50 protein-coding genes and 2 pseudogenes (1 of these 52 only partly in view) are annotated in these 57230 nt (G+C 69.0%); 29 read left to right on the top strand and 23 right to left on the bottom strand.

The window, feature by feature from the left end:
• On the bottom strand, positions 1–1412 hold the 5' portion of the coding sequence (locus H0B43_RS10310; protein WP_185728009.1) for a hypothetical protein. 310 nt of this gene lie to the left of the window's left edge; the window shows 1412 of its 1722 coding nt (coding positions 1–1412); it begins with the start codon at positions 1410–1412; its stop codon lies beyond the left edge, outside the window.
• A 63-nt stretch (positions 1413–1475) separates the two neighbouring features.
• Between H0B43_RS10310 and H0B43_RS10305 the strand changes: the two genes are divergently transcribed.
• A complete protein-coding gene (locus H0B43_RS10305) occupies positions 1476–2675 on the top strand; it encodes a polysaccharide biosynthesis protein (RefSeq protein WP_185728010.1) in 1200 nt (399 codons plus the stop codon).
• 138 nt (positions 2676–2813) lie between these two features.
• Here H0B43_RS10305 and H0B43_RS10300 read toward each other — a convergent pair whose 3' ends face one another.
• Positions 2814–3971, bottom strand: coding sequence for a DUF3068 domain-containing protein (locus tag H0B43_RS10300; protein ID WP_185728011.1), 1158 nt, complete (start codon positions 3969–3971; stop codon positions 2814–2816).
• Positions 3972–4191: 220 nt separating this feature from the next.
• Here H0B43_RS10300 and H0B43_RS10295 point away from each other — a divergent pair.
• Positions 4192–5202: pseudogene (locus tag H0B43_RS10295) on the top strand (acyltransferase family protein); the annotation flags it as partial.
• A gap of 68 nt (positions 5203–5270) precedes the next feature.
• On the opposite strand, the gene H0B43_RS42815 reads toward H0B43_RS10295, so the two are convergent.
• The 4 genes from H0B43_RS42815 to H0B43_RS10275 all read right to left on the bottom strand — a co-directional run bounded on the left by H0B43_RS42815 (position 5271) and on the right by H0B43_RS10275 (position 11509).
• Positions 5271–9572 (bottom strand): DUF3367 domain-containing protein, encoded by a 4302-nt coding sequence (locus H0B43_RS42815; protein WP_185728012.1) that lies wholly within the window; start codon positions 9570–9572, stop codon positions 5271–5273.
• A gap of 46 nt (positions 9573–9618) precedes the next feature.
• Positions 9619–9792 carry a DUF2613 domain-containing protein gene (locus H0B43_RS10285; RefSeq protein WP_005258546.1) on the bottom strand — a complete coding sequence of 58 codons (174 nt, stop codon included), beginning with the start codon at positions 9790–9792 and terminating at the stop codon, positions 9619–9621.
• Positions 9793–9919: 127 nt separating this feature from the next.
• Complete coding sequence (locus H0B43_RS10280; protein WP_185728013.1) at positions 9920–11011, bottom strand: isochorismate synthase MenF; 1092 nt, start codon at positions 11009–11011, stop codon at positions 9920–9922.
• A gap of 30 nt (positions 11012–11041) precedes the next feature.
• The gene (locus H0B43_RS10275; protein ID WP_185730028.1) at positions 11042–11509 is read right to left on the bottom strand and encodes a universal stress protein; all 468 of its coding nucleotides are present in this window, start codon (positions 11507–11509) and stop codon (positions 11042–11044) included.
• Positions 11510–11627: 118 nt separating this feature from the next.
• Between H0B43_RS10275 and H0B43_RS10270 the strand changes: the two genes are divergently transcribed.
• Complete coding sequence (locus tag H0B43_RS10270; protein ID WP_185728014.1) at positions 11628–12818, top strand: glycoside hydrolase family 3 N-terminal domain-containing protein; 1191 nt, start codon at positions 11628–11630, stop codon at positions 12816–12818.
• Positions 12819–12921: 103 nt separating this feature from the next.
• A complete protein-coding gene (locus H0B43_RS10265; RefSeq protein WP_185728015.1) occupies positions 12922–13521 on the top strand; it encodes a TetR/AcrR family transcriptional regulator in 600 nt (199 codons plus the stop codon).
• 54 nt (positions 13522–13575) lie between these two features.
• On the opposite strand, the gene H0B43_RS10260 is transcribed toward H0B43_RS10265, so the two are convergent.
• Positions 13576–14439, bottom strand: coding sequence for a MaoC/PaaZ C-terminal domain-containing protein (locus H0B43_RS10260; protein ID WP_185728016.1), 864 nt, complete (start codon positions 14437–14439; stop codon positions 13576–13578).
• Entirely contained in the window at positions 14439–15785 is a 1347-nt protein-coding gene (locus H0B43_RS10255; RefSeq protein ID WP_185728017.1) for a 3-oxoacyl-ACP reductase, read from the bottom strand. The genes H0B43_RS10260 and H0B43_RS10255 overlap by 1 nt, the downstream gene beginning before the upstream one ends.
• A 130-nt stretch (positions 15786–15915) precedes the next feature.
• Between H0B43_RS10255 and H0B43_RS10250 the strand changes: the two genes are divergently transcribed.
• The 3 genes from H0B43_RS10250 (at position 15916) to H0B43_RS41415 (ending at position 20949) form a co-directional block, all read left to right on the top strand.
• Complete coding sequence (locus H0B43_RS10250) at positions 15916–17250, top strand: acetyl-CoA C-acetyltransferase (protein ID WP_185728018.1); 1335 nt, start codon at positions 15916–15918, stop codon at positions 17248–17250.
• Positions 17251–17580: 330 nt separating this feature from the next.
• Positions 17581–19809 carry a VanW family protein gene (locus H0B43_RS10245; protein WP_185728019.1) on the top strand — a complete coding sequence of 743 codons (2229 nt, stop codon included), beginning with the start codon at positions 17581–17583 and terminating at the stop codon, positions 19807–19809.
• A gap of 546 nt (positions 19810–20355) precedes the next feature.
• Positions 20356–20949 (top strand): hypothetical protein, encoded by a 594-nt coding sequence (locus H0B43_RS41415; protein ID WP_252189827.1) that lies wholly within the window; start codon positions 20356–20358, stop codon positions 20947–20949.
• A 110-nt stretch (positions 20950–21059) separates the two neighbouring features.
• Here H0B43_RS41415 and H0B43_RS10235 read toward each other — a convergent pair whose 3' ends face one another.
• The 3 genes and pseudogenes from H0B43_RS10235 to H0B43_RS10225 all read right to left on the bottom strand — a co-directional run bounded on the left by H0B43_RS10235 (position 21060) and on the right by H0B43_RS10225 (position 24743).
• Positions 21060–22895: an acyl-CoA dehydrogenase gene (locus H0B43_RS10235; RefSeq protein WP_185728021.1), complete on the bottom strand. Its 1836-nt coding sequence runs from the start codon at positions 22893–22895 to the stop codon at positions 21060–21062.
• Positions 22896–22977: 82 nt separating this feature from the next.
• Positions 22978–23600: pseudogene (locus tag H0B43_RS10230) on the bottom strand (class I SAM-dependent methyltransferase).
• A gap of 21 nt (positions 23601–23621) precedes the next feature.
• On the bottom strand, positions 23622–24743 hold the full coding sequence (locus H0B43_RS10225) for a DUF4185 domain-containing protein (RefSeq protein ID WP_185728022.1): 1122 nt from the start codon (positions 24741–24743) through the stop codon (positions 23622–23624).
• A 286-nt stretch (positions 24744–25029) separates the two neighbouring features.
• Here H0B43_RS10225 and H0B43_RS10220 point away from each other — a divergent pair, with 286 nt between their 5' ends.
• Positions 25030–26049, top strand: a complete 1020-nt coding sequence (locus H0B43_RS10220; protein WP_185728023.1) for a beta-ketoacyl-ACP synthase III — start codon at positions 25030–25032, stop codon at positions 26047–26049.
• A gap of 10 nt (positions 26050–26059) precedes the next feature.
• Complete coding sequence (locus tag H0B43_RS10215; protein ID WP_185728024.1) at positions 26060–26698, top strand: DUF3060 domain-containing protein; 639 nt, start codon at positions 26060–26062, stop codon at positions 26696–26698.
• On the opposite strand, the gene H0B43_RS10210 is transcribed toward H0B43_RS10215, so the two are convergent.
• The 3 genes from H0B43_RS10210 to H0B43_RS10200 all read right to left on the bottom strand — a co-directional run bounded on the left by H0B43_RS10210 (position 26699) and on the right by H0B43_RS10200 (position 30077).
• Complete coding sequence (locus tag H0B43_RS10210; RefSeq protein WP_185728025.1) at positions 26699–27460, bottom strand: HNH endonuclease family protein; 762 nt, start codon at positions 27458–27460, stop codon at positions 26699–26701.
• Positions 27461–27534: 74 nt separating this feature from the next.
• A complete protein-coding gene (locus tag H0B43_RS10205) occupies positions 27535–28695 on the bottom strand; it encodes an alkaline phosphatase family protein (protein ID WP_185728026.1) in 1161 nt (386 codons plus the stop codon).
• A gap of 23 nt (positions 28696–28718) precedes the next feature.
• Positions 28719–30077 (bottom strand): cytochrome P450, encoded by a 1359-nt coding sequence (locus H0B43_RS10200; RefSeq protein WP_185728027.1) that lies wholly within the window; start codon positions 30075–30077, stop codon positions 28719–28721.
• 87 nt (positions 30078–30164) lie between these two features.
• On the opposite strand from H0B43_RS10200, the gene H0B43_RS10195 reads away from it, so the two are divergent.
• Together H0B43_RS10195 and H0B43_RS10190 are read left to right on the top strand one after the other, a co-directional pair.
• Positions 30165–30782, top strand: coding sequence for a TetR/AcrR family transcriptional regulator (locus tag H0B43_RS10195; RefSeq protein ID WP_185728028.1), 618 nt, complete (start codon positions 30165–30167; stop codon positions 30780–30782).
• Between the two features lie 49 nt (positions 30783–30831).
• Entirely contained in the window at positions 30832–31761 is a 930-nt protein-coding gene (locus H0B43_RS10190; RefSeq protein ID WP_185728029.1) for an alpha/beta fold hydrolase, read from the top strand.
• 37 nt (positions 31762–31798) lie between these two features.
• On the opposite strand, the gene H0B43_RS10185 is transcribed toward H0B43_RS10190, so the two are convergent.
• Positions 31799–32572: a VOC family protein gene (locus H0B43_RS10185; protein ID WP_185728030.1), complete on the bottom strand. Its 774-nt coding sequence runs from the start codon at positions 32570–32572 to the stop codon at positions 31799–31801.
• A gap of 115 nt (positions 32573–32687) precedes the next feature.
• On the opposite strand from H0B43_RS10185, the gene H0B43_RS10180 reads away from it, so the two are divergent.
• Complete coding sequence (locus H0B43_RS10180) at positions 32688–33974, top strand: alpha-hydroxy-acid oxidizing protein (protein WP_185728031.1); 1287 nt, start codon at positions 32688–32690, stop codon at positions 33972–33974.
• A 3-nt stretch (positions 33975–33977) separates the two neighbouring features.
• Here the strand turns inward: H0B43_RS10180 and H0B43_RS10175 are convergent, their stop codons facing one another.
• Positions 33978–34274 (bottom strand): LuxR C-terminal-related transcriptional regulator, encoded by a 297-nt coding sequence (locus H0B43_RS10175; RefSeq protein ID WP_185728032.1) that lies wholly within the window; start codon positions 34272–34274, stop codon positions 33978–33980.
• 106 nt (positions 34275–34380) lie between these two features.
• Complete coding sequence (locus H0B43_RS10170) at positions 34381–35460, bottom strand: DUF1524 domain-containing protein (protein WP_185728033.1); 1080 nt, start codon at positions 35458–35460, stop codon at positions 34381–34383.
• 144 nt (positions 35461–35604) lie between these two features.
• Here H0B43_RS10170 and H0B43_RS10165 point away from each other — a divergent pair, with 144 nt between their 5' ends.
• The 3 genes from H0B43_RS10165 (at position 35605) to H0B43_RS10155 (ending at position 37685) form a co-directional block, all read left to right on the top strand.
• Positions 35605–36624, top strand: a complete 1020-nt coding sequence (locus H0B43_RS10165; RefSeq protein ID WP_185728034.1) for an alpha/beta hydrolase family protein — start codon at positions 35605–35607, stop codon at positions 36622–36624.
• On the top strand, positions 36621–37082 hold the full coding sequence (gene arfB / locus H0B43_RS10160; RefSeq protein ID WP_397517476.1) for an alternative ribosome rescue aminoacyl-tRNA hydrolase ArfB: 462 nt from the start codon (positions 36621–36623) through the stop codon (positions 37080–37082). Before H0B43_RS10165 ends, arfB begins: the two co-directional genes overlap by 4 nt.
• 123 nt (positions 37083–37205) lie before the next feature.
• On the top strand, positions 37206–37685 hold the full coding sequence (locus tag H0B43_RS10155; RefSeq protein ID WP_185728035.1) for a sigma factor-like helix-turn-helix DNA-binding protein: 480 nt from the start codon (positions 37206–37208) through the stop codon (positions 37683–37685).
• A gap of 7 nt (positions 37686–37692) precedes the next feature.
• On the opposite strand, the gene H0B43_RS10150 is transcribed toward H0B43_RS10155, so the two are convergent.
• The 3 genes from H0B43_RS10150 to H0B43_RS10140 are packed head-to-tail and all read right to left on the bottom strand — an operon-like array spanning position 37693 to position 38962.
• Positions 37693–38043, bottom strand: coding sequence for a VOC family protein (locus H0B43_RS10150; RefSeq protein WP_185728036.1), 351 nt, complete (start codon positions 38041–38043; stop codon positions 37693–37695).
• 42 nt (positions 38044–38085) lie between these two features.
• The gene (locus H0B43_RS10145; RefSeq protein ID WP_185728037.1) at positions 38086–38649 is read right to left on the bottom strand and encodes an SRPBCC family protein; all 564 of its coding nucleotides are present in this window, start codon (positions 38647–38649) and stop codon (positions 38086–38088) included.
• 1 nt (position 38650) lies between these two features.
• Positions 38651–38962 carry a helix-turn-helix transcriptional regulator gene (locus H0B43_RS10140; RefSeq protein ID WP_185728038.1) on the bottom strand — a complete coding sequence of 104 codons (312 nt, stop codon included), beginning with the start codon at positions 38960–38962 and terminating at the stop codon, positions 38651–38653.
• Between the two features lie 153 nt (positions 38963–39115).
• Between H0B43_RS10140 and H0B43_RS10135 the strand changes: the two genes are divergently transcribed.
• The 10 genes from H0B43_RS10135 (at position 39116) to H0B43_RS10090 (ending at position 50175) form a co-directional block, all read left to right on the top strand.
• A complete protein-coding gene (locus H0B43_RS10135; protein ID WP_185728039.1) occupies positions 39116–40258 on the top strand; it encodes an XdhC/CoxI family protein in 1143 nt (380 codons plus the stop codon).
• A gap of 75 nt (positions 40259–40333) precedes the next feature.
• Positions 40334–41239: a xanthine dehydrogenase family protein subunit M gene (locus H0B43_RS10130; protein WP_185728040.1), complete on the top strand. Its 906-nt coding sequence runs from the start codon at positions 40334–40336 to the stop codon at positions 41237–41239.
• A 2-nt stretch (positions 41240–41241) separates the two neighbouring features.
• Positions 41242–41826, top strand: coding sequence for a (2Fe-2S)-binding protein (locus H0B43_RS10125; RefSeq protein ID WP_185728041.1), 585 nt, complete (start codon positions 41242–41244; stop codon positions 41824–41826).
• Positions 41823–44225: an aerobic carbon-monoxide dehydrogenase large subunit gene (locus H0B43_RS10120; RefSeq protein ID WP_185728042.1), complete on the top strand. Its 2403-nt coding sequence runs from the start codon at positions 41823–41825 to the stop codon at positions 44223–44225. The genes H0B43_RS10125 and H0B43_RS10120 overlap by 4 nt, the downstream gene beginning before the upstream one ends.
• Before the next feature lie 28 nt (positions 44226–44253).
• Complete coding sequence (locus tag H0B43_RS10115; protein WP_185728043.1) at positions 44254–45162, top strand: XdhC family protein; 909 nt, start codon at positions 44254–44256, stop codon at positions 45160–45162.
• Positions 45159–46046, top strand: coding sequence for a MoxR family ATPase (locus H0B43_RS10110; RefSeq protein WP_185728044.1), 888 nt, complete (start codon positions 45159–45161; stop codon positions 46044–46046). The genes H0B43_RS10115 and H0B43_RS10110 overlap by 4 nt, the downstream gene beginning before the upstream one ends.
• Before the next feature lie 12 nt (positions 46047–46058).
• Complete coding sequence (locus H0B43_RS10105; RefSeq protein ID WP_185728045.1) at positions 46059–46709, top strand: SRPBCC family protein; 651 nt, start codon at positions 46059–46061, stop codon at positions 46707–46709.
• Positions 46706–47926 (top strand): VWA domain-containing protein, encoded by a 1221-nt coding sequence (locus tag H0B43_RS10100; protein ID WP_185728046.1) that lies wholly within the window; start codon positions 46706–46708, stop codon positions 47924–47926. Before H0B43_RS10105 ends, H0B43_RS10100 begins: the two co-directional genes overlap by 4 nt.
• A 114-nt stretch (positions 47927–48040) precedes the next feature.
• Positions 48041–48262: a hypothetical protein gene (locus tag H0B43_RS10095; protein WP_185728047.1), complete on the top strand. Its 222-nt coding sequence runs from the start codon at positions 48041–48043 to the stop codon at positions 48260–48262.
• 149 nt (positions 48263–48411) lie between these two features.
• Positions 48412–50175 (top strand): MOSC domain-containing protein, encoded by a 1764-nt coding sequence (locus H0B43_RS10090; protein ID WP_185728048.1) that lies wholly within the window; start codon positions 48412–48414, stop codon positions 50173–50175.
• Positions 50176–50183: 8 nt separating this feature from the next.
• Here H0B43_RS10090 and ligD read toward each other — a convergent pair whose 3' ends face one another.
• Positions 50184–51155 (bottom strand): non-homologous end-joining DNA ligase, encoded by a 972-nt coding sequence (gene ligD / locus H0B43_RS10085; protein ID WP_185728049.1) that lies wholly within the window; start codon positions 51153–51155, stop codon positions 50184–50186.
• 115 nt (positions 51156–51270) lie between these two features.
• Positions 51271–51705 carry a PAS domain-containing protein gene (locus H0B43_RS10080; protein ID WP_312033839.1) on the bottom strand — a complete coding sequence of 145 codons (435 nt, stop codon included), beginning with the start codon at positions 51703–51705 and terminating at the stop codon, positions 51271–51273.
• Between the two features lie 139 nt (positions 51706–51844).
• Here H0B43_RS10080 and H0B43_RS10075 point away from each other — a divergent pair, with 139 nt between their 5' ends.
• Positions 51845–52750 (top strand): phosphatase PAP2 family protein, encoded by a 906-nt coding sequence (locus H0B43_RS10075; protein ID WP_312033840.1) that lies wholly within the window; start codon positions 51845–51847, stop codon positions 52748–52750.
• Here H0B43_RS10075 and H0B43_RS10070 read toward each other — a convergent pair.
• A complete protein-coding gene (locus H0B43_RS10070; RefSeq protein WP_185728050.1) occupies positions 52678–53865 on the bottom strand; it encodes an AbrB family transcriptional regulator in 1188 nt (395 codons plus the stop codon). The two genes, H0B43_RS10075 and H0B43_RS10070, sit on opposite strands and share 73 nt — an antisense overlap.
• Before the next feature lie 85 nt (positions 53866–53950).
• Here H0B43_RS10070 and H0B43_RS10065 point away from each other — a divergent pair, with 85 nt between their 5' ends.
• The 3 genes from H0B43_RS10065 (at position 53951) to H0B43_RS10055 (ending at position 57229) form a co-directional block, all read left to right on the top strand.
• Positions 53951–54649: a GntR family transcriptional regulator gene (locus tag H0B43_RS10065; RefSeq protein ID WP_185728051.1), complete on the top strand. Its 699-nt coding sequence runs from the start codon at positions 53951–53953 to the stop codon at positions 54647–54649.
• Positions 54650–54757: 108 nt separating this feature from the next.
• The gene (locus H0B43_RS10060; RefSeq protein WP_252189828.1) at positions 54758–55822 is read left to right on the top strand and encodes a LacI family DNA-binding transcriptional regulator; all 1065 of its coding nucleotides are present in this window, start codon (positions 54758–54760) and stop codon (positions 55820–55822) included.
• A gap of 228 nt (positions 55823–56050) precedes the next feature.
• Positions 56051–57229, top strand: coding sequence for a Gfo/Idh/MocA family protein (locus H0B43_RS10055; protein ID WP_185728053.1), 1179 nt, complete (start codon positions 56051–56053; stop codon positions 57227–57229).
• The last annotated feature ends 1 nt before the right edge of the window (position 57230 follow it).

Below are 57230 nucleotides of genomic sequence, written 5' to 3'. Positions count from 1 at the left end.
ACCCGTTCGACCTGCTGCGCGCGGGACCCCTCGCCCTTCACCGTGCCGCCGGCCACCACCAGTTCGCCGGTCTGCAGGACGTCCGCGGGCAGCCACCGCGGGGCGGGGTCCAGGACGGGCGCGGAACTGCTGTAGGGGAATTTCCGGAACATGCCGCTGGGCAGCACGGCGACGTCCCCGCTGTTCGGGTCGTGCTCCACCTCGGCGGCAACCTGCTGCCACGACTGCGGATAGTGGACCGGGCGCAGCGCGCCCCCCACTCCCCACGCCAGGTCGGGCAGGGCCAGCAGCACGATCAGGACCGCCGAGACGGACCAGGTGGCGGGCCGTCGCAGCACCGCGGCCGCGGCGGCGAGCGCGTACAGCGGCGCCGCCAGTGCCACCCACTTCTGCGCGTCCCGGAGCAGCCCCGCGCCGGGGACGTTCTGGACCAGCCAACGGCCGCCGTCGAGACCCCACGCTGTGGCCCCGAGGGTGGGCAGCAGCACCGCGACCAGCGCGAGAGCCGACAGCGCGGCCACCACGGGATGCCGGCGTCGCCGCCAGAGCGCGGGCAGACCGAGGACGACGACCCCCAGCAGCAGGGCCGTGCCGACGAGCGCGAACAGCGACGTGCGGGTTTGTGGGACCGCGGTCTCGTTCCACACCCCGCCGAGTCCGGCGAGGCTGCCGAGTGTCGCCAGCCCCGGCTCCGCCCGCGCCGCGAACGCCGCGACCCCCGCGGGATCGGAGCCGTCCCCACCGCCGCCCGACAGGGCCGTGGCGACCAGCCACGGCGCGCTCGCGACGACGAACAGGCCCAGCGCGGCGGCGACGCGGAGCAACACCGCGGGTCGTCCGCCGGGGAGCGCGAGGACGGCCAGCGCCGTCACCGTCGCGAGCAACACGCCGGTGGGTGTCAGCCCGGCAGCGGCGAGGCAGGCCGCGAGGGCGAACCAGCCCTGCCGGTGACCCCGTCGAATCGCGACCGCGGCACACACCGCCCACGGCAGCGCCGCGTACCCCGTCAGCAGACTCCAGTGACCCTGCAGCAGCCGCTCCGCGACATACGGGTTCCACAGCGTCACGGTCGCGGCCACGAGCTGCGGTCCGAGCCCGGCGGTCGGCAGGACGGTGCGGACCATCCGGGCCGCACCCCATCCCGCCGCCCACAGCGCGAGCACCAGGATCGCCTTCACCACCAGGCCGCCGTCCACGACGTCGCTCAGCGTCGCGAGTAGAGCGTCCTGTGGCACGGCCCGTGCGGCGGCGTCCGTGAGTCCGAGCGCGGAATCCGTCAGGAAGGAGCGGGGGGTGCTGACCGCGTCCCGCAGCAGCAGATAGCCGGGACCGAGCAGCGGTCCGAGGATCAGCAACGCCGGCACGAGACTGTAGACCGCTGCGACGAACGATGCTCGGCGCCGGGCGGTCATGGGCCGTCACGATACGTGGTGCATCGACCCGGCTCGCACGGCACGTAGTGCATCATGGGGCCCATGCCACGCCAGACCCTCAGCAGCTCGGCGGTCGCCGGGGTGACGTTGGTGACGGCGGGCTCGATGGTCGCGAATATCGCGTCCTACCTGCTTGCCTGGGCGGCGAGTCGCTGGCTCGGCCCGGCCGGGTACGGGGAGTTCGCGAGTCTGCTGGCGGCTCAACTCGTCCTGGCCGTCCCCGCTCTCGCGCTGCAGACCGTCGTCGCCCGCGAGGTGGTCCGGGGCAAGGGCGCCCGCGCCGTCCGGCTGCTGGGGTACCGGTGCGCGGTGATCGTCGCGGTCGCGGCACTGGTGCTCGCCCCCGTCGTGTCGTGGGCCCTCGACACCGGCATGCTCGCCACGTTCTCGGCGTTGATCACGGCGCCCGTCCTGGTCCTGCTCGCCACCGAACAGGGACTGCTACAGGGCGCCGCCCGGTTCGGCCCGCTCAGCGTCGTCCTCGCGGGAGCCGGGATCGCGAAGGTCGTTCCCGCGGTCGTGGTGCTCGCCGTCGGTGGCGGACCGGGCCTCGCGCTCGCCGCCAGTGCGGTCGGCACCGGGCTGGTGGCCCTGTGCGCGCGACTGTTCGCCGATTCGGGGATCGCCGGAGAGTCGAGTACCCGGATCGGTGTCCCGGCCGTCCTGAAGGCGTCGCAGGTGCAGTTGGCGCTGATCGCGATGTCGTCGATGGACGTGGTGATCGCCCGCATCGTGCTCGGCAACGACGACGCCGGTCTCTACGCGCTGGGCGCCGTCGCGACGAAGGTCGCGTTCTGGTTGCCACAGGCCGTCGGAGTCGTGCTGTATCCGCGAATGGCGAACCCGGCGCACTCCGCGCAGGCCATCCGCTCCGCGCTCGCCGTCCTCGTCGGACTCGGCGCGGTCCTGGTGGCGGGAGTCGCGGTGGCCGCCCCCCTCGTCCCGCTCCTCGTCGGCGACGCGTACCGGCCGGTCCAGTCGCTGCTGTGGCTGTTCGCGCTGCACGGTGCGTGCCTCGCCGTCCTGCAGGGTGCCCTGCTCTCCGCCATCGCGGGGGAGCGGACGCACCTCGCCGTGATCGCCTGGATCGGCTTCGCCGTCGAGATGGCCGCCATGCTCGGCCTCGCGTCCACGATCGGGCAGCTCATCACGGTCGCCGTCACCGTGGCGTCGAGCACCGCACTGATCGTCAGCGTCCTCGCGGTCCGCAGCGCGCGACGTGATGCGCCGCGCCCGGTGTGACACTCGTTCCCTTCCACGAGCCGTCGGTGACATCGGGCGCCGCCACGCACAGCCCACCCCGGGTACGACGAAGGGGACCTCGGTGACGTACCGAGGTCCCCTTCGCGACCGGACTACGTGGCGTCCGGCTGTACTGCTCTACCGCTCGTCGTACCGCCGCGGATCTGCGACGGGAATCTCTTCCGTCTTGTCCGTGGTCCAGTCGTGCTGCTCCGTGGGAGCCTCCGACTTGTCGAGGTCGACGCCGTGGCGCCCACCACCGCTCTGCGGGTAGTCACCGCCGTCGGCAGGGGCGGGCTGCTTGCCCTTGCCGCCGCGCAGAGCCAGGAAGAGTCCGGCGATCAGTGCGATGACACCGAGGATGCCGGCGATGATCGGGACGGTGCGACCGAACGTGCTGATCTTGTCCATGCCGTCCTTCGCCTGCTGGACCTGGTACTCGATGGTCTGCTCGTTGAACGGCAGTTCCACCTTCAGGACGTCGACCTCCGGCTTGTCCTTGTTGCGGGCGTAGTACTGGTGCAGCTGCTCCTGGCCCTTGACGACGACACCGGTCTCGGGCTCGACCCACACGTCGCGCACGTTGGTGTACCAACGGGTCATCGTGACGGGGAGGGTGCCACCGGGGACGCCCCAGGTGTCTGCGGGCAGCGTCAGCTTGTTGGTGGGCGAGTTGACGACCTTCGACAGGTCGACGGGCGCGATCGTCTGGTTGTAGTGGTACACCTTCAGGCCGTTGATCTCCGTCTCCTCGACGAAGTCGATGTCCTGGGTGGCGCGCGCGTTCAGGTCGAAGTAGGGGTAGCTCTTCTTCTCCGAGTTGAACGGGAACTTGTACTGCAGTCCGTCGCGCGGAACTTCCTCGGCAGGCTGGTTGGGCTGCGTCTGGATGGTGCCCACCGGGTCGTTGGTCGGCATCGACGTCTTGCGGTCGACGGTGTTGCGGTCGACGATCGCGGACAGCAGTCCGGTGTCGCCCTGCTTGTCGGTGCGCCGCAGGGTCTGCCCCGCTTGGAGAGTGACGACGTCCGCGTTCGCGGGGTCCTCGGTGGTGACGTAACGCTGTGACACCAGTGGAACGTTCGTGTTGACTTCGGCCTTGCCTGCGAGGAGAGCCTGCGAGTTGAGCACGCTGCCGGAACCTTCGGCGATCGTGGTCACTTCGAGGTCCAAGGGCGTCTTCTCCAGCTTGCCCACCGTGTAGGTGGGAATGAGAATGGCGACGGCCAAGAGGAAGGCACCGAGGCCCACCAGAATGCAAGCAAGTATCCGGCTCGGCCCTGAGCGCTCCGCCATGCTTTCTCTCCTAACCCAAATCTGTCGATTGAGATTCCCCCACCGGCAGCACGGCTGCACGGATCGCATGGAGCCCACATCGACACCACGTGAGGCAAAACACTAACAGTCTCGAATGCGCATTTGCCCCATCGGATAGTAAACGCACCGGCCGTTCAGCGGCGAAGTGACCGGGGCGGAGTTTTCCGTCACAGGGCCGTCACCAGGCACACTGTTCGTGATGAGCACTTCGGTCAGCACCTCGCCGGCGCCTGCGGCGCCCAGCACCCCTCGGGGTTTCATTCCCGCACTCGAGGGGATGCGCGGTCTCGCGGCGCTGGGCGTGCTCGTGACGCACGTGGCGTTCCAGACGGGTGCGACGCACGTGCCCGTCCTCGGCCGCATCTGGGGACGATTCGATCTGGCGGTGGCGGTCTTCTTCGCGCTGTCGGGATTCCTGTTGTGGCGCAGCCACGCCGGGGCGGCGCGGGGAATGGGTCCCGCGCAGGGGGTGATCCGGTACTGGATCTCGCGGGCGACGCGCATCCTGCCGGCGTACTGGGTCGCGGTCGCCGTGGTGCTGACGTTCCTGCCCACCGCGCACGCGAGTTACCGCACCTGGTGGGCGAATCTCGGTCTCGTCCAAGTCTTCGTGCCCCTCACTCTCACCGACGGTCTGACGCAGATGTGGAGTTTGTCGGTGGAGGTGGCGTTCTACCTGGTGCTGCCGTTGCTGGCCTTCGCGCTGGTCCGGTTGCGGGGTCCGGCTGCGCGGCTGCGTCTTCCGGTGATCCTGGCCCTGATCACGGCAAGTCTGGCGTGGGCGTTCGTGCCGATCCCGACACCGGGTGGCATCCATCACGACAACTGGCTGCCCGGCTACCTGCCCTGGTTCGGAGCCGGGATGGTGCTGGCCGAACTGGCGGTGAGCCCGCCGGGGCGGATGCATCGCTGGGCGCGTCACCGCGTCCGGATGTTTCTCGTCGCGGCAGTGGCGTTCGCGCTCACGGCCACCGACCTGGCCGGCCCGGAGGGGCTGGTTCGTCCCGAACCGTGGCAGTACGCCGTCAAGATGGCACTCGGCGCGGTGATCAGCTTCGCGCTGATGGCCCCGCTGGTGCTGTCCGACTCGTCGAGTCACCGGTTCCTGGCGAGCCCGCCGGCGCTCGCCGTGGGGCGCTGGTCGTACGGCATCTTCATCTGGCACCTCGCGGTGCTGTCGATCGTCTTCCCGGTGTTCGGCCTGATCCCGTTCTCCGGCCACTTCGTCTACATCCTGTTCCTCACCACCGTGATGAGCGTCGCGGTCGCGTCGGCCAGCTACGCGCTGGTGGAGGAACCGGCCCGCCGCGCCGTCAAGCGCTGGGAGGCGCGCGCCAGGAGCGCCGACCGTCCGAACGGCAGCACGGCTAGCCCGGTCGCGACAAGTGCCAGCAGCAACGGGAACTGAACCAGGAACGAGTGACCCACGTATCCGCCGGGCGCACGCCACGGCCCGGTGGAGAGCATCGCCATGCCGAACATCGCCGACGCCCCGGCGACCCCGACCAATACCCGCGCGGTGGTCGCGGTTCCGCGCAGACGGACGAGACCGACCGCCAGAAGCGTCACCACGGCCGTCGTCGCGGCACCGACGGGACCGCCGATCACGGTGGCGGCAGCGAGGACTCCCAGCCACCCGACCGTCGCGCTGCCCCAGGTCCGGGGGGCCGGGCCGGGATCGCGCTCGCGCCCGCGGCGGGGCCACAATGCGGCGGCGGCGAGGGGGATCAGCAGGAGCAGGCCCCCGAAGATGCCCAGTCGATACCAGTGGTCGGTGGGGAAGTCGAGCGTCACCGTCCCCTCAATTCCTGCGGGCACGATCCAGCCCTGCTGCCAGCCGTCGACGACGATCGGAGTCAGCTCACTGCCGTCCGGTGCGGTCGCGACCCAGCCGACGTTCGTGCTCTCGGGGACGACGACGATCCGGTCCGCGTCAGAATGCGGCACCGTGAGTTCGCGGTGGTTCTCCGTCCATGCAGTGGTCGACACCTGCGCGGTCGGAACCGGCGGCGACGGGGCGCCGGCGTTCAGGCGGAGGCTGTCGACGAAGAACGCCGACCCGGGGGCGACGGCCACGTCCTGGGCTCCGGCTCCCAGCGGAACCGGGCCGGGGGTGTCGCACACGGTCGCGGGAACCGGTTCGCCGGAAAGCAATTGCCCGACCGTTGCCGTCACACTCGTCCGAACGGGCTGTCCGCCGATCGTCACGACCGGGCCCTCCTCGCAGGGCACGGTGACGGTGCGCGCGCCCGCGTCGTCGACGGGACCCGAACCGGGCAGCAGGTCGCCGTCCGCGCCCAGCACACCGACCTCGGCGAGTCCGGCGGGTTGTAACTGGGCGAATCCCAGCGCGTTCTGGTCGAGGGTGCTCTTCCAGGACACGAGGCTGAGCACGATCCGGTCGGTCACCCGGGGTTCGAGCGCGACGGTGCCGTCGTCGTCCACGTCGCGCACCTGCGGTCCGTTTCCGAGGTCGACGGCGACCCGGTCGGGAGCGGCGGGCACGGCGCCGAGGCTGGGGGTCAGGTGCAGGCCGGTGACGAGCGTGGGTTCGGGTAGGTCGATCGTCAGGGTGGGTTTCGCACCCTTGCCGGTGGTGGTGTCCTGCATCGCGAACCAGCTGGTGCGCGGATCGTTGTCGGTGGCGGCGAACGCCGACCCGCGCAGGTCGGCGATGTTACTGGTGCCGTGCGCGGACGGCCGGTCCCGTTGGGTGAGAAGCTCTTCCAGCGGTGCGCCATGACGCGCGCGGAGCATGAGCTGTGGTGTGACGGCGGTGGGCTCGGGCACCGACAGCGTTCGCTCGAACGCCCCGACCTCCTCGGGCGGCAGGACGAAGGCGTTGCTGCACCGCACCCGGTCGGGCGCCTCCGCGCAGGCATTGCGGCCGGGCAGTTCCTGGCTGAGATCCCAGCCCGAGACGGTTGCGCCCTCGGGCGTGGGCGGCAGCACGGTCCGGTACCGGATCGGCACGGTGACGGGGGCGTCGCGCTGCGAGAAGTCCTCGACGGACACCTCGCTGATCCCGAACTGCGTTCCCGCGGAACCGTTCTCGGTGCGGGTGGCAGTGATCCGCACCCACGGGGTGACGCCGCCCGGGACGGACACGGCGATCGGCTTGCCCGGTGCGTCGACCTTCACGGCGGTGCTGCCGTTGGGCGTCGACACCTCCATCCAGCGGACGGGCGCGCCGATCGCGGCCGGGCTCGTCGTGATGTGCAGCAGCGAACTGGTGAGCGGGGTGTCGAAATCGATCTGGAGCCACTGACCCAGCGCCCGCTCGATGCCGTTGCTGAACCAGCCCGTCGCCGGATCCCCGTCGACGGTCGCGGCGGGACTGCTGGCGGGGGAGGCGCCGCCGAGTTGGGTGGCGTCGGACGCCGCACTCGACACGCTCAGCGTCGCGCCCTCCCACTGCCCCTCCACCAGCGGGGTGTCCGCTACCGGATAGTCGGGGACGAGGTTGAAGGTGCGGCGCGCGTCGTCCGGGGTGCGCAGCGCCGAACTGTGGTTGTCCACCTGGCCGTAGTCGGTTTCGCGGTCCCGGGGGGTGTCCGTGACCGTGACGTCGTCGACCGGAAGTCCGGCGCGCTTCGCATCCGCGGCCAGCAGGACGGGCCCGGCTCCGGGCAGGGCACCGTTCTCGCGAAGGCGTTGCAGCGATTCCGGGCCGCCCTGCACGCGGGGGACGCCGTCGAGGTTCGCCGTGTACGGCCCGCTCGTCGTCGGCGAGCCGTCCGGCATCGACACCGCGTAGATCTCGATCGCCGGATACCGGGGCCGCAGGTCGCTGTCGATCACCAGTCCCTCGACGTCGCCGGGACCGATGTCCTCACCGAACTCCGCCACCTGCGTGAATCCGGGTGAGCCGGTGACGGCCTGGTGCGCGAGCAGCGGTCGCGTCGACCGTGACGTCTCGGGGTCGAGGTCGTTACGCAGGACGAGGTAGTGGATGCCCTGCCCGAGCAGGGTCCGCGCCATGCCGTCCGACGGGCGGCCGTCCGCGATCAACCGCTGGATCGAGTCCATCGCCCGGATGGTGCCGGGCGGGGTGAGTGGGACGGCGTCGCGGGACGCCCACGGTGTGGACGCCAGCGCCTGCAGGGGCTCGTCGCGGGTGAGGCCCCACAGCTGACTTCCGAACGGTGCGCCGGGCACCACGAGCGCCCGCTCGGCGTCGGACCCGTCGGGACTCGTGCCGCCGGCGTTGTCCTCGAGCCACGACGCGGCCTGCTGCCAGTAGTCCGGGACCTCGGAATACGTGCCCCGCGGCGCCAGCTTGCCCGTCCAGGCCAGCGACGTCGCGAGGGTGAGGGCGACCAGCACGAGGCTCGTCACCGCAACCATCGGTTCGCGTTCGGGGTGGGCGAACGCGCTGCGCCACCGGGCGAGCGGGACGGAACCGGGCAGCGGCACCTTCGCGAGCAGGTGCGCGAGCCCGAGCACGAGCGGCAGCCGGACGAGTGGCTCGAGCTTGTGGACGTTCCGGAGGGGAGCCCCGCCGGAGTCCAGGAACAGTCGGACCTGCTCGGCGAACGGGGAACCCAGTTCACCGATGTATCCGGCGGCCAGTCCGGCGACGCCGACGAACAGGATCAGGGTGAGGCGGCCCCGGGCCGGCATCGAGCGCATGCACAGCCCGGCGAGTCCGGCGGCCGCGATCAGCCCGGTCGCGGCGACCGCGGCGGGCTGGGTCACCAGGACGGCGCCGGCAATGCGTTCGGGGGAGACGAACGGGGTCCAGCTGTCGGTCCCGCGGAGGATCTCCGCGAGCGACGTCCACTGGGTGGTCACCCCGGACGACTCGATGTAGTCGAGGAACGGCGGGCTGACCTTGCCGAGCAGTAGCAGCGGCACGATCCACCACAGCGTGGCCAGCGCCAGGAACGCAAACCACCACGCGGTGAACACCCACCACCGCCGGTTGGGCCGGTGCGAGATCCACCACAACCCGGCGACGAGGCACGCGGCCGCGGTCGCGACGGCGTTGACGGCACCCATCAATGCGACGGCCAGCGCCGACTGGGCGGCCAACCGGGCAGGTGAGTGCCATCGTGTGTCCCGGGACGCATTGCCACTCACGTGGGCGAGGGCGACGACCACGGGCAGGAGAACCCACGGCGCCAGCATCATCGGGAGCGTCTCCGACGAGATCGACCCCAGGGTGGTGAGGACACGGGGAGAGAAGGCGAACGCGACACCGGCGATGATGCGGGACGAGCGGCTACCGACGCCGATCGCCTCGGCGAGCCGGACGATGCCCCAGAATCCGGCGACGAGCAGCAGGGCCCACCACACGCGCTGGGTGATCCACGCCGGGACGTTCAGGACGTCGCCGAGTGCGAAGAACGCGCCGTGCGGGAAGAAGTATCCGTAGGCCTGGTTCTGCACCTGGCCCATGGGGGCCTGGCTGCTCCACTGATGCGCGGCCCGCTGCAGGAACCCGATCGGGTTCTGGGACAGGTCGTATTTGGTGTCAGCGGCGAGCCGGCCGGGGGTTTGCAGGAACGCGAGAAGAAACGCTACGACAGAGGCGCCGAACAGCCACCGCCGTGAGAGAGGTTCCGCCGAGGGCGACATGGCCGCCGACTCGGGGAAGGTGCGGGAACGTGTCGAACCGGCGCTCTCAGCGGCTGCCGTACTCAACCTGGTTCAGGAGTGAGGAATCCGCGTTGCCGCTCCGGTCGATCTCGGGACGCGTGTTGTCCTGTGCGGCTGCGGTGATGCCGAGCGTCGCCACGGTGCCGAGAGCGACACCGACCACGGCGCTGACCACACCGGGCACAAGGAACTTCCCCATCAGACATCTCCCATTGTCGTGCCATCGACGCACACGGCTACTCCCGCGTACGAATTGCTCGGGTCAAGGTATCACCCAGAGGCCGCCGAACTGCTGATTGGTGCTCGGGCGCCGCTGTTTCTGCAGTTCACGGACCCTGCTGCACACCGAGTGCCCGGAGAAGGGTGCGCAGTTTCGTGGTCGTCTCGTCGAGTTCGGATTCCGGGTCGGATTCGGCGACGATCCCGCCGCCTGCCGTCGCCAGCGCCTCGCGGCCGTCCGCCGTGATCTCGGCGCACCGGATGGCCACCACCCAGTCGCCGTCACCGGCACCGTCGCACCACCCGACCGCGCCGCCGTAGAACCGTCGGTCGCCCTCGATGTCGCGGATGGTCGCCAGGGCGAGGTCGGTGGGCGTGCCGCACACCGCGGGGGTCGGATGCAGCCGGGTCGCGAGGCTCAACGCGCTGGTCGACGGATCGCGCAGCACCCCGTCGATGGGGGTCGCGAGGTGCCACACCTCGTGCGTGCTCGTCAGGACCGGAGTCTCCGGGACGGTCAGTTCGGTGCAGAGCGGGGTCAGGACGTCCTCGATCCACGCCGTGACGAAGGCGTGCTCGGCCAGATTCTTCGTGGACTCCAACAGGCCGCGGCCTTCCTTCTCGTCGGCCTCCGGATCGGCGCGACGAGGGGCGGTGCCGGCGAGGGGCCTGCAGGTGACGCGCCGTCCCCGGCGGCTGAGCAGCACCTCGGGGCTGGCACCGACCAGACTGTGCCCGCGGAAGGCGTCGCCGGCCGCGGACAGGTCGACCGCGAACCCGTTGGCGGTGGGGTTCTGCTGAATCATCCGTGCGGCCAACGCTTCTGGGGAGATGGGGGCGTCCGCGCGGAGGGTGACGCTGCGCGCGGCGACGACCTTGCCGAGAACTCCGCCGCGCAGGCGGTCGACGAGGGATCGCACCCGCGCCACGTGCTCGGCGGGTTCGGGGACCTCCGCTGTGAGGCGTACGGGCGGGAGGTCGGGAACGACGCCGGGCCGCCAGGGGCCGTCCGTGAATTCCCAGGAATCCGGCGCGCTCAGCGCGGCGGGGCGCTCGGGGTCGAATGGAAGCGCCCCGACGACGAGTTCGGTGTCACCGTGCGCGAGTGCGGCGACAGCGGCCGCCGCAGTGTCGTACCCGTGCCGCACGCCGGACGCGCGGAGCGTCCGGTCGGCGCGGGAGAGAAGGAAGCCGTCCATGGTGCACCCGACAGTAGTCGGGCGCCGTGGCTACTTCCCGGGAGGCACGATCAGCACGGGACGGTGGCTGTGACGCAGCACGTGGTCGGCGACGCTGCTCTGCAGCAGCGACCGCAGACCGGTGGTGCCGCGGGTTCCGGTGACGATGATGTCGACCGCGAGTTCGTCGGACGTCTCGACGATGGCCGTCCAGATCGTGCTGGTGCATTCGATGCAGCGACCCTCGGTGGCGAGCCCGGCCGCCTCCGCGAGTTCGACGCCCTCCGCGTTGGTCACCCGGGCGTCGGAGAACGCGACGTCCTCGGTTTCCTCGTCGGGGACCCACTCCGGCTGCATCACACCCGACAGCCCGGACATGCGCGCGGCCTGACGGACCATCGGCTCCCATACCGTCACCAGCACAGCGCGATTGGAGGCGAGGAAGCGACCCGCGCACTCGACCGCACGCTTGGCGTTGTCGGATCCGTCGTAGGCGATCAACATCAAACCACCGGGCACCACGACCTCCTGAGTACGGGTTTCCTCTGTGTCCAGATTACCAAGGAGGACGGCAGCGGTCCCTGATTCGGGGCCCGTCACGGGATCGTTGGTGGCGAACTGGGCTACCGTCGAACCCATGCGGATCAAGTATGCCCTCGCGCTCGCTGCCTGTACCGGCCTCGTCGCCGGATGCTCGTCGGGTGGTGGCGGGACGGTCGCGGAGTCGTCCTCGGCCACGTCGGCCCCGTCGTCCGCAGAACCGTCCTCCGCGGATCCGGCGTCGCACACGGGCACCGCGGCGCCCGCGGCCGCACCGGCGTCGTGCGAGACGCAGTTCCTGCAGTCGTTGCCGTTGCGGCGCAAGCTCGCTCAGCTGCTGAACGTGGGTGTCACCGGCACCGCGGACGCGGCGCAGGTGGTCCGTGCCGAGCAGGTCGGTGGCATCTTCATCGGCAGCTGGACCGACGAGACGATGCTCGCGAACCACGAGGTTCCCCAGGTCGCCTCGGCGTCGTCGCTGCCGCTGATGGTGACGATCGACGAAGAGGGCGGACGCGTGTCGCGCGTCGAGAACCTGCTCGGGGCCGATCCGTCCGCCCGGCAGACCGCCGCCACGATGACGGAGGAACAGACGTATCAGATGGCGCTCGAGCGCGGCCGCGGTCTGAAGGATCTCGGTGTCACCGTCAACTTCGCCCCCGACGTCGACGTGAGCAGCCAACCCGACGACAGCGTCATCGGCGACCGGTCCTACTCGAACGATCCGGCCGTCGTCACCCGCTACGCCGACGCCTATGCACGCGGAATGCGGGACGCCGGAATCCTGCCCGTGATCAAGCACTTCCCGGGCCACGGATCGGCGTCCGGCGACTCCCACACCGGGGCCGTCACCACCCCGCCGCTCGACCAGTTGCAGAACAAGGATCTCGTCCCGTTCCGGAACCTCGTGTCCACGGGTGTCGGCGTCATGCTCGGACACCTCGAGGTGCCGGGTCTGACGGCACCCGGAATCCCCGCCAGCATCAGCCCCGACGCGGTCGCACTGCTGCGCGGCGGCACCGGGTACGGGGCACCCCCGTTCGCCGGCCCCATCTTCACCGACGACCTCAGCGGCATGCAGGCGATCACCGACCGCTACGACATCACCGAGGCCGTCGAGACGGCGCTGGAGTCCGGTGTCGACGTCGCGCTGTGGCTCACCACCGACGATGTCCCGCGGGTGCTCGATCACCTCGAGGGCGCCGTCGCGTCGGGCGCACTGCCGCAGCAGCGCGTCGACGAGGCCGTCCTGACGGTCGCGCGGGCGAAGGGCGCCATTGCCTGCTAGTGCGCGGTCGGAAGACGGGTATTGGTATTCTTCTCGTCCGCCGGTCGGGCCCGCTTTATTACCGTAGAGTAAGATAGCGCGTTCGACGAATATTGGAGGACGAATGGCCGGCGGCACCAAGCGACTGCCGCGCGCAGTGCGCGAGCAGCAGATGCTCGACGCTGCCGTCGACGTCTTCTCCGACAGAGGTTTTCACGAGACGTCGATGGACGCGATCGCGGCCAAGGCGGAGATCTCGAAGCCGATGCTGTACCTCTACTACGGTTCCAAGGACGAACTGTTCGCGGCGTGCATCCAACGGGAGGGGCTGCGCTTCGTCGAGGCGCTCGCTCCGGCGGGAGATCCGGGGCTGAGCCCCCGTGAACAGCTGCGCCGGGCGCTCGAGGGTTTTCTCGGGTTCGTCGGCAAGCATCGTAAGTCGTGGATGGTGCTGTATCGCCAGGCGTTGGGGCAGCAGGCGTTCGTCGGTTCGGTGCAGTCCAGCCGAGACCGGCTGATCGAACTGACCGCGCACCTGCTCGAGTCCAGCACCAAAGATCCGGAACCGGGCCAGGATTTCGAACTGATCGCCATCGCCCTGGTCGGGGCGGGGGAGGCCGTCGCCGACCGCGTCGCCGGTGGGGAGATCGAGGTGGACGCCGCCGCCGACCTGCTGGAATCCCTGGCGTGGCGCGGCCTCGCGGGCAAGAAGAAGTCGGAGTGAATGTACCTTTCGACGCCTCGGTAGCGTCGAAAGGTACATTCGCCCCGGCATCAGCTACCGCAGCGTCGCGGTGAGGTGCGGATACCCCTTCTTCGGGTGCTTGATCGACAGATCCCAGCCGTCGGCGGTCTGATCGGCATACACGTTCAGCGTGGACGGCAGCAGGATCGGCTTGCCGAAACGCACGCTGTACGTGACGGCGTCCGGAATCCGGCCCTCCACCGTCCCGAGGACGGCGGCCGCACTCCACATGCCGTGCGCGATGGTCTTCGGGAACCCGAAGGCCTTGGCGCCCAACGACGACACATGAATCGGGTTGCGGTCACCGGACACCGCCGCGTACCTACTGATCGTCTTCTGATCGACCCGCATCGTCCGCAGCGGACGCGCCGGCTCCTCCTCGGCCTTGGGCTCCGGGCCGGGCTGACCGGACAGCGACGTCTTCTGCTGACGCAGGAACGTCGACGTCTGCCTCCACACCAGTTCCCGCCCGACCTTGATCTCGCTGACCACGTCGATCAGCAGTCCCTTGCGGTGTTCGCGCAGATTCTCCGCGTGCACCGACACGTCGAGGGGCTCGATCACCGAGATGGGCCGGAACTGTTCGATGACGTTCTCCGCGTGTACGGAACCGATGGCGGGGAAGGGAAACCCCTCGGACACCATCAGTTTCATCACGACGGGGAACACCAGCGTGAACGGGTACGTGAGCGGCAGGGTGTCGCCGAACCGCAGTCCGGTCACCCTGTCGTACGCCGCCAGGTTGTCGGGGTCGACGCGCACGCCGCTCAGAACCAGCGTCGTGTCCGGGGCGCTGTCCCCGCTCGCACCGACGACCGGCAGTGCGCTTCGCACGGCGCGGGCGTAGATGTCGAGCGTGCCCGGCTTCTCGGTGAGTTGCACGACCTTGCCGGACATCAGGCGCCCAGCAGACTCTGGCCGCAGACACGGACGATCTGCCCGGTGACGGCGTTCGACGCGGGACTCGCGAAGTAGGCGACGGTCTCCGCGACGTCGACGGTCTCGCCGCCCTGCAGCAGGGAACTCATGCGACGTCCGGCCTCACGGGTGGCGAAGGGGATCGCCGCCGTCATCGCGGTCTCGATGAAGCCCGGTGCCACAGCGTTGATCGTGATCTTCTTCTTCGCCAGCACCGGCGCGGAGGCCTGCACGAGTCCGATCACGCCCGCTTTGGAGGTGCCGTAGTTGGTCTGGCCACGGTTGCCCGCGATGCCGGCGATGGACGAGACGTCGATGACGCGGCCGCCCTCCTTCAGCGCGCCCTTGTCGACGAGGACGTCAGTGATGCGTTGCGGTGCAAGAAGGTTGACGCCGATCACCATGTTCCAGCGGCCCTCGTCCATGTTGGCGAGCGTCTTGTCACGGGTGATGCCGGCGTTGTGGACGATGATGTCTGCGCCGCCGTGCCGCTCGAGCACGAACTCGGCGAGCTTGTCGGCCGCGTCCGGAGCCGTCACGTCCAACGCGAGGGACGTGCCGCCCACCTTGTTGGCCGTCTCGGACAGCGCCTCGCCGGCAGCCGGGATGTCGGCGCAGATGACGTGCGCGCCGTCGCGGGAGAGGACCTCGGCGATGGTCGCGCCGATGCCGCGGGCGGCGCCGGTGACGACGGCGACCTTCCCGTCGAGCGGCTTGTCCCAGTCGGCGGGTGCGACGGAGCCCTCGTCGCCCACGCGGATCACCTGGCCGCTGACGAACGCGGACTTGGCCGACAGCAGGAAGCGGAGTGTCGATTCGAGACCCGACAGTCCGGCGGCGGCCTTCGGCGAGACGTAGACGAGCTGGGCCGTGGCGCCGCGCCTGACCTCCTTGCCGACGCTGCGGGTGAAACCCTCGAGCGCGCGCTGGGCGACGTGTTCGTCGACGCCCGACGTCTCCTCTGGGGTGGTTCCGAGGACGACGACGCGCGCGGACGGCGCGAGGTTACGGATGACTGGCTGGAAGAACTCGAACAGCTGCTCGAGTTCGGTGACCGAACCGATGCCGGTGGCGTCGAACACGAGGGCGCCGTAGCTGTCGTCGCCCGCTCCCGCGGCGGGGTAGTCGGACAGGAGTTCGCGCAGCGGTTCGACGAGGCGGCCCTTTCCGCCGATCAGGGCCGGCCCGGCGAGCGCCGGTTCGCCGTGCTTGTATCGCCGCAGGTTCTCGGGCCGCGGCAGTCCCGCCTTCGCGGCGATGAACGCGCCGGGTGCGGATGAGAGGAACTGGGAATAGAGGTCGGGAGCTCCCTTGCTGGCTGCCACGGTCCTACCTTCTGTCGTCGTTAGGCGGTCAGTCACCGAGCACCGAGTGAAGTGCGGTGTCGACAAGTAACTTACTCCTGAGTAAGAATAGTAGCCAACAGGTAATCGCACCAGATCCTTGGAGACGTCAGTGACCAGCAAAGCTCGCACCAACCCGACCACCGCATCGGCGCCGAAGCCGGGCGGAAAGCAGCAGCGTCCCGTCGCGATCGTCGGCGGTAACCGTATTCCGTTCGCCCGCTCCGACCGCAAGTACGCGCAGGCGTCCAACCAGGACATGTTCACCGCCACCCTCGACGGACTGGTGAGCCGCTTCAACCTTCAGGGCGAGAAGCTGGGCCTCGTCGCCGGCGGCGCAGTCCTCAAGCACAGCCGCGACTTCAACCTGATGCGCGAATGCGTTCTCGGCAGCCCCCTCAGCCCGTACACCCCGGCCTTCGACCTGCAGCAGGCCTGTGGCACCGGACTGCAGTCGATCGTCGCAGTCGGCGACGCCATCGCGGCCGGCCGGATCGACGCCGGTGTCGGCGGCGGCGTCGACACCACCTCCGACGCCCCGATCGGCGTCAACGACGAACTCCGCGAATTCCTGCTGTCGCTGAACCGCGCGAAGAGCACCGGCGACCGCATCAAGCTCCTCGGCAACGTCCGCCCGTCGATGCTCGGCATCGAGATCCCGCGCAACGGCGAACCCCGCACCGGGCTGTCCATGGGCGAGCACGCCGCCATCACGGCCAAGGAATTCGGCATCCGCCGCGAGGACCAGGACGCGCTGGCCGCCGCCAGCCACCAGAACATGGCCGCCGCCTACGACCGCGGCTTCTTCGACGACCTGGTGACCCCGTTCCTCGGCCTCACCCGCGACGACAACCTCCGACCCGACTCCAGCGCCGAGAAGCTGGCCAAACTGAAGCCGGTCTTCGGAGTGAAGGCGGGCGACGCGACGATGACAGCGGGCAACTCCACCCCGCTCACCGACGGCGCGTCCGCGGTCCTGCTGTCCACCGACGAATGGGCCGCCGAACGCAAGCTCCCCGTGCTCGCGCATCTCGTCGATTCCGAGACCGCCGCCGTCGACTACATCCACGGCAAGGACGGCCTCCTGATGGCGCCGACGTACGCCATCCCGCGCCTGCTGGCCCGCAACGGCCTCACGCTGCAGGACTTCGACTTCTACGAGATCCACGAAGCGTTCGCGTCCGTCGTGCTGGCGACGCTGCAGGCGTTCGAATCGGACGAATACTGCAAGGAACGGCTCGGACTCGACGGCGCCCTCGGTTCCATCGACCGCAGCAAGCTCAACGTCAACGGGTCGTCGCTGGCGGCGGGGCACCCGTTCGCCGCCACCGGCGGCCGCATCGTCGCGTCGCTCGCCAAGATGCTGGCGGAGAAGGGTTCGGGCCGGGGCCTGATCTCGATCTGCGCCGCCGGCGGCCAGGGTGTGACGGCAATCATAGAGGCGTGAACCGACTGGCCGTTCCGGTAGCTGGGAGACCGGAAAGGCCAGCGCGCACGCAGTACGAGCGGGGATCCGGCAACGAGGGGTGGCCGGATCCCCGAAATCTTTTCCGACAGGTGTAACGCTGGAGATTAGCTGGCGATATCCCTGTCAGCCCCGTGTTGCTGCCTGACCCCCGACCTGGCAGCAGCGCGGGGCTCTTGCATTTCCGGCGGCCGGTACGCTGACGTGGGGGTCTCGACCGGGCCTCGCCCGGATCGGATCGCGCTTGAAATGCAATGAGCACCGACGGCAAGCTGAGGCCCGCACGAAGGACAACTCGGTGAGAGGGCCACGGTGAACGACGAAGACGGCGACAAGGGGCGCACTGCACCCGAACGGTCGACGCCGGACCCTTCCACGACGCCCGACGGCATCGAACCCGGGAGCGTCGAGCCCGGGAAGGTCGAGAACGGGAGCACAGTCCCGAGTGCCGACGAGGCTCCGGCTCCCGAGGCTTCCGCGGAACAGCGGAGTGCCGACGAGGCCCCGACAACACAGTTGAACCTCGGTGACCTGGGGGAATCTTCGGATCAGCAGGATCCGCAACCGCCGGTGTGGGTGGAGCCGCCGGCGAACGAGGACGTCACGCAGGTGATTCCCGTGATTCCGGCGGGCCCCGTTCCCGGACCGACTGCGGCGCATACCGCGGCGGCGGAGAATCCGACGGTGGTGGCACCGCCCGCTGCGCCGCCGCGACCCGAAGCCGAGCCGGCCGCGACGACGGCCGAGGAGACTCCGGCCCGTGCCCCGTGGATGAAGATCGCCGCCGTCATCGGTGGTGTGATCGCTGTGCTCGGCCTCGCGTACGCCGCGGACCTCGCGGTGTCGTCCGGAAAGCTGCCGCGCGGCGTGACGGTGGCCGGCGTCGATGTGGGCGGTTCATCCCGCGAGGAGGCGGAGGCCACGTTGCAGGCGCAGGTCGGCCCCCGGGTTGATCAGCCGCTGACGGTGCAGGCCGGCGACGTGTCCACGGAGCTCGTTCCCGCCGACGCCGGGCTCGGGGTCGATTGGGAGGCAACCCTCGATCGAGCCGATTCGCAGCCGCTGAATCCGTTCACCCGCCTCACGTCGTTCTTCACCACCGACGAGATCGGGGTGGTGTCGACCCGCGACGAGGCCGCGCTGGCGTCCGCCGTCGACGAGCTGCGAGGTGACACAGATCGCGCGTCACGCGAGGGAACCGTCGTGTTCGAGGGCGCGACCCCGGTGCCGGTGGATCCGTCCACCGGACAGAATCTGAACGGTGAGGGTGCCGAGGCGGCGTTGACCGAGCAGTGGGCCTTCGGCCGGACGGTGGAACTGCCCGTCGACGTCGTGCCCGTCACGGTGACCGAGGAAGGCGTCCAGAAGGCGCTCGACGACGTGGCCGCGCCCGCGGCGTCGGCGGATCTGGTGGTCACCGGTCGTGACGGCAAGGTCGCGACGGCGCCGCGTCAGCAGATCGGTGCCATCGTCGGTTTCGAGCCGGACGGCGCAGGCGGGCTGAAGCCGACGTACAACCTCGAGGCCGCCACCGGAATCCTCGCTCCTCAGCTCGTCTCGACCGAGATCGCACCGAAGGATGCCGCGATCACGCTCGACGGGGGATCGCCCACGGTCGTCCCGGCAGTGGTCGGTGACCTGGTGCAGTGGCCCAAGACTTTGGAGACGTTGCCCGAGGTGTTGCGCGGCAACGGTTCTCACACGACCGCCGCGGTGTACGGCCCAGTCCCGCCCGCCCTCACCACGGAGGCCGCGCAGGGTCTCGGGGTGAAGGAGGTGATCGGCGAGTTCACCACCAGCGGGTTCTCCGCGGCGTCCGGCACGAACATCCGGCTCGCCGCCAGTGAGATCAACGGCGCGCTGATCAAGCCCGGCGACACCTTCTCCCTCAACGGGTACACCGGTCCGCGCGGCACGGCTCAGGGTTACGTGGAGTCCGGCATCATCAACAACGGCCGCCCGGACACCGCGGTGGGCGGCGGTGTGAGCCAGGTGGCGACGACGCTGTACAACGCCGCGTACTTCGCCGGCATGGAAGACGTCGCGCACACCGAGCACTCGTACTACATCTCGCGGTACCCCGAGGCGCGCGAGGCGACCGTCTTCGAAGGCGCCATCGACCTGCAGTTCCGCAACAACGCCAAGACGGGCGTGATGATCCAGGCCATCGGCGGCGCGTCCGATCTGACCATCCGGTTCTGGGGAACGAAGTCGGTCGACGTCGAGTCGATCACCGGTAACCGCACCAAGCCGACGCAGCCCGACACGGTCACCCTGCCCGCCGGCGATCACTGCATCGCCTCCAGTGGGGCCCCGGGTTTCACCGCCAGCGACACCCGGGTGATCTCCGATCATGCCACCGGACAGGAGATTTCCCGGAACACCAGGACCGTCCGCTACGACCCGGTCCCGATCGTCAAATGTGAGACGCCCGGCGCGCCCAAGCCCGACGAGCGCACCCCCGCCGCCTCGCCGGCTCCGACCACGCCACCGGAGAGCCCGAAGCCCACCGCGAAGCCGAAGCCGGGCGAAGGCGAGTAGCCGCACTTCTTCCCGGTAGCCGCACCCCTTCTGGGGTCCCAATTCGTGTGCGGGTGTCGAGAACGGGTGCGTTCGTCGGGGAGTTGTCCACAGATCGCAAATCGGGTAGTGCGGTGGGAGTGCGCGGCCGCGAGTATCGACGCCATGGAACATGAGCCCGGGGAGTTGATCCTGCGGCGGGACGCGCTGGCTGCCGGCTTCACCGACGACGAAATACGCCGCCTTTACACGAGGGGAGGTTGGCGACGGGTCGGTCATGGCGCCTACGTCGGCGAATCGGCATTCGAGCATGCGACGCCCGAAGCGCGACACCGGCTCTTGATCGACGCGACGGTTCCGCGAATGTCGGGGGACGCGGTCCTGAGTCACCAGTCGGCCGCCGTCGTGTATGGATTGCCGGTGTGGAAGACGCCACTCGATCGGGTGCAGGTCACCCGGAACCGCCGGAGCGGCGGGCGCATCAAGACCCGCGTGACGGTGCATTGCTCCTCGCTGGACGGCCACGTTGCGGAGGCAGACGGGTACCTCGTGACGACACCGTCGCGGATGGTCGTGGATCTCGGCCGTACGCTCCCGTTCGAGCAGGCCGTGGTGACAGGAGACGCGGCCGTCCGGACGTTCGGAATCAGCCCCGGGGACCTGGAATGCGAGCTCGCATCGGCGCAGGGCCGGAAGGGTGTGGGTGCTGCACGCCGTGTCGTGCAATTTCTCACCGGATACAGCGAAAGTGTCGGGGAATCTCGCAGTCGGGTGATGTTCTCGACCACGGGGTTACCGTCGCCATCCCAGCAGGGTGTGGTTCGCGGATACGACGGCAGAATCCTTGGCCGCGTTGACTTCTACATCGAGAGTTCGGGTTTTCTGGGCGAATTCGACGGTCGCGTGAAATACGAGCGGATGCTGAAACCTGGTCAGGAAGCGGGTGACGCGGTGTTCGCCGAGAAGCGACGCGAAGATGCCATGCGGGAACTCGGCTTTCAGATGGTGCGATGGACGTGGGACGAGCTGAGTGACCCGCTTCGGCTCGCTGCTCGCATCCGTCCGGTGCTCACACGGGGAAAAACATCGCTGCCTCCGATGGGGAGGGTTGAGCAATCGGCACTGCCAGTGGCGCGGCGACTGACGCTGCGAACTCTGTAGCCAATGACAAACGCACCCCTCCTGGGCAGACGCACCCGGAATCGTGTCCGAAATGGGGTGCGTGTGCGGAGAAGGGGTGCGTCTGCGGAGATCAGAAGGTGTGAAGCCGATCAGAACGCTGCTTCGTCGAGCTCCATGATGTCGTTGTCGAGGTTGGCGACGATGCCGCGGGTGGCGGTCAGCTCGGGCAGGACGTTCTTCGCGAAGAAGGACGCGATGGCTACCTTGCCCTCGTAGAACGCCTTGTCCTTGGCGTTGGCACCTTCGTCGAGGGCCTTGATCGCGATCTCGGACTGACGCAGCAGCTGCCAGCCGATGAGCAGGTCGCCGACGGACATCAGGAATCGGACGGAACCGAGCCCGACCTTGTACAGCTCGGACGGCTGCTCCTGCGCACCCATGAGGTATCCGGTGAGGGTGGCGGCCATGGTCTGGACGTCCTCGAGGGCGGTGGCGAGCAGGGCACGCTCGGCCTTGAGACGACCGTTGCCTGCCTCGCTGTCGATGAACTTCTTGACCTCGCCGGCGATGTGCGCGAGGGCCACCCCGCGGTCGCGGGCGATCTTGCGGAAGAAGAAGTCCTGCGCCTGGATGGCGGTGGTGCCCTCGTACAGCGAGTCGATCTTGGCGTCGCGGATGTACTGCTCGATCGGGTAGTCCTGCAGGAAGCCGGAGCCGCCGAACGTCTGGAGGCTGTCGGTGAGGTACTGGTACGCCCGTTCGGAGCCGACACCCTTGACGATCGGGAGCAGCAGGTCGTTGACGCGGAACGCGAGGTCCTTGTCGGCGCCGGACACCAGCTTGGCGGTGGCCTCGTCCTGGTGCGCCGCCGTGTACAGGTACACGGCGCGCAGGCCCTCGGCGTACGCCTTCTGCATGGCGAGGGCGCGACGGACGTCGGGGTGGTGCGTGATGGTGACGCGCGGCGCGGCCTTGTCCGTCATCTGCGTGAGGTCGGCGCCCTGGACGCGTTCCTTCGCGTACTCGAGGGCGTTGAGGTAGCCGGTGGAGAGGGTGGCGATGGCCTTGGTGCCGACCATCATGCGGGCGTGCTCGATGACGTCGAACATCTGCGCGATGCCGTTGTGGACCTCGCCGACGAGCCAGCCCTGGGCGGGAATTCCGTGGCCGCCGAAGGTGACCTCACACGTGGCGGAAACCTTCAGGCCCATCTTGTGCTCGACGTTGGTGACGAAGGCGCCGTTGCGTTCGCCGAACTCGTTGGTCTCGAAGTTGAAGTGCGTCTTGGGGACGAAGAACAGCGACAGTCCCTTGGTGCCGGGGCCTGCGCCTTCGGGGCGGGCCAGGACCAGGTGGAAGATGTTCTCGAACAGGTCGTCGGAGTCGGCGGACGTGATGAACCGCTTGACGCCCTCGATGTGCCAGGAGCCGTCGTCCTGCTTGATGGCCTTGGTGCGGCCCGCGCCGACGTCGGAACCGGCGTCGGGTTCGGTGAGGACCATGGTGGCGCCCCAGCCGCGTTCGACGATGGTGGCGGCCCACTGCTTCTGCTCGTCGGTGCCGTTGTTGAACAGCACGTCCGCGAATGCGGGTCCGGCCTGGTACATGTGCGCGGCCGGCTGGGCGCCGAGGATCAGCTCACCGATGGCCCACACGACGGATCGCGGCACGGGAACGCCGCCGATCTCCTCGGAGAGTCCCATGCGGTACCACTCGGCGTCCCACAGTGCGCGGAACGACTTCTTGAAGGATTCCGGCAGGGTGACGGTGTGGTTCTCGGGGTCGAAGACCGGCGGGTTGCGGTCGGCATCGGCGAAGGACTCGCCGAGCGGTCCTTCGGCGAGACGGGCAACCTCGCTGAGCATGTTGCGGACGGTGTCGGCGTCGAGATCGCCCCACACGCCGTCACTCAGCGGCTGCTCGAGACCGAGTACCTCGAAGAGGTTGAACTCCAGGTCGCGGACGTTGCTCTTGTAATGGCCCATGTCTTCTGTCTCTCCCAGTGAGATGGTGCGGTCTATCAGTAAGTACCGCCCAAGTTATTACTCGTCGGTAACATCGCCGATATTACGCCCGATTTACCTGACTGCCAAGACTCGGGCGGTGTGCGACGACGAGCGCGTCGATCGCCGTTCCGGCATCGGTCTCCCGGAAGCGCCGTTCTGCGACGTCGACGACGAGTCGGCCTGCGATCGAATTCAACAAATCTTCTGGGGTGTAAAGGATTTCGAGGTCCTGAGGGCCTCCGACTCCCTGTGACAAGTTAACGGCGTCATGCCCCAAAATCATGAGGATTCCATCAGGTTTCAGTGCAGATATGGCGCGGTTCACAACCCGCAACCGCTCCGCAGGAGCGAGGTGGAGGTAGATCACGAGCACGAGGTCGTACTCGCCGCCGAGGTCCGAATCGGTGACGTCGGCGACGCGGTAGTCGAGTCGCTCGCGGACCGATCGGGGCGCGTCGGCGGCCACCCGGCGGGCCTTGTCGACGGCCACGGCCGAGTAGTCGAGGCCCGTCACCTCCCAGCCGCGGGTGGCGAGCCACAGTGCGTTGCGACCCTCCCGCACGCCAGGTCGAGTGCGCGACCGCGGGGTAGAGCAGTGACCTGCTCGACCACGACGGCGTTGGGTGGGGCGCCCCACACCAGTTCGCTCTGTGAATACCGTTCGTCCCAGGCCGCTGCATCCATGCCCTGACGCTAGTACGACGGCTACGGAGTCAGGGTGGTGTGCATGAGGAGCACGTTGTAGTTGTTGTGCACGGTCGTGAGGAAGTAGAGGTCGGGTCCCGACGACCACGGATGGATGTAGGCGCCGTACGCGGAGGGGAGTTCCCGGGTGTCGACGAGCACCTCCGGCGGGCCCCACGGCCCGGTGACCGACGGTGAGCGTCGCATGACCACCGAGTTGTACTGGTCGGTGGTCAGCATCAGGTACTGGCCGAGGTACTGGTTGTACGCGACGGACAATTCGCCGACTCCGCCCGGCATTATCGGCTTCGCGACGTCGGGGTTGCCCTTGATCCACTTGGCGCCGTCGAAATATTCGTACGCGCCGAGATCCATGATCTGAGCTTCCGGGACCCGCGCGATGTGGACGAGACCGCCGCGGCCGGCGGGGGTGCCGTACTGATAGATGAAACCGTCGGCCTTGACGAACGCGCTCATCTGGAAGTTGGCGTTACCGCCGACATTCGGCCGCTGCGTCTCGGGGGCGACGGTCCAGTTCTCGCCGTTGTCCTGGGAGTACACGAGGCCGGAGTAGTTGGTGTCCCACGTTCCGGCCGGACCCCAGTTCTTCACCGACATCATGCTCAGCACCTGGGTGTTGCCGGCGGCGACGCCGGCGGTGGGGATGCGGCTGATCTCGACGAACGGGATCTTGGGGCTCGGGACGAGTTCCTTGGACTGGCCGAAGATGTCGCGCGGCGAGCTGTCGAAGTTCATCCCGTCCGACAGGATGCCGTCCGAGCTGCGGAAGAGTGTGCTGCTGCGCCAGGCCCACAGGCTGCCCGACAGCAGGTTGGGCAGCCCGAGCCCGGCGGAGTCGCCGAACGCCGTGAGGACCTGGCCCTGGCCGTTGTCCCACATGATGCCGAGGTCGGTGCCGAGGACGTTGGCGTCCTGGGTGCGGTTCGGGCTGAGCATGCCGGTCTGTTGCGCGACCGCCTGGGTGCGCCCGGTGAGGCGCGGTATCCCGTTGGTGCCGTTGAGGCCGGGAATCGGGTTGATGGCGTTGGGATTCGCTGCCGCCGGACCGGCGAAGCCGAAGGTGATCAACGTCACCGCCGCGCCGACGAGTGACGCTGCTGCAAGAGCTCTGGTTCGCTTCACGAGGGACTCTCCATCTCTGGCAGCAGGCGGCACTGCGTGGCCTGGAACGACCACTCCCCCTACCGGTGATCAACTGCTGGAAACCGGGGAAAGTCTAACAAGTACGTTCGTGCCGAAGTGTGGGTTTGACCGCCCTTTTCGTGTCGTCGCATTTCTCCTCCGACCTCTTGTTACCGGCGAGTAACAGGAACCGGTGCTACCCCGTGGGCGGCGCTCGACGTAACGTGTGCTGGCGACAAGTCCACACTGCGCGTAACCACGCGGGACCTGATGAGGAGATCGATCGATGGGAAAGCAGATTGCCACCGTGGCTGGAGGTCGGCAGTCCGCCCTTCTCGGGCTCGGCGCGTATCGGCCCGAGCGGGTTGTCACCAACGACGAGATCTGTGAACTGATCGACTCGACGGACGAGTGGATCCAGTCTCGCTCGGGCATCCGGAACCGGCGGTTCGCGGCGGAGAACGAGGACGTCGTCACGATGTCCATCGAGGCCGGACGCAAGGCCATCGAGGCGAGCGGTATCGACCCCGAGCAGATCGGCTGCGTCATCGTCGCCACGTCGACGTATCTCCTCCTGACGCCGCCCGCCGCGGCTCTGGTAGCCGACGCGCTGGGTACCAGCGGTCCCGGTGCGTTCGACCTCGGTGGCGGTTGCGCCGGCTTCTGCACGGCGCTGACCGTGGCGTCGGATCTGGTGCGCGGCGGATCGGTCGACTACGCCCTCGTGGTGGGTGTCGAGAAGATGAGCGTCACCACCGAACCGACGGACCGCTCCACGCGCTTCATCTTCGGTGACGGTGCCGGTGCCGTCGTGGTCGGCAAGAGCGACGTCGCGGGCATCGGGCCGGTGGAGTGGGGTTCGGACGGCTCCCAGTCCGACGCCATCGTGCAGGACCTGGACTGGTACGAATACATCACGACGCCGGGCGCCAAGCGTCCGTACATCAAGATGGCCGGCACCGCGGTGTTCCGCTGGGCAGCCTTCGAGATGGGCAAGGTCGCGCTCGCCGCCGTCGAGAAGGCCGGACTGACCGTCGAGGATCTGGACGCCTTCGTTCCGCATCAGGCGAACTCCCGGATCACCGAGGTGATCGCCCGCAGCATGAAGCTTCCCGAGAACGTGCCGGTCTCCGACGACATCGCCGAGTCCGGCAACACCTCGGCCGCGTCCGTGCCGCTCGCGATGGAAGCGATGCTGGCGAACGGAGACGTCAAGCCCGGCGACACCGCGCTGCTCCTCGCGTTCGGTGCCGGTCTGTCCTACGCGGGCCAGGTTGTCACGATGCCGGTGCTCGCGCAGAGCTGATCTGCGTTCTATGCACAACCTCCGGCGGAGCGGTTTCCGCGCCGCGGCCACGATCGCCTGTCTGGTGGTGGTGGCCGCGGCGTCCGGCGGGTGCGGACGGGACGCCGCGCACGACAGCGAACCGGCCCGAGGCGACGGCTCCGCGGTGGAACTGAACTCGGGCGGCGATTGCGCGGGCCGCGACGTGATCGTGAACAAGGACGGCGCCGGGGTCGTGCTCGACGGTGAATGCGGCACCGTCACGATCGAGGCCAACGGCGTCTCGGCGAACGTGGCCAGGTCGAACGCGGTGATCGTGCGCGGTCAGGACACCGGGCTCGTCGGCGGGCAGACCGGAACTCTCACCATAGCGGGGCGCAGCAACAGTGCCACCATCGACGTCGTCGAGTCGATCGACCTGCAGGGCAACGCCGTGACCGTGCTCGGCACGCAGGCGGAGCGGATCTCGGTCGGCGGAAGTGGGAACTCCGTGAACGTCGACGACTCCGGGGCGATGACGGTGAGCGGTAACGACAACGTCGTGCGCGCCGTGTCGCTCGACTCCCTCGACGTCTCCGGTTCCAACAACACGGTCGACTGGGATTCCGGTGCGACGGCCGCGGCGGCCGACACGGGCTCGGCGAACCGGCTCACCCCGCCCGGCGCGTGATCATCGGGCGCCGCAGCCGGTGAGCACCGCGGCCATCGCGTCGTGCTCGGCGGGTGTCACCCAGAGCCGGTACGCCACTTTCACTTCGACCTGACGTGCCACGTAGGTGCAGCGGTACGCCGCCAGCGGGGGCAGCCACGTCGATGCGTCGGCGTCGCTCTTGCGCTGATTGGTCGGGCCGTCCACCGCCTGCAGGTTGCGGGGGTCGTTCGCGAGGTCGGCCCGCGTCTGGGCGTCGAGGAGTTGCGCACCCTTCTGCCACGCGTCCGACAACGCCACCACGTGATCGATCTGCACCGCGTCCGACGTCCTGGTGCCCCGGGTGAACGCAATGATGTTGCCCGTGTACAGATCCCGCAACGTCCCCGACTGCACCACGCAGTCGCGGGTGCGGTCGCGTGAGGTGATGTCGACGAGGTCGCGTCGGAGGATGTCGTTGCGGGTGTCGCAGCCGTTGTGTCCGAGCGCCACCGACACGTTGTCGGTCCAGCTGGCGCCGAACAGTTCCCGGTCGTATCCGGTCTTGGGTGCCCGCCCCTTCACGTCGAGGGTGGTGAGCGCGACGAAGGCCGACTGTATCTGTTGTGCGTCAGTGACTTCCGATGGCGCGATCGGTTCGGTGCCGGCGGCGAGGGTGTCGTCGGGGGCGGGGGACAGCATCGCGACGAGAACCACGATCACGAGGCCGGCGAGGATCCAGGGCCACTTGTTCCGGACGGTCGTGATGATGGAGCCGGTGTTCGGTACCGCAGAGCGGGGCATGAATCTCTCCTGAAATCAACGCTGTTCGTCATTTCTATCAGGAGTGGTGCCGGGGGCCGTTGAGCGGCCCGGGATTACGGGGTGACGGTGTGGAGCAGGGGGATCAGCAACTCGTCGTCGCTGAGGGCGCCGTGCTGGCCGGGCAGTGCGGACAGCCTCGATTCCGCCTTCCTCCGCACCACGGCGGCACCGCCCTGCGCGATGGCGACGACGTCCCCGATGCGGTCCTGCACCTCGGACCGCACAGCGGGGCCGAACAGCCCGGCGGTGACGGCCTCGTCCCGCGTTCCGATCCACATGCGGTGTCCCAGTTCGCTCCTCCACCGGGAGGCGACGTCGTGCGCGGCTCCGGCCCTTGCGTGGACGTGCCTGCAGCGGGGTTCGCCGGCGAGGGCCGACACGCCGTCCGACAACGCCGGCGTGCTGTCGAAGTCGATCTTGTCCGCGTCGTCGACGGTGATCATGCCGTGGTCGGCGGTGACGTGGAGGGTGATGCCCGGACCCGCGGCCGCGAGACCGGCGACGAGTTTCTCGACGAGCCGGTCGACGACGGCGAGCTGCTGCAGCCAGGATTCGGCTCCCGGACCGTAAATGTGCCCGAGCGTGTCGATTTCGCTGAGATAGCAGTACGTGAGGGTCCGTTCGCCGGACCGGGAGGCGGCGACGACGTGTGCGATGAGGTCACCGTACGCGTGTATGCCCCGGAACGTGCCGCCGCGGAGGACGGCGCGGGTGAGGCCGGACCCGTCGAACTTCGCGGGCACCACGGTCGTGCACGTGATGCCGTCCGCCGCGGCACGTTCGAACACCGTGGGTGCGGGCTGGACCACCTCGGGAACCAGCCGGGTGAGTTCGTCGCCCTTGTGCCCGGCGCGCCACGACAGCCAGTTGAGCGTGCCGTGAACCGCACGAACGTATGACTGGTAGCCGGTGATGCCGTGGCTGCCCGACGGCAGTCCGGTGCCGAACGACGCGATGCTGGTGGCCGTCGTGGTGGGGAACCCGGCCCGGATCGGCCGCCCCGCGAGGCCGTCCAGGAACGGCGCGTGTTCGCGGTGACGCCGCAGCAGCGTCCAGCCCAGCCCGTCGATCAGGAGCACGACGGTGTGCCGGCTGTCGGGCAGGTGCAGCCGGTTGGGTTCGCCGGCGACCCCCAGCGAGGCGAGAACGGACGGCATGAGGGCCGACAGCGTGGCTTGCGAGTACACGTCGAGCGGCGGCGCCGAAACGGTCATGACCCCCACTATGGTCGAACTTCTCAGTGGATGCGGTGATACAGGTCCACGGGTTGGCCGTCGGAGGGGAACGGCAGCGAGGTGTAGTTCAGCGGGGCGATGTAATCGGGGCTCACCTGCCAGTCGAATCGCTGCAGCAGGTGATGCATGACCGTCTTGATCTCGGCGCCGGCAAAATGCATTCCCAGGCATTTGTGCACGCCGCCGCCGAACGGTTCCCATGCGAACCGGTGCACCTTGTCCTCGCGGCGTTCGGGTGCGAACCGCTCGGGGTCGAACCTCTCCGGGTCGGGCCAGTACTCGGGCATGTGGTGCGTGAAGTGCACGACCACGGACATGTACGTTCCCCGTGGGATGTAGCAGCCGAGCACCTCGGTGTCCTTCACTGCCCGGCGGGCGACCACCGGCACCGGTGGGACGAGGCGCAGGCACTCCTTCATCACGAGGTCCAGGTCGGTGAGTTCGTCGAGTTGGTCGTAGGTCGGGGTGGTCGTGCCGAGCGCCGCCGACTGCCGCCTGCAACGCTCCTGCCATTCGGGATGCTGGCCGAGGTACTGCATCATCGTCGACAGGGTGATCGTGGACGTGTCGTGGGCGGCCATCAGCAGGAAGATCATGTGGTTGACGACGTCGTCGTCGCCGAACCGCCTGCCCTCGTCGGACTCGATGTGGCAGAGCGCGGAGAACAGATCGTCGCCTGCATCCGCGCGCCGGGCGGGCAGGTAGCGACGGAAGAAGTCCTCGAGGCGCGCGCGTCCGTCGATGCCGCGTTTCCACCGGGTTCCGGGCAGTGGGTACCGCACCACAGAGGTGGCGGCCTGCACGCAGTCGACGAAGGCTTTGTTGATCTCGGCCATCTCCCGGTGCGTCGACCCCTCGGCACCGCCCATGAAGATGCTCGTGGCGAGATCCAGCGTCAGTTCCTTCAGTGCGGGGTACGCGGTGAACCCGAGGGCGGGCTGCCAGGCGTCGAGTCCCCTCTCGACCGCGGGATGGAGTGCCTCGGTGTAGCGCGACAACCGGTCGCGGGTGAACGCCTGCTGCATGATCCGCCGATGCGCGAGGTGTTCGTCGCCGTCGAGGAGCATGAGGCCGCGGTGGAAGAACGGCCCGATCAGCACGCTCCACCCGTCGCTGTTGACGAATGCCCGTTCCTTGTTCTGCAGGATCTCCTGGCAGCCGTCCGGCCCGAGCACGGTGACCCACCTCTTGCCGGCCATGCTCAGCCAGGACACGGGACCGTAACGATCCCAGCGGCTCTGCAGCAGTCCCATCGGGTCGCGGAAGTAGTCGAGCGAGTGTCCGATGACAGGGAATCCGGCATTGCCCGAGATGGGTAGCAGGGCACTTTCCGGTGGGGGAGCAGCGAGAACTTTGGGCATCGGCCCTCCTCGTCGGCGTATGTGACAGGGCGTCCTGTCAGATGTGTGTAGTGTGCGTCACCCCTGCAGGTCTGTCAACATCGAGTGATGAGTCGGCCGGCGCGGCAGTACCGCGGACGAAGTTCGGAGGAGCGGGCCTCGGACCGTCGCGCGCGGCTGCTCGAGGCGGGACTGAAGGTGTTCGGCACCGTCGGCGGCGAGAAGGCGACCATGACCGCCATCTGCGCCGAGGCGAAACTGACGGAACGCTACTTCTACGAGAGCTTCCGCAGTCGGGACGACCTGCTGGTGCAGGTGATCGAGGGCATCGCCGCGGAGATCGGGGAGGCCGCGCGGGTCACCCTGCAGACCGTGACCGGTGACCCGGAGGTGCGGGCGCGAGCCGCCATCGCGACGTTCGTCGACATCCTGACGACCGACCCGCGGAAGGGCAGGGTGTCGATCATCGAGTCGGCGGGCGCCGAGCCGCTGCGGACGCGCAGACGCGAATTGTTGCGAGCGTTCGCGCTGCTGGTCGCCGAGGAATCGAAGGCGCTGTACGGCGACCGGGCGTGGTCGTCGCCGCAGGACGAGATCACCGCACTGCTGTTCGTGGGCGGGCTCGCGGAACTCATGACTGCGTGGCTGAACGGCGAGATCGAGGTGTCGCCCGATCAGATCGTCGACGCCGCGACCTACCAGTTCACGTCCACCGCGCACCGCTGATCGGGTCCCGAACGAAAACGTGACGACGGTCACGTGCGAAGCTGTGGGAATGGTGGATATCGCACGCCCGCAGTTGGAGGGCACAGTCGCCGTAGGCGAGGGGCGTCGGCTCGGCTTCGCGGAATTCGGTTCGGCTCAGGGCAGGGCAGTGTTCTGGCTGCACGGCACACCCGGTGCGCGCAGGCAGGTGCCGATGGAGGCGCGTGCGTTCGCCGAACGTGAGCACGTGCGGCTGATCGGGATCGACCGGCCGGGGGTGGGGTCGTCGACGCCGCACCGGTACGGCGCCGTGGTCGACTTCGCGGAGGACCTGCGCACGGTCGCCGACACCCTGGGCATCGATCAGATGGCGCTCGTCGGACTGTCCGGCGGCGGCCCTTACACGCTGGCGGCGGCGCACGCGATGCCCGATCGGGTGATCGCGGCCGGCATCCTCGGCGGTGTCGCGCCGACGCAGGGACCCGACGCCATCCGCAGCGGTTTGATGGATCTCGCGGTGCTGGCGGCACCGGTGCTGGCGGCGGGCGGCGTCCCGGTCGGGCTGGCGGCGAGTTCCGTCATCAGGCTGGCGAGGCCGTTCGCGTCGCCGATCATCGACCTGTACGGGCGGCTGTCCCCGGAAGGCGACCGCCGCCTGCTCGCGCGGCCGGAGTTCAAGGCGATGTTCCTGGACGATCTGCTCAACGGCGGCAGCAAACAGCTCAGTGCCCCGTTCGCGGACCTCGTACTGTTCGCACGGGACTGGGGATTCCGGGTCAATGCGGTCAAGACCCCCGTGCGCTGGTGGCACGGCGACTGCGACCACATCATCCCCCTCCGGCACGGGCAGCACATGGTTGCGCTGCTCCCGGACGCCGAGTTCCACACGATGCACGGAGAGAGCCATCTCGGCGGTCTGGGCATGTCGGAGGAGATCCTCCGCTCACTCCTGGACATCTGGGACGCCAAGGAGGCGCAGGCGTCGTTCGGTCCGGTGTGAAACGGCGGCGCGGACGGGCCGCGCCGCCGGCACCGGTTCAGGACTGCAACGTGGTGATCTGGAATGCGGCGCCGAGGGGATCGGCGACGGACGCGAGCCGTCCGAACGGGGTGTCCTCCGGTTCACGCCGGACGCTGCCCCCCAGTTCGGTCACCTTCGCGACCGCTGCATCGGTGTCCTCGACGCCGATGTAGAACTGCCAGAACGAGGGGGAACCCTCGGGCAGGAACGAGCCGGCGTCCATGATGCCGGCGACGGTGCGGTCGCCGAGGTTGGCCTGGGAGTAGCGGAATTCGTCTGTGTCGCCGAGGGTCTGGTAAGTCCAGCCGAAGACGTCCGCGTAGAAGGGGAGTGCCGCCGCGTAGTCGCGGGACAGCGTTTCGTGCCAGACGGGTGCGCCGGGTTCGTCGACCAGTCCGAAGCCGCTGTGCTGATCGGCCTGCCACACGCCGATGACGGCGCCGGCGGGATCGCCGAGAATGGCCATCGTGCCCTGGTCGCCGACGGTCATCGCGGGCATCATCACCTGGCCGCCGGCCGCGGCGGCCTTCGCTGCGGTGGCCTCGGCGTCCTCGGACGCGATGTACGTGGTCCAGACGTTCCCGTACGGGTTCCCCTGCTGCTGGGGGCCCAGCCCCGCAATGGGTTTGCCTTTGCTGCTGAAGATGGAGTAACCGCCGTACTGCGGATCCTCGTTGGTGTCGGAGTTCCACCCGAACAGCCCCGTGTAGAACGGAATGACCTGTTGTGGGTCGGAACTGGTGAGATCGATCCAGCAGGGAGCCCCGGTGAGGGACGGACGGTCGGGCATCGCGGTCTCCTAGGACGTCTGTGAGCGAAGTGGCGCACCATGTGGGGCCGGTCACAAACCTACGCGTCCCGCCGACCCGGCGCCGGTCCGTGTTGCGTTGTGCAAGACTCTGCCCATGTCTGCGAGCGAGAACCAGGACAGCCCGGGCCGGGCCCGTCAGAATCTGATCTACCGCGACGGCGTTCTCGGGCGCACGCCCACCGTTCCCGCCGACTTCGACACGCTCGAGCGGCGCGCGCGAAAGAAGATGAGCGCGAAGGGCTGGGCCTACGTGCACGGCGGCGCCGGACTGGGTCGCACGATGCAGGCCAACCGGGACGCGTTCGACAAGTGGCAGATCGTTCCCCGGGTGCTGCGCGACGTCTCGCGGCGCGACATCGGCGTGGAACTGTTCGGGCGCCGGATTCCGGCGCCGGTGCTGCTCGCTCCCGTCGGCGCGGCCGAACTGGCGAGGCCGGAGGCCGACGTGGCCATCGCCGCGGCCGCCGCGGAACTGGGTGTGCCGTACATCTTCTCCAACCAGGGCTGCGCCCCGATGGAGGAGAGCGCGGCGGCGATGGGGGATGCGCCCCGGTGGTTCCAGCTGTACTGGAGCACGGACGACGAGCTCGTGGACAGCCTGCTCCAGCGCGCGGAGAACATTCGCGCGGACGCGGTCGTCGTGACCCTCGACACGACGATGCTCGGCTGGCGACCGGAAGACCTCAACCTCGGCTCGCTGCCGTTCGCTCAGGGGCAGGGGATCGCGCAGTACACGTCCGACCCGGTGTTCCGCAGAATCGTGCACGACCGGATCAAGGCTGCGGCCAAGAAGCCGGACGTCGAGGTGACGCTCGGCGCGATCCGGTCGCTGGTGTCGATGACCCGGCGCTTCCCGGGCCGCTTCCTCGACAACCTCCGCTCGCCGGAACCCAGGGCCGCCGTGGAGACGTTCCTCGACATCTATTCCCGTCCGTCGTTGAGCTGGGCAGACATCGAGACCCTGCGCAGCCGGACGTCGCTCCCGATCCTCCTGAAGGGCGTGCTCCACCCCGACGACGCCCGGCGTGCACTCGACGCGGGAGTCGACGGCCTCGTCGTGTCGAATCACGGTGGGCGACAGGTGGACGGCAGCGTGTCGTCGCTGGACGCACTCGTCGACATCGCGCCCGTCGTCGACGGCCGCTTGACGCTGCTCCTCGACAGCGGAATCCGCACGGGAGCAGACGTCTTCAAGGCCCTCGCGCTCGGTGCGGACGCGGTGACGCTCGGCCGGCCCCACCTGTACGGTCTGGCCCTCGCGGGTCAGGCCGGCGCGCGGGACGCGACGGCCAACGTGATCGCCGAATTCGACCTCACGATGGGGCTCAGCGGGCTGACGTCGGTGGCCGAGATCGACCGCGACGCGCTGCGCCGGGCGTAGCCGTCAGAGTTCGGCGATGGTAATGATCCCGTCCTGAAGCGCCCGCACGAGCAATGCCGTCTTGGTCGACGCGTCACGCCCGACCAGCGCATACTTCTCGCGGATCCGGGTCAGGTGGGTATTGACCGTTCCGAGGGCGATGTGGAGGTCGGCGGCGACGGCGAGTTTGGAGTCGCCGCGCAACCAGTGCCGGAGCACTTCGACCTCGCGGGCCGACAAGGCCGGCTTCACGTAGGTGCGGGTGAGGGGCGGTTCGCCGGTGTGAGGGGGGTGCCCGAGTGCGTCGGGTGCAGTGGTCATGCCGATCTCATCTTTCTGACATGTACAGAGAGCTACAGGTACCCGACGTCCCTGCAGGCAGTTCAGGTTAACCTGCGGTCGCGGTGCGTGTCTCGGCAGGCCTGGTTCACTCACAGCCGACACCGTCGCCGTCGCGATCGAGATGTGTGCCGTAGCCCGGCTCGCCGATGTGGACCGGTGCCGCACCGGCAGCCCTGGCTGCAGCGCAGTTCTTGTAGTAGACGTCGCTCGGGGATGCCGTGTCGACGAACGGGACCGGCGCGGGCGCCGGAGCGGGAACAGGCGCCGGTGCGGGTTCGGGCACCGTGCTCGTCGTCGGGACGGGCGCCGCGGCCGGTGTCGCGGCCCCGCAGTCCTGCAGGACCCGGGCGATCGCGTCGTGCTCGGCCTGGGTCACCCACAGCCCGTACGCGGCTTTCACCGCCACCTGATCGGCCACATAGGTGCACCGGTAACTCTTGTTCGGGGGTAGCCAGGTGGCGGCGTCGCCGTCCGATTTCTGCTGGTTGGCGGGTCCGTCGACGGCCTCGAGGTTCCGCGGATCGTTCGCGAAGTTGACCCGGGTCGCGGTGTCGAGCTGCTGTGCACCCTTCTGCCAGGCATCGGACAGCGCGACGACGTGATCGATCTGCACGGCGTTCGACGTGCCCTCGCCGCGGACGAACGCGATGGTGGTGCCGGTGTACGGGTCGTGCAGCGTTCCGGTCTGCACCGCGCAGTCGTGGGTGCCCGGCTTGAACACGATCTGCTCGAGATCGCGCCCGAGGATGTCGTTGCGCGTGTCGCAGCCGTTGTGACCGCCCTCGACCGTGACGTCGTCGGTCCACGCCTGTCCGAAGAGGTCGCGGTCGTAGCCGGTCTTCGGTGCGCGTCCCTTGATGTCGAGACCGGCGAGTTGCTGCAGCGCGGCGGTCGCGTCGGCGCCGTCGGCCACGGCGGGCTCGATCGGAGAGAGGGCGAGCGCAGACGAAACCGGCACCGGTGTCGAGGAACTCGACGCCACACTCGCAGTCGTCGACGTGGCGACCGCGGGTGTCGCGGCCGCGGATGCTGCTGTGGCCTGGGCCGATTGGTCGTCCTGTGCGGGGCTGAGGAACGAGAACACAGCCACGGCTACGACGATGCCGCCGGTGATCCAGGGCCACTTCCTGCGAGTGACGGGCGACGAGGGCGGGGGGAAGGTCATGCCGGTCCTTCAATGAACTTTGGGGGGTCGGATGTTCATCGCACGGAAAGGCTCTTCCGTTACTCGGCAAGGTGGGAACTGTTAGCATGCCCCGGGACCGGGATTCGTGCGGGTGGAGGGCGGTATGCGGTCGTGAGACGACACATGTTTCGGGGGAAATTGCGCACAGCGGCAGTCGCGGCCGTCACCGTGGTGTCCCTCGGCCTCGGCGGCGCCGTCGCGACCGCCGATCCTATCGTCGACACCGGCCACGCGCTCGGTTCCGCGACGGCGCCCAACGGGTCGACGCTCGACGACGTCACCGTGATCGATCCGAGACATCTGACGCTGCACGTCTTCTCGGCGTCGATGCAGAGGGTCGTGCCGGTGCACGTCCAGCGCCCCGCCGATACGAGTGCGCCGAGGCCCACGCTGTACTTCCTCGACGGTGAGGTTCGACGGGAGAAGACCGATGTCGAAGAGTTCCTCTCGGATCAGAACGTCAACGTCGTCAGCCCTTCCGGCGGCGAGAACGCGTATTGGACGGACTGGAAGAGCCCCGATCCGGTGATGGGGGTGAACAAGTGGAAGACCTTTATGACCCAGGAACTTCCACCGGTGGTCGACGCCGCCCTCGGCACCAACGGGGTCAACGCGCTGGCCGGGATGTCGCGGGTGGGCACCGCGGCTCTGCAGCTGGCGATCGCCGCTCCCGGACTGTTCCGCGGCGTGGCCGCCTACAGCGGTTGCGCCCTGACCAGTGATCCGCTCGGTCAGCTCTTCATCAAGATCACCATGGACAACTACGGTTACGGCAGTCCCGTCAACATGTATGGCGAGCCGGACGATCCGGCGTGGGCGGCCAACGATCCCTACGTCCATGCCGACAAGTTGCGGGGAACCGAACTGTTCCTCTCCAACGGCAACGGGCTGCCGGGACGCCACGAGACCCTGGCCGGTCCCGGGATCGACGGCAACGTCGCCACGCTCGCCCGTCAGATCTACGCGGGTGGACCCATCGAAGCGGTGACCAACTACTGCACGCATCGATTCACGGATCGCCTGGGCGAATTGGGAATACCTGCAACCGAAAGTTTCCGTAACTCGGGTACACACTCGTGGGGGTACTGGCAGGACGACCTTCACGATTCCTGGCCGGTGCTCGCTAGGGCGCTGGGAGTGTGAGCGACGTTTCTCCGGTGTTTCCCGGTGGCGACGTCACCGACGACCTCGAGATCACGCGATCGCTGGTCGTTCCCGCCGCCGAGTTGCAGTGGCGGTTCTCCCGCGCCGGCGGTCCCGGCGGTCAGGGAGTCAACACCACCGACTCGCGGGTGGAGTTGCGGGTGAACCTGTGGACGTTGTCGACGCTGACGCCCGCCCAGCTCGAGCGCATGCAGATTCGGCTGGGACACAGGCTCGTTGACGGTGTGGTCAGCGTGGTCGCGTCCGAAACCCGTTCGCAACTGCGTAATCGGCGCGCGGCACGGGCCCGGATGGCAGCCCTGCTGCGGGCGGCCGTCCTGGCCGAACCCCGCACCCGGCGTCCGACCACGGCCACCAAGGGGTCGCAGCGGCGAAGACTCGAGGCCAAGAAGCGACGAGGCCAGACCAAGAACCTGCGGAAGAAGCCGGACATGTAGGGGTTTACGCGCAGGGAAATGGGGAACTTCCCTGATGTGTCGACTCCTCGTGTGTCGGAAGATGAGAACGGAAGGGCCGTGACGGGTCACCGGGTGCGGCGAGGTCGGGGGAACGAGGGTGACATGAGTGTGCTTGACGAGGAACTGCATTCGGCGGCCGCGGCCGCCGCGGCGGGGGACCGCGAGGCAGTCCGGCGAGTGATGACGACGCTGTGGCCGCAGATAGTACGTTATTGTCGGACGCGCGTGGGGATTTCCCCGCAGTCCGTCCGGCCGGCCGACGAGGTCGCGCAGGAGGCACTGCTCGCGGTGGCGCGGGAACTTCCGTCCCTCGCCCGCAGCGACCATCCCGTCCGCGAGGTGTACCGCATCGTGAGCGGGACGGTCGCACACGGACATCCCGGTTCCGGAAATTCCGACGTCCCGCCCGAAGTGGCGCGCTTGCTGCACGATCTCGACCCCACTGCCCGGGAGATCGTCCTGCTGCGCGTCATCGACGGACTTTCCGCCCACGACACCGCGGGCGTGCTCGGATTGCCGGTGAGCCGAGTACTCGTCGTGCAGCACGAGGCCCTGCGGTCGCTACGGGCGACGGCGGCCTGAGCGGACGTCAGCGTCGACCGGAGAGCACACAGAACTCGTTGCCCTCGGGATCGGCGAGTACCACCCAACTCTGCTCGCCCTGACCGACGTCCGCGCGCCGGGCGCCGAGGGCGACAAGCCGCTCGACTTCGGCGTCCTGATTCTCGGGGCGGAAGTCGAGATGGAGGCGGTTCTGGATCTGTTTCGGATCCGGCACGGCCACGAACAGAATTTCCGGGTGGCTGTCGGCCTCGGGCCGGATATGGACGTCGCCGTCGGAGTCGATCACGGCGCCCCAGCCCAGCGCGTCGGCCCACCATCGCCCCAGGGCGGTCGGATCGACGGCGTTGACCACCACGGCTTCCCACTGCAGTCCCATGGATCGACGGTACCGGGGGCCGGGCGGCCGCCGTCGGCGAATTCAGGGCAGCGTCGGATCGATCGGTTCGAGGCCGAGGCGTGCGGAGTACTGCTCGTTGAGTTCGCGCCAGCCGTGGGTCATCGCCTCGGCGCCGACGATCGGCCCGACCGGGTTGCCGTCGAGGAGGGCCTCCGCGACGTCGAGGCACAGGTGCCACCCGGCCGCCGTCATCGCCGCGGTGCGCTGGTCGTCGAGCGTGTGGCGCAACGTCAACCGGGTGCCCGAGTCGGTTCCCTCGATCCTCCACAGCAGTACGTCTTCGCCCCAGGCATGTTCGAGGACGCAGGGTGCGTCGGCGCGGGTGACGGTGCCGTCGAGTTCGGTGCGCTCGTCCCCGTCGATCATGATCAGGGTGGCGGGTCCGACCGATCCGAGGTCGCGGTCGGCGGTGTAGGGCGCCCACTGGGGGAGTTCCCCCGGATCGGTGAGTGCCGTCCACAGCGCCGAGGCGGAGTGGGTGAAGTCGCGGACGAATGTCAGGGCCCACCGGGTGCCGCCCCGGCTCACCTCGACGTGCCGTAGTGGGCCGGGACGAAAGTCGCGTCGTGCGTCCGACTCGGTCATGTCAGTTCTCCTTCGAATCGAGGTGCCGCCCCAGGGCGTCGAAGTGGTGGGTCCACAGCTGGCGGTACGGCTGCAGCCACTCGTCGAACTCGTCGAACGGTTCGCGGTGCAGGCTGTAGATGCGCTGCTGCGCGGCGGTGCGGCAGGTGACGAACCCCGCCTGCCGCAGTACCCGTAGATGTTTCGACACGGTCGGCTGCGGCAGTGCGAGGTGGTCGACGAGTTCGCCGACGCTGGCGTGGCCGGTTCGCAGCCGTTCGAGGATCCTGCGCCTCTGCGGTTCGGCGACCACGGTGAACACGTCAGGTGCCATGAAAACCGAGTATGCCTCTTCGCGTATATACGCGGCAAGGAATGTAATCCCCGGGCGGACGTCGGTGTTCCGGTCTCCCGACCAGGACCCGACGCGGCGATAGTCTTGTAGCTGAGCGTGTATCCCACGCCGGACCCGACTGGGAGGCTGCTGATGCGGGATGTCCTGGCAGACCTGATGGCCGTGTGGACCGCGGGTGGAACGGCGGGCGTCGGAACGGTGGTGCGCACGTTCCGGTCCGCGCCGCGTCCGGCCGGCGCGTCGATGGTCGTGGCACCCGACGGGACGGCGTCGGGTTCGGTGTCGGGTGGCTGCGTCGAAGGCGCGGTGTACGAACTCGCGACCGAGGTCGCGGAGTCGGGGGTCCCGGTGCTTCAGCGCTACGGCATCAGCGACGAGAACGCGTTCGAGGTGGGCCTCACGTGTGGCGGAATCATCGACATCTTCGTCGAGCCGGTGGCGCGGCACAGCTTTCCGGAACTGGCCGGGATCGTCGACGACATCGAGAATCATCTACCAGTCGCGGTGGCCACGGTGGTCGCGCATCCCGACGACTCGTGGGTGGGGCGCCGGCTGGTGGTCCGGCCCGAGGCGGTGACGGGCTCGCTCGGTTCGGAGCGCGCCGATTCCGCGATCACCGACGACGCCCGGGGGTTGCTGGCGGCGGGCGGGAGCATGGTGCTGACCTACGGCGCCGACGGTCAGCGCCGCGGCGAGGGCATGGAGGTATTCGTCGCCAGTTACGCTCCGCGGCCCCGCATGCTCGTGTTCGGGGCCATCGACTTCGCGGCCGCCGTGGCGCGGCAGGGTGCGTTCATGGGATATCGGGTCACGGTCTGCGACGCCCGTCCGGTGTTCGCGACGCACGCGCGATTTCCGACGGCCGACGAGGTGGTGGTGGATTGGCCGCACCGGTATCTCGCGGCACAGGCCGAGGCCCGGGCGATCGACGGCCGGACCGTGATCTGTGTTCTCACCCACGACCCCAAGTTCGACGTCCCCCTCCTCGAGACGGCACTGCGCATTCCCGACGTCGCGTTCATCGGCGCGATGGGGTCGCGCAGAACCGACCTGGACCGGAGGGAGCGGCTGCGCGAGGTCGGCCTGACCGACGCCGAACTCGCCCGGTTGTCGAGTCCCATCGGGTTGGACATCGGTGCACGGACTCCGGAGGAGACGGCGGTGTCCATCGCCGCCGAGATCATCGCCCGCCGATGGGGCGGCACCGGACGCCCGCTGGTGGAGGCCAGGGGCCGGATCCACCATGAGGAACCGGTCGAATCCGGCGTCGAATAGGGCGGTACACCGGGGTTGACGGACCACCGGTTCTTGCGCAGGCTGAAAGAATCCACATTTGTGAGGTAGGTCACAATGCAAGTACCAGGATCCTTCGAATACGAGCGCGCAACCGGCGTCGAGGACGCCATCGCCCTGCTGGACCGGCTGGGAGACGAAGCCCGACTCGTCGCAGGCGGCCACAGTCTGCTCCCCATGATGAAGCTTCGACTCGCGAACCCCGAATACCTCATCGACATCAACGACCTCGAGGGCGAACTCGGATACATCACCACCGGGCCGGGGACGATGCGGATCGGTGCGATGACGCGGCACCGCCGGCTCCTCGAATCGGACGAACTAGCCGCGGTGTTCCCGCTGTTTCGTGACGCGGAGAAGGTGATCGCCGACCCGGTGGTGCGCAACCGCGGGACGATCGGCGGGTCGCTGTGCCAGGCCGACCCGGCCGAGGACCTCACCACCGTCTGCGGCGTCCTCGCCGCCACGTGCGTGGTGCGCGGACCCGGGGGACGCCGCGAGATCCCGTTGGCCGAGTTCCTCGTCGGCCCGTACGAGACGGCGCTCGCGCACAACGAGATGCTCATCGAGATCGTCGTCCCGGTCCACGGCCACAGCTCCAGTGCGTACGCCAAGGTCGAACGGCGGACCGGGGATTGGGCCGTCGCCGCGGCCGGCGCCGCCGTCACGGTGGAGGGCGGGGAACTCGCCCGCGCCGCGGTCGGTCTGACCGCCGTCAACCCGGACCCGTCCGGACTCGCGGACGTCGCCGACTACCTGACCGGGCGGCCGCCCTCGGAGGAGGCCTTCACGCAGGCCGGTCGGATGGCCGCGCAGGCCTGCGAACCCGTGGGAGACGCCCGCGGCACCGCCGACTACAAACGCCATCTCGCGTCCGAACTCACCATCCGCACACTCCGCACCGCGGTCGACCGGGTGCTGCGCAGCGATGTGGAGCACGAACCGACCGGAGAAGAGGCATAGCCATGCAGGTGAACATGACCGTCAACGGTGAAGCGGTGAGCGCCGAGGTGGAGCCGCGCATGCTGCTGGTCCACTTTCTGCGCGATCAGCTGGGCCTGACCGGCACCCACTGGGGCTGCGACACCAGCAACTGCGGCACGTGCGTCGTCACCGTCGACGGCGACCCGGTGAAGTCGTGCACGATGCTCGCGGCGATGGCCGGGGGGCACGACGTCCGCACCGTCGAGGGGCTCGAACACGACGGCGAACTCGACCCCGTCCAGCAGGGCTTCATGCAGTGCCACGGACTGCAGTGCGGGTTCTGCACCCCGGGAATGATGATGACGGCCCGGGCCCTGCTCGACCGCGTCGACAGCCCGGACGAGGCCACCATCCGAGAAGCGATCTCCGGGCAGATCTGCCGGTGCACCGGGTACACCACGATCGTCCGGTCGGTCCAGTGGGCGGCGGACCACCGGCACGGCGTAGCCGCCGAACCCGAACCGGCCGGCGACTTCGACGCGGAGGTCCAGGAAGACACGACGCGGGGCGCCGAGGGTGCCCCGATGAACGTCGAGGAACACGCGACTACAGGAAGCCCGTCATGACCACCGTCGAATCGCGTCCGCCCTCGCGCGACGCCGACGTCGTAGACAACGACAAGAAGCCGTGCGGCCACGGTCGCATGCTCCGCAAGGAGGATCCCCGCTTCATCCGGGGCCTCGGAAATTACGTCGACGACATCACCCTCCCCGGCATGCTGCACCTGGCGATCCTGCGGTCGCCGGTCGCGCACGCCCGGATCGTGAGCATCGACACCAGTGCGGCGCAGGAACTCCCGAAGGTGACGGCGGTGGTGACGGGCGCCGATCTCGCCGCCAAGAACCTCGCGTGGATGCCGACCCTGTCCAACGACGTGCAGGCCGTGCTGGCCACCGACAAGGTGCGCTTCCAGGGCCAGGAGGTCGCGTTCGTCATCGCCGAGGACCGGTACTCGGCGCGGGACGCGCTGGAACTGATCGACGTCGAGTACGACATGCTCGATCCCGTCGTCGACGCGCGCGCGGCGCTCTCGCCCGACGCACCGGTGATCCGGGACGACCTCGACGGCAAGACGGACAATCACTGCTTCGACTGGGAGACGGGCGATGCCGCCGCGACCGACGCCGTGTTCGCGAAGGCGGACGTGGTGGTGAAGCAGGAGATCGTCTACCCCAGGGTGCATCCGGCGCCGATGGAGACGTGCGGCGCGATCGCGGACGTCGACCGGGTGTCGGGCAAGCTGACGTTGTACTCCACCTCCCAGGCCCCGCACGCACACCGGACGGTCTACGCCCTTGTGTCGGGGATCCCGGAGCACAAGATCCGGGTGGTGTCGCCGGACATCGGCGGGGGGTTCGGCAACAAGGTCCCGATCTACCCGGGATACGTGTGCGCGATCGTCGCGTCGCTGGTGACGGGCAAACCGGTGAAGTGGATGGAGGATCGCAGCGAGAACCTGATGAGCACCGGGTTCGCCCGCGACTACATCATGGTCGGGGAGATCGCCGCGACCGCCGAGGGGAAGATGCTCGCGATCCGCACGAAGGTGCTGGCCGATCACGGCGCGTTCAACGGGACCGCGGCGCCCGTGAAATATCCGGCGGGCTTCTTCGGGGTCTTCACCGGCAGTTACGACATCGAGGCCGCGCACTGCGCGATGACGGCGGTCTACACGAACAAGGCGCCCGGTGGCGTGGCGTACGCCTGCTCGTTCCGCATCACCGAGGCCGTGTATCTGGTCGAACGCCTCGTCGACTGCCTCGCGTTCGACCTGAAGATGGATCCGGCGGAGCTTCGGCTGAAGAATCTGCTGCGCCCCGACCAGTTCCCGTACACCAGCAAGACGGGGTGGGTGTATGACTCGGGCGACTACGAGACCACGCTGCGCAAGGCCATGGACATGATCGGCTACGAGAAGTTGCGGGAGGAACAGAAGGAACGCCGCGAACGCGGTGAGCTGATGGGCATCGGCATGTCGTTCTTCACCGAGGCCGTCGGTGCCGGGCCTCGGAAGGACATGGACATCCTGGGACTGGGCATGGCCGACGGATGCGAACTGCGGGTGCACCCGACGGGGAAGGCCGTCCTGCGGTTGTCGGTGCAGACCCAGGGGCAGGGGCACGAGACGACGTTTGCGCAGATCGTGGCGGAGGAACTCGGAATTCCGCCGGACGACATCGACGTCGTGCACGGCGACACCGACAACACGCCGTTCGGGCTCGGCACGTACGGCAGCCGGTCGACGCCGGTCTCGGGGGCGGCCGCGGCGCTGGTGGCGCGCAAGGTGCGCGACAAGGCGAAGATCATCGCGTCCGGGATGCTCGAGGCCTCGGTCGCGGATCTCGAATGGGAGAAGGGCGAATTCCATGTGAAGGGTGATCCGGCGGCGAAGGCGACCATCCAGGACATCGCGATGCGGGCACACGGCGCCGGTGATCTGCCGGAGGGCATCGAGGGCGGACTCGACGCGCAGATCTGTTACAACCCCGAGAATCTGACGTACCCGTACGGCGCGTACTTCTGTGTCGTCGACGTCGATCCCGGCACCGCCGTGGTGAAGGTGCGGAGGTTCCTCGCCGTCGACGACTGCGGCACCCGCATCAACCCGATGATCATCGAGGGACAGGTGCACGGCGGCATCGTCGACGGAATCGGGATGGCGCTGATGGAGATCATCGAATTCGACGAGGACGGCAACTGCCTCGGCGGATCGCTGATGGACTACCTGATCCCCACCGCGCTGGAGGTGCCGAAACTCGAGACGGGCTTCACCGTCACGCCGTCGCCGCATCACCCGATCGGCGCCAAGGGCATCGGCGAGTCCGCGACGGTCGGATCGCCTCCGGCCGTGGTGAACGCCGTCGTGGACGCGCTCGCCCCGTTCGGTGTGCGGCACGCCGACATGCCGCTCACCCCGTCCCGGGTGTGGGAAGCCATGCAGGGCCGCGCGACACCGCCGATCTGACTGTCGCCCCGTCGAGACAGGAGGTCCGATGGATCTGAAAGAGCGTGCGGCGCAACTGGTGCGCGACCGCAGGCCGTTCGTCCACGCGACGGTGGTGCGCGCGCAGCCGCCCACGTCCAGTCACACCGGCGACGAGGCGATCCTCCTCCAGGACGGGACCATCGAGGGGTTCGTCGGCGGTCAATGCGCACAGAACTCGGTGCGCACCGCCGCTCTCGGCGTGCTCGATTCCAACAAGAGTGTGCTGCTCCGGATCCTTCCCGACGGGGCCGTGCAGTTCCCCGAGGCGCCGGGCGCGTCCGTCGTGGTCAATCCGTGCCTGTCCGGCGGCGCCATGGAGATCTTCCTCGAGCCGCAACTGCCGCCGCCGCTGGTGCGGATCTACGGCACCACACCGATCGCGCAGGCGCTGGCCCGCATCGCGGAATTGCTGGAGTTCTCCGTCGAGCACGACGACGCCGGGCTCGAACGGTTCTCCGGCACGACCGCGGTGGTGCTGGCCGGACACGGCGGGCCCGAGGCGGAGGTCATCCGCGCGGCGCTCCACGCCGGGGTCGGCTACGTCGGGCTCGTCGCCAGCCGCAGCCGGGGTGGGGCCATCCTCGACGCCCTCGAGCTCACCGAACCCGAGCGGGCCCGGGTGCACACCCCCGTCGGCCTCGACATCGGGGCGAGGACCTCCGCGGAGATCGCGGTGTCGATCGCCGCGGAGCTGGTGCACGAACTGCGGACCGCGGGACTCCGGGCGCCCGAGCATGATTCGGCTGTCCGGGACACGGTGCGCGAGGCGATCGACCCGGTGTGCGGGATGAGCGTCGTCGTCGGCCCGGACACCGCGCACCTGCGGCGGGGCGGCGACGACTTCTGGTTCTGCGGTCCGGGTTGCCGGGCGTCGTTCGCGCGGGAGACGGGAGCGCGGGGGACGGGAGCGCAATGACGGCAGCGTTCGAGGATGTGGCGGACGTGGTCCGGCGCTTCGATGCCGAGGACTACCTCCTCGATCTCGGTACGGCGTCGGCGCTGTACCTGGCGGCGGTGCTGCGGCGTCCGCTGCTGCTCGAAGGAGAACCCGGCGTGGGCAAGACCACCGCGGCCAAGGCGCTCGCGTCCGTTCTCGGCGCACCTCTGATCCGCTTGCAGTGCTACGAGGGGCTCAGCGCGAACGAGGCCCTCTACGACTGGAACTACCAGCGCCAGCTGCTCACCATCCGGCTGGCCGAATCGCGGGGCGACGGCCTGACGGAGGACGACCTATTCGCCGAGGAATTCCTGCTCCAGCGCCCGATCCTCCACTGTGTGCGATATCGGGGACCGACGCCGCCCGTGCTGCTGATCGACGAAATAGACAGGGCCGACGACGAATTCGAGGCGCTGCTCCTCGAATTCCTCGGGGAGGCCTCGGTCACCGTTCCCGAGTTGGGGACGTTCACGGCCGAACACCACCCCGTCGTGGTGCTGACGTCCAACCGCAGCCGCGACCTCCACGACGCCCTGCGGAGGCGTTGCCTGTACCACTGGATCGACTATCCCGAACCCGCGCGGGCGGCCGCCATCGTGCGCCGCACGGTGCCCGCCGCCGCGGCGCCGCTGATCGAGCACGCCACTCGATTCGTCGGCCGTGCACGCGAACTCGATCTCGACAAGCCGCCCGGCATCGCGGAGACGATCGACTGGGTATCGGCACTCGCGGCGCTCGGCGTGGCGGACCTGGTTCGCGACAACGCGATCTCGAGCCTGAGTGCGCTCGCCAAGACCCCGGACGACCGCACGATCGTTCAGGACGCATTCGCCGAGTACGCCCACGGCCTGGCCACCGGATGAGAGGCTCCTGTCATGAAGATTGCCAACGAGTTCACCGTCAGCGCACCGATCGAACAGGCATGGGAGGTACTCAGCGATCTCGACCAGGTGGCTCCGCTGCTCCCCGGGGCGCAGATGACCGGACGGGAGGGTGACGACTATCTGGGAAAGGTGAAGGTGAAGGTCGGCCCGGTGACGAGTGAATTCAAGGGCAAGGCCACCTTCGTGGTGCGGGACCCGGAGGAACATCGCGCCGTGATCGACGCCCGCGGACGGGACTCGCGCGGATCCGGCAACGCGTCCGCGACGATCACCGCCCAGTTGCACGAGGTCGGCGACGGCACCCGTGTCACCGTCGACACCGACATGAAGATCGTCGGCAAACTCGCGCAGTTCGGCAGCGGGATGATTCAGCAGGTGTCGGAGAAACTCATGGGGCAGTTCGCGGAGTCGCTGGAAGCCAAACTCGCCGGGGGACCCGCCGACGAGCCGGCCTCGACGCCCGCCGCGGCCGACTCCGCCGGCACCGCGACGCTGTCCGTGGCCCCGCCGGCAGCGGAACCGGCTGCGCTGGACCTCCTGGCTCTCTCCGGCGCCGGGGCCTGGAAACGGTACGCCCCGATTCTCGCCGCCGTCCTCGCCGGAATCGTGGTCGTCCTGGTGCTGGGCCGCCGCAGGAGATGAGCGCGACGGGCCTCCTGCGGGGCGTCGACCTCGCGTCGTTCGCGGTGGCCCTCGTCGCCAGGCTGCGCGCTCGCGGTGTCGTGGTCTCGGCAAGTGGCCCCGCGGTGTTCGTGCAGGCGCTGCACCTGTCGCCGCCGAATTCCCGGTCGCGGTTGTACTGGTCGGCGCGGCTGACCCTCGTCAACCGCGTCGACGATCTTGCGCCGTTCGATGCGGTGTTCGCCGCCGTCTTCGACGATGCCCTCCTGTCGCTGGACCCGGTCGCGCGGCGCCACGCCACCCAGGGACGGGAGCCCGCGCTGGCCGGCGTCCGCGACGGACGCGACCGACCCGGTGCGGCGGAGGACGCCGACGGGGTGCCGTGGATGACACGTCCGATGATGACGGGCGGTGACGACAGCGGCGAGGACGACCTCCGGGACGCCCTGACGGCCGTGCCGGACACCCTGCCCAGCCGGCTCGTGGCCCGCGCCGACGAACCCTTCGCCCGGTTCGATGCCGCCGACCTCCGGCTTCTCGGATCCTGGCTGGAGCAGGCCACCGCGAACTGGCCGTCCCGCCGCACCCGGCGCCGCGAAGTGCATCGCCGCGGCCGTCGTATCGATCTGCGGGCCACGATGAACCGGTCGCGGGCCACGGGCTGGGAGTCGGTGGTCCTGGCCAGGACCCGCGCCCGTCACCGCCCCCGGCGCATCGTGATGCTGTGCGACGTGAGCCGGTCGATGCAGCCGTACGCCGCGATCTACCTCCACCTCATGCGCGCGGCGGTGCAACGGCAGACCGCGGGCAGGCCGGAGGTTTTCGCCTTCTCCACGTCGCTGACGAGACTTACTCCCGTGCTGGCCCACCGCAGCGCCGAGACCGCGATCCGTAAGGCGAACGAGAAGGTGGTCGACAGATTCGGCGGCACCCACATCGCGGGCAGCCTGAGTGAACTGCTCGCGTCCCCGCACGGCAACGCACTGCGCGGCGCCCTCGTCCTCGTCGCCTCCGACGGCTGGGACAGCGACGGTCCGGCACAACTCACACATGCCCTCAGCCGGGTACGGCGCCGCGCCCACCGCGTGGTGTGGCTCAACCCCCGCGCCGGTGATCCCGGCTTCCGGCCGCTCGCCGGATCGATGGCGGCCGCACTGCCCTTCTGCGATGCGTTCCTCCCCGCACATTCGCTGTCGGCGCTGCGCGACGTGCTCGACGTGATCGGCCGGATGGGGTGAGCCCGCGGGGTGATGCAAATCCACCCCGAGGGTACCTGCCCGCGGCGTCGCCCCTCCCGCACACTCGAGAAGGCGGTGCAGCACACCGCAGTTCAGCTCACAGGAGGAAGCCTTATGTCGAGTACCAGAAAGCCGGCCAGAGTCGCCGCGGCGATCGGAGCGCTGCTGGCAGCGCTCTCGATCTCGCTGGTGGGCACGGCCGAGATCGCCGGCGCCAGGCCGTGTCAGAACGACTGTCACGCGCCCGTTCCCAAACCGACGGTCGACGGCTGCCAGCTCTGCAACCCCAACCCTCCCCCGCCCCCGCCTCCGCCACCCCCGCCGCCGTCCCGGTAGGGAGCATCCCGGCATGAGACACGCGCCCCGGCCGCACGGCCCGGGCGCGTGTCTCGTCGTGGGCGAGCCGTCGTTGCCCCGCGGCGCGAGATGACAGATGATCGACCAGGGTCGATCGGGAATGCTGCCAACCAAGCGAGGCGAGAACCGTGGCTACGCTCAGTTCACTGAATGTCGGGATGCCCCGGGATGTGTCCTGGCGCGGGCGGACGGTACACACGGGTGTCTGGAAGTGGCCCGTCGACGGCCCGCGCACGGTCCGGAGGCTCAACATCGACGGCGACGGCCAGGGCGACCTGGGCGGCCACGGTGGGGAGAACCGTGCCGTGCTGGTTTACCAGACCGAGTCCTACCGCCACTGGAGTGAGCACCTGCGCCGCAGCGATCTCGCCCCCGGACACTTCGGCGAGAACTTCACCGTCGACGGCCTGCCCGACGACGAGGTCTGCATCGGCGATCGCTACCGCATCGGAACCGCGGTCTTCGAGGTCACCCAGCCGCGGGTGACGTGCTACCGGGTGGGTATGCGGATGAACGAACCGCAGATGGCGGCGCTGCTCGTGTCCCACCGGCGGCCCGGCTTCTACCTCCGGGTGATCGAGGAGGGACAGGTCGAGGCCGGGCAGGACGTCGTCAAGATCGCGTCCGGTCCGGAAGCGGTGACCGTCGCCGACATCGATGCGCTGCTGTATCTGCCCGGCCATCCCCGCGACGCGCTCGAACGTGCCCTGCGCATCCCGGCGCTGAGCCCCGGGTGGCGGGGGTCGTTGCAGAGCTTGCTGGACCAGGCCGACACGGGCACAGGCGGAAACACCGGACTGTCGAGAACGGCAGGCAGCCCGCCACCGGCATGGCCCGGATTCCGGCCGCTGACCGTCACCGGGAGGCACCCGGAGAGCCGCGACGTGCTCTCGTTCACCCTGGCGGCCACGGACGGGACGGACCTGCCGTCCTGGTGCGCGGGTCAGTCGGTGACGCTCCGCGTGCACCCCGCGGACGGCACCGCGCTGGTCCGGAGCTACTCGCTGTCCAATCGTCCCGGCGCCGCCGAATACCGGATCAGTGTGAAACGGGAACCACACGGCGCGGCAGGCCGATTCCTCCATTCCCGCGTCCACGAGGGCGACACCCTCGAGGTATCAGCACCCCGCGGAACGTTCTTCCTCGACGGCGGTACGAGTCCGGTGGTGCTCGTCTCCGCGGGCGTCGGCGTCACACCCGTCCTCTCCATGTTGTACGCACTGGCAGAACAGGATTCGGCCCGGCCCGTGTGGTGGGTCCACGGTGCCCGCAACGGATCCGAGCACGCCTTCGCCGACGAGACCAGGGACCTTCTGGGTCGGCTGCCGGGCAGCGGCGCGCACATCGCGTACAGCCGACCCGACGACACCGACCGGCGGGGCGTCGACTACGCCACCGCCGGGCGGCTGTCCGCGGAACTGATCGGCGGCCTCGGTCTGCCTCACGACGCGGAGGCGTATCTCTGCGGGCCCGCATCGTTCATGGCCGACCTCGGCTCCGCGCTGGCCGAGCACGGACTCGACCCGGCGCGGATCCACGTCGAAACGTTCGGTGCGGAGGGTTCTCTGAATCCCGGTGTGGTTCCGTCCGATTCCGCTGCGCCGGTGCCGCACCCGCCGCCCGGACGTCCGGGAAGCGGACCGGTGGTCTCGTTCGCGCGCAGCGGGCTCACCGTGCCGTGGGATCCGGGGCGCGGGACGCTGCTCGAATTCGCCGAGGCCTGCGACGTTCCGACGCGCTGGTCGTGCCGCACCGGCGTCTGCCACAGCTGCGAAACGGTCCTGCTGTCCGGATCCGTCGACTACGACCCGGAACCCGTCGAACGACCCGCGGAAGGAAACACCCTCCTCTGCTGCTCGCGCCCGGCGGACGCCGTCGTCCTGGACCTGTAGCGAGTCGCCTACTCGTCCGCGCCACCGGGATCCGACGTGCCGGCCGCCTCGTCGCGGTCGGCCCATTCCAGCAGCGGCTCGAGCGAGAAGACGGCGTCGTCGATTCCGGCGTGCAGGTCGCCGAGCGCCGCGAACCGAGCCGGGACGGTGGCGATGGTGAACTCGCGCGGATCGACGTCGTCGATCTCGTCCCAGGTCACCGGTGTCGACACCGTGGCGTCGGGCACGCCCCGCACCGAGTACGCGCTGGCGATGGTGTGGTCGCGGGCGTTCTGGTTGTAGTCGACGAACAGTTTGCGCGGATCCCGGTCCTTGCGCCACCACGTGGTGGTCACGTCTTGCGGCGACCTGCGCTCGACCTCGCGGGCGAAGGCCAGCGCGGCCCGCCGGACGTCGCCGAATCCCCAGTCCGGCCGGATCCGGACGTACACGTGCAGGCCGCTTCCGCCCGAGGTCTTCGGCCACCCCGTGGCACCCAGTTCGTCGAGCACCTCGTGCACCACCCCGGCGACGCGCCGCACCGTGTCGAATCCGCAGTCGGGCATCGGGTCGAGATCGATCCGCCACTCGTCGGGGCGCTCGACGTCGGCGCGGCGCGAGTTCCACGGGTGGAACTCGACCGTGGACATCTGCACCGCCCAGATCACGTCCGCCGGGTGCGTCACGCACAATTCGTCGGCGTGGCGGTTGTATCGGGGGAACGTCACCCGCACCGTCTGCACCCAGTCGGGGGCGCCGTGCGGCAGCCGCTTCTGATGGACCTTCTCGCCGCTCAACCCGTCCGGGAACCGGTGCATCATGCAGGGGCGCTCGCGCAACGCGCGGACGATCCCGTCCCCGACGCTCAGGTAATAGTTCGCGAGGTCGAGTTTCGTGGCGCCGGTGGCCGGGAAGTACACGCGTTCCGGGTGCGAGATCCGCACGGTCCGGTCGCCGACCTCCAGTTCGACAGCGGGAGCCTTGCTCTTGCCGGTCGCCATGCAGCCAACCTAACCCGCCGTCGATCCGGGCCGCGCTGTTTGCCCGCGGTTTCGCCCGATTCCCGCGCAATCGCGCCGGAAATCTCGCCACTGTCCGTGCGTCTGCGGCGGCCGGTCAGAAGCCCGGCGCGCGGCCACCGTTCCACAACTGTTCGGTGACGTCGTGGAAGCAGACGAGGGTCACCGGATCGTCCTGCCGGCGCAGGATCGGGCGGCTGATGAGGGCGCGCACCCGGGATCCGTCCTGGTGGGCGAGGTCCACGGGTGTGGTCGCGCTCTCGCGGAGGTGTTCCACGGCGTCGGCACCCGTCGTCGTCTCGTCCAGATCCAGCAGCTCCGACACCGGGCGTCCGCGCAGGGACGCCAGCGGATGGCCCAGCATCTCCTCGAACGCGCCGTTCGCGTGGACGACGGTGCCGTCGTCCTCCACCGCCAGAACGGGAACCGGCAGGCGTTCGAGCAGGACGAGGGCAGGTAGCTGCTCGAGGTAGCCCAACGGGGTCCCCGGGGTGGGGCGGCGTCTCTCCTCGTACTCTGCCTGTGCGCTCACGGTCCTATCCTCTCACCGATTCCGACCGTTCGTCCCGGTTGTCGCCACAGTCGGGGATTCGGCGGTCCGCACACGCTGCCGCGCAAGGCCGACGGTCTTCTCAGCGTCGCCACAGCGACGGGCGCCGACACTGCCAGGTGTGAGAGAAGTAGCAACACAGCTAGTCCAGGCCGGCGGGGCGGCCACGTCCGTGCATGCCCGGTTGATCGCCGTCGGCCGCGATGCCGTGGCGGAGGTGCGGGAGGGAGACGGCGCCACCGTCGCGCTGATTCTTCTCGTCTCGTGCGTCGCGCTGTTCTTCGTCGCGTCACTGTGGCTCGGAGCCGCTCGGGACGGCCGATCGGCGGGGGTGCTGCGGGGACTGCGCGTCGCGGCGTCGGCAGGCGCCTTCGGCGCGCTCGCCTACCAGGTGAGGATTTCGGGCCGGGTCACCGCAGCCGACGACCCGGTGCTGAGCTGGCTGGCCGACCACCGTTCGGCGTGGCTGACCGGACCGGCGATCGCGGTCACCGACGCCGGCGGCCCGGTCGGCACCCTCGTCCTCGCGGTTGTCGCCGGCGCGGTCCTGTCCCGGCGCGCGCACTCGCTGATGCCCGCGATCATCCTGATCGGGACAGTCGGTGCGGCGGCCGCGGCGTCCACCGTCACCAAGTCGCTGGTCGGGCGGCAGCGTCCGCCCGTGGCGACGCAGGTTCTGCTCGAGACTGATCACTCCTTTCCGTCCGGGCACGTCACGGGTGCGATGGCGCTCTTCGGCATGACCGCGGTCATGCTCGGATTCGGCCTGCCGGCGCCGCGGCGGTGGGCGTTGTTCCTCCTCGCCGGTGGTCTGACCGTGCTGGTGGCCGCAACGCGCCTCTATCTCGGCGAGCACTGGCTCACGGACGTCGTCGGCGGGGTCGTGCTCGGCGGCACCGCGGTTCTCGCCGGATCCGTGGTCTACGCCTCGTGGGCGGCGGGTCTCGGCTGGGGTCAGCGCGATCGGGGTGAGTGGGACGAGCCGGGCTCGGCGGTGTCGCCCGATCGGACGGTCGGCGTCTCGTAGGCCTGGCGCCGACGGCGAGAACTGAAGTGCGCGAAGACCTTCGCCATGATCGGTGTGGTGACGAGCATGATCACCAGGCGCAGCACCTGGGCGGCCGCGACGAACGTGACGTTCGACGACGTGGAGGCCGACACGGCCAGTACTGCCGCGAGGCCGCCGGGGGTCGTGGCGAGGTAGGCCTCGAGGAGACTCGCGCCGGTGAGGTGGGCGAGCAGGATGCCCAGACCCGCGCAGGCCGCCCCGACCAGCAGGGTGAGCGCGGCCGCATATGGGAGGATTCTCCCGATCGCGCGCAGGCTCGCCCGGTCGAAGGCGAGTCCGGCCTGCCAGCCGATGAGTATCAGTGCGGCGGTCATCAGCATCGGCGGGATCGTGACCGCGTCGCTCCATCCGCCGAGTTCGAACCCCGCGCTCACGGCCAGCGGTCCCAGGGTGGCGGGTGCGGGCAGTCGCACGAGTGACGCCACCGCCGTCCCGCCGACGATGAACAGGGCCAGGAACGCCGCCGCGACATACCATTCGGATCCGCCGCCGGCGTCGGGAACAGTGTCGGCGCCGGTGTCCGCGCGGAAGCCGAACGTCACGATCATCGGCATCGTCAGCACGACGAGCGCCACCCGGAGATACTGCACCACCGCGACGACCCGGTCGTCGCCGCCGAGTTCGCGCGCCATCGCGACGAGTCCGGTGGCACCGCCCGCCGTCATGGAGAGGGATCCGGTGACGGCGTCCACGTCTCGGTGCAGTGCGAGGAGGGCGCCGGCCGCCACGCTGATCGCCAGTGTCGCGGCCGCGATCGAGACCACCGGCACCCACAGCGAGCCCAGTGCGGCGATCGTCTCGCGGTGCACCATCAGTCCCACGGCGCTGGCCAGCACTCCCTGCGCGAGCTTTCCCAGCGGACGGGGCACGCGGGACGGTCCCCATCCGGTGACGGCGAGCGTCGCCGCGACGATCAGAGCCGAGAAGAGTCCCGCCGCCGTGAGGCCGATGCTCTCGCCGACGGCCCATCCTCCGAGGGAGAGCAGGATCAGTGCCATCCAGCGCAGTCCGCGCCGCCGAAACCCGAAGGCGCGCGTCTGCGTGGACTGGTCGGGGGAGCGCAGATCATTCACGAGTGGACGCCTTCCCGGGGCCGGCCGAATGGTGTACTTGAAGGTATACCGTAACAGATACCAACTCGGACGTTACGATGTATGCATGGCGGCGGGGAACAAGGGTGACCAGGTATACGAACAGCTCAGGCAGGACATCCTGAACGGGGTGCTGTCGCCGGGGCAGTCGTTGAGTGCGATCGACGTGGGCACGCGGTTCTCCGCGTCGCGCACCCCGGTCCGGCAGGCCTTCCTGCGACTCGAGGGGGAGGGGCTGGTCACGCTCATCGATCGGCAGGGCGCCCGGGTCTCGCCCATCTCGATCAAGAGTGTTCGCGATCTGTTCGAACTACGTATCCTGCTCGAGTCGGCGGCGACGCGGATGGTCGCCGAGGCTGTCGCGCAGGACGCTGCGGTCAGGGGGCAGTTCGAGGACGTCACCGCCGGATTCGAGACGATCGCCGAGGAAGAACCGTCCGAAGCGCGCCGCGACCGGTTCTACGCACTCGCGGAACGCTACGACCAGGCCGTCATCACGCACACCCGGAACGCACAACTCGCCCGCTCCATCGCGGACCTGCGCCCCCACACCGAGCGGCTGCGCAACATCGCCCACTCCCGGCCCGACCGCATGGACGTCTCGTTGTCCGAGCACCTGTCGATCTGCCGTGCAATCCTCGCCGGCGACGGGGCCGCAGCCGCCGAGGCCTGCACCGAACACCTGGCCCAGACGCAGAAGACGATCCTCGACGCCGTCATCAACCCGCAGGGATCGGCCCTCGCCATCGACCTGGTCACCGCGTAGTCGGGACCGCGATCGCGGCACCGTCGACGAGGTAGCCCGGTCTAGTTTCTCGGTCTCCGTCGGATACTGTGGATGTGCCTCGTGCTCGGCGAGCGGAAGGGTCTGCAGATGCGAAGCGACGACGATGCCCGGAGTGGCGGTCCCGCGCCGACCCCGAAGCAGACCGTCACCATGCAGGACATCGCCGACCGGGTCGGAGTCTCGAAGGCCTTGGTGTCCATGGTATTTCGGCGTGTGACCGGCCCGAGCGCGGAGACGCGGAAACGCGTTCTCGAAGTCGCGGACGAGCTGGGTTACCGACCGAACCGCACGGCCGCGCTGATGTCGCTGCGGCGCACGCACCTCGTCGGCGTGATGGCCGACATCCGCAACAGCTTCCACGCCGAAATGGTCGAGTACCTGGTCGCCGCCGCCGACGAGCACGGGTACGAGGTGGTGCTGGGTGCAGTCACGCCGACGCACGGGGAGCAGAAGGTCGTCGAGACGCTGCTCGACTTCCGGTGCGAGGCGCTGATCCTCCTCGGCGCCGAACTCGGGACCGTGGTGCTGGACGCGCTCGCCGAGCGGGTTCCGGTGGTCGTGGTGGGCCGGCGTGTCGGCGGCAAAGTCGATACCGTGCGGACCGCCGACGGCAAGGGCATCGGCACCGTCGTCGATCATGTCGTGGAACTCGGGCATCGCCGGATCGTCCACCTCAGCGGTGGCGAGGGCACGATCGCGGCCGACCGGCGATCCGGGTACACGCGGGCGATGCGGCGGCACGGTCTCGACGCCGACGTCGTGGACGGCGATTTCACCGACAGTGCGGGAACCGATGCGGCGCAGGCCCTCCTGGCGCGGCCGCAGCTGCCGACGGCGGTGATCGCCGCCAACGACCGCAGTGCGATCGGGCTCATCAGCGAATTGCGGCGGGTGGGACTGCGGATTCCCGAGGACGTCTCGGTCGCCGGATACGACGACAGCACCTTGGCACAACTCGCGCACCTCGATCTGACCTCGGTCAATCAGCAACCCCGGGAACAGGCCGCGAAGGCGGTCGACGCGGTCATCGAGCGCCTCGATCAGGGGCGGACCGTGCCTGCGGCGATCGTCCTGAGGCCCCGGCTCGTGGTGCGCCGCACCACCGGTCCCGTCTCCGCGTCGGTGGAGGGCCCCCGGTCCGGCGTGTCCTGATCGCCGACGTCACCTGAATTCGCAACGCCCGCAGGGGCGTTGGTTCGCCGCGCCCGGCACTGGTCCGGTCTTCCGCGCCCGCCCGCTGTCGAGGGCTTGACACCGCTGCGTGACTCAGCTCATAGTAGTCGTACTAGACCGGTCAAATAGACCGAACTAGCCGGAGCCCTACGGCAGCATCTCCGACTCGTCCGACCCGCAGGATCCCCACATCGAAAGGCTTCACTCATGACCTCCAACTCGATCGGTGTCGCCGTCATCGGCGGCGGCATGGCCGGACGAGCGCACGCCGCCGGATATCGCATGGCGCCGACCCTGTTCGGCACCGACCGTCCCGACGTGCGGTTGGTTGCCATCGCCGACACCAACGAGGCCGTTGCCGACGACACCGCCAAGCGGTACGGCTACGAGCGGGCCGAATACAGCTGGCAGGCGATCGCGGAATCGCCCGACATCGACGCGGTCAGCGTCGTCGTCGCCAACCAGTTGCACCGGGAGATCGTCGAAGGACTGCTCGCCGCCGGTAAGCACGTGCTGTGCGAGAAGCCCCTGGCCGGCTCGATCGCGGACGCCGAATCCATGGTCGCGGCCGCCGCAGACGCCGACACCATCGCGACGGTCGGGTACACCTACCGCCGGTCACCCGCGATCCAGGCCATCCGCGACGAACTCGCGACGGGCCGCCTCGGCGACATCGTCCACTTCAACGGGCACTACTGGTGCGACTACGGCCTCGATCCGTCGTCGCCGATCACGTGGCGGTACCGCGGCGGTCCCGGCACCGGCGCTCTCGCGGACGTCGGCAGCCACCTGCTCGACATGGCCGAGTTCGTGTGCGGCCCCATCGTCGAGATCAGCGGCGCGACCTTCGCCACGGTGATCGCGGAGCGTCCCGTCCCGGCCGGCGTCACGTACGGTCACACCAAGGCCGAGACCACCGGTGAGATGGCACCCGTGGAGAACGAGGACCTCGCCACGTTCACCGCACGCTTCCAGAACGGCGCGGTCGGCACCTTCTCCGCTTCCCGTGTCGCGCACCAGCTTCCGGACGGGCTCGGATTCGAGCTGTTCGGGACGGCCGGTTCGGCCGCATTCGACCTGGCTCGCGCCGCGGAGTTCTCGGTGTCCAGCGACGGCCTCGACTCCACCGTCAACGGGCAGCGGCGGGTGATCATCGGACCGCAGCACCCGTACATCCAGGGTGGGTTGCCGATGGACGCAGGCGGCGTCGGTCACGGCAAGGCCGAGTTCTTCGCCTACCAGGCCCGCGCCTTCCTCGACCAGATCGCCGGCATCGACAACCTGGGCCCCCTGCCGACCTTCGCGCACGCCCTGCGCGGCATGCAGATCGTCACCGCCGTCGCGGAGTCCGCTCGCTCGAACGGTGCAGCCGTCAAGATCGGCTGAC

The sequence above is a fragment of the Rhodococcus sp. 4CII genome, assembly GCF_014256275.1.
GTDB lineage: Bacteria > Actinomycetota > Actinomycetes > Mycobacteriales > Mycobacteriaceae > Rhodococcus_F > Rhodococcus_F wratislaviensis_A.
The sequence above is the reverse complement of the archived record's forward strand: the minus strand, read 5'-3'. Positions and strand labels throughout refer to the sequence as shown.

Coding starts and splice junctions, on each gene's coding strand:
- H0B43_RS10305 (WP_185728010.1), top strand. CDS start 1,476: ATGCCACGCCAGACCCTCAGCAGCTCGGCGGTCGCCGGGGTGACGTTG.
- H0B43_RS10300 (WP_185728011.1), bottom strand. CDS start 3,971: ATGGCGGAGCGCTCAGGGCCGAGCCGGATACTTGCTTGCATTCTGGTG.
- H0B43_RS42815 (WP_185728012.1), bottom strand. CDS start 9,572: ATGTCGCCCTCGGCGGAACCTCTCTCACGGCGGTGGCTGTTCGGCGCC.
- H0B43_RS10285 (WP_005258546.1), bottom strand. CDS start 9,792: ATGGGGAAGTTCCTTGTGCCCGGTGTGGTCAGCGCCGTGGTCGGTGTC.
- H0B43_RS10280 (WP_185728013.1), bottom strand. CDS start 11,011: ATGGACGGCTTCCTTCTCTCCCGCGCCGACCGGACGCTCCGCGCGTCC.
- H0B43_RS10270 (WP_185728014.1), top strand. CDS start 11,628: ATGCGGATCAAGTATGCCCTCGCGCTCGCTGCCTGTACCGGCCTCGTC.
- H0B43_RS10265 (WP_185728015.1), top strand. CDS start 12,922: ATGGCCGGCGGCACCAAGCGACTGCCGCGCGCAGTGCGCGAGCAGCAG.
- H0B43_RS10260 (WP_185728016.1), bottom strand. CDS start 14,439: ATGTCCGGCAAGGTCGTGCAACTCACCGAGAAGCCGGGCACGCTCGAC.
- H0B43_RS41415 (WP_252189827.1), top strand. CDS start 20,356: ATGGTCGTGGATCTCGGCCGTACGCTCCCGTTCGAGCAGGCCGTGGTG.
- H0B43_RS10235 (WP_185728021.1), bottom strand. CDS start 22,895: ATGGGCCATTACAAGAGCAACGTCCGCGACCTGGAGTTCAACCTCTTC.
- H0B43_RS10220 (WP_185728023.1), top strand. CDS start 25,030: ATGGGAAAGCAGATTGCCACCGTGGCTGGAGGTCGGCAGTCCGCCCTT.
- H0B43_RS10215 (WP_185728024.1), top strand. CDS start 26,060: ATGCACAACCTCCGGCGGAGCGGTTTCCGCGCCGCGGCCACGATCGCC.
- H0B43_RS10210 (WP_185728025.1), bottom strand. CDS start 27,460: ATGCCCCGCTCTGCGGTACCGAACACCGGCTCCATCATCACGACCGTC.
- H0B43_RS10205 (WP_185728026.1), bottom strand. CDS start 28,695: ATGACCGTTTCGGCGCCGCCGCTCGACGTGTACTCGCAAGCCACGCTG.
- H0B43_RS10200 (WP_185728027.1), bottom strand. CDS start 30,077: ATGCCCAAAGTTCTCGCTGCTCCCCCACCGGAAAGTGCCCTGCTACCC.
- H0B43_RS10195 (WP_185728028.1), top strand. CDS start 30,165: ATGAGTCGGCCGGCGCGGCAGTACCGCGGACGAAGTTCGGAGGAGCGG.
- H0B43_RS10190 (WP_185728029.1), top strand. CDS start 30,832: ATGGTGGATATCGCACGCCCGCAGTTGGAGGGCACAGTCGCCGTAGGC.
- H0B43_RS10185 (WP_185728030.1), bottom strand. CDS start 32,572: ATGCCCGACCGTCCGTCCCTCACCGGGGCTCCCTGCTGGATCGATCTC.
- H0B43_RS10180 (WP_185728031.1), top strand. CDS start 32,688: ATGTCTGCGAGCGAGAACCAGGACAGCCCGGGCCGGGCCCGTCAGAAT.
- H0B43_RS10175 (WP_185728032.1), bottom strand. CDS start 34,274: ATGACCACTGCACCCGACGCACTCGGGCACCCCCCTCACACCGGCGAA.
- H0B43_RS10170 (WP_185728033.1), bottom strand. CDS start 35,460: ATGACCTTCCCCCCGCCCTCGTCGCCCGTCACTCGCAGGAAGTGGCCC.
- H0B43_RS10165 (WP_185728034.1), top strand. CDS start 35,605: ATGTTTCGGGGGAAATTGCGCACAGCGGCAGTCGCGGCCGTCACCGTG.
- H0B43_RS10155 (WP_185728035.1), top strand. CDS start 37,206: ATGAGTGTGCTTGACGAGGAACTGCATTCGGCGGCCGCGGCCGCCGCG.
- H0B43_RS10150 (WP_185728036.1), bottom strand. CDS start 38,043: ATGGGACTGCAGTGGGAAGCCGTGGTGGTCAACGCCGTCGATCCGACC.
- H0B43_RS10145 (WP_185728037.1), bottom strand. CDS start 38,649: ATGACCGAGTCGGACGCACGACGCGACTTTCGTCCCGGCCCACTACGG.
- H0B43_RS10140 (WP_185728038.1), bottom strand. CDS start 38,962: ATGGCACCTGACGTGTTCACCGTGGTCGCCGAACCGCAGAGGCGCAGG.
- H0B43_RS10135 (WP_185728039.1), top strand. CDS start 39,116: ATGCGGGATGTCCTGGCAGACCTGATGGCCGTGTGGACCGCGGGTGGA.
- H0B43_RS10130 (WP_185728040.1), top strand. CDS start 40,334: ATGCAAGTACCAGGATCCTTCGAATACGAGCGCGCAACCGGCGTCGAG.
- H0B43_RS10125 (WP_185728041.1), top strand. CDS start 41,242: ATGCAGGTGAACATGACCGTCAACGGTGAAGCGGTGAGCGCCGAGGTG.
- H0B43_RS10120 (WP_185728042.1), top strand. CDS start 41,823: ATGACCACCGTCGAATCGCGTCCGCCCTCGCGCGACGCCGACGTCGTA.
- H0B43_RS10115 (WP_185728043.1), top strand. CDS start 44,254: ATGGATCTGAAAGAGCGTGCGGCGCAACTGGTGCGCGACCGCAGGCCG.
- H0B43_RS10110 (WP_185728044.1), top strand. CDS start 45,159: ATGACGGCAGCGTTCGAGGATGTGGCGGACGTGGTCCGGCGCTTCGAT.
- H0B43_RS10105 (WP_185728045.1), top strand. CDS start 46,059: ATGAAGATTGCCAACGAGTTCACCGTCAGCGCACCGATCGAACAGGCA.
- H0B43_RS10100 (WP_185728046.1), top strand. CDS start 46,706: ATGAGCGCGACGGGCCTCCTGCGGGGCGTCGACCTCGCGTCGTTCGCG.
- H0B43_RS10095 (WP_185728047.1), top strand. CDS start 48,041: ATGTCGAGTACCAGAAAGCCGGCCAGAGTCGCCGCGGCGATCGGAGCG.
- ligD (WP_185728049.1), bottom strand. CDS start 51,155: ATGGCGACCGGCAAGAGCAAGGCTCCCGCTGTCGAACTGGAGGTCGGC.
- H0B43_RS10065 (WP_185728051.1), top strand. CDS start 53,951: ATGGCGGCGGGGAACAAGGGTGACCAGGTATACGAACAGCTCAGGCAG.
- H0B43_RS10060 (WP_252189828.1), top strand. CDS start 54,758: ATGCGAAGCGACGACGATGCCCGGAGTGGCGGTCCCGCGCCGACCCCG.
- H0B43_RS10055 (WP_185728053.1), top strand. CDS start 56,051: ATGACCTCCAACTCGATCGGTGTCGCCGTCATCGGCGGCGGCATGGCC.